General features: G+C 69.2%; 53 protein-coding genes (1 of these 53 running past the window's edge). 32 read left to right on the forward strand and 21 right to left on the reverse strand.

The window, feature by feature from the left end:
- The first annotated feature begins 25 nt into the window (after positions 1 to 25).
- On the forward strand, positions 26 to 790 hold the full coding sequence (locus ACWEOO_RS28600) for a YebC/PmpR family DNA-binding transcriptional regulator (protein ID WP_452145653.1): 765 nt from the start codon (positions 26 to 28) through the stop codon (positions 788 to 790).
- Between the two features lie 3 nt (positions 791 to 793).
- On the opposite strand, the gene ACWEOO_RS28605 is transcribed toward ACWEOO_RS28600, so the two are convergent.
- The 12 genes from ACWEOO_RS28605 to ACWEOO_RS28660 all read right to left on the reverse strand — a co-directional run bounded on the left by ACWEOO_RS28605 (position 794) and on the right by ACWEOO_RS28660 (position 15,356).
- On the reverse strand, positions 794 to 1,588 hold the full coding sequence (locus ACWEOO_RS28605; RefSeq protein ID WP_452145654.1) for a hypothetical protein: 795 nt from the start codon (positions 1,586 to 1,588) through the stop codon (positions 794 to 796).
- A gap of 69 nt (positions 1,589 to 1,657) precedes the next feature.
- Positions 1,658 to 2,656, reverse strand: coding sequence for a rhamnogalacturonan acetylesterase (locus ACWEOO_RS28610; protein ID WP_452145655.1), 999 nt, complete (start codon positions 2,654 to 2,656; stop codon positions 1,658 to 1,660).
- Positions 2,657 to 2,666: 10 nt separating this feature from the next.
- Positions 2,667 to 5,327: an exo-rhamnogalacturonan lyase family protein gene (locus ACWEOO_RS28615; RefSeq protein WP_452145656.1), complete on the reverse strand. Its 2,661-nt coding sequence runs from the start codon at positions 5,325 to 5,327 to the stop codon at positions 2,667 to 2,669.
- Positions 5,328 to 5,332: 5 nt separating this feature from the next.
- Positions 5,333 to 7,927 carry an exo-rhamnogalacturonan lyase family protein gene (locus ACWEOO_RS28620; RefSeq protein WP_452145657.1) on the reverse strand — a complete coding sequence of 865 codons (2,595 nt, stop codon included), beginning with the start codon at positions 7,925 to 7,927 and terminating at the stop codon, positions 5,333 to 5,335.
- On the reverse strand, positions 7,924 to 8,823 hold the full coding sequence (locus tag ACWEOO_RS28625; RefSeq protein WP_452145658.1) for a carbohydrate ABC transporter permease: 900 nt from the start codon (positions 8,821 to 8,823) through the stop codon (positions 7,924 to 7,926). The genes ACWEOO_RS28620 and ACWEOO_RS28625 overlap by 4 nt, the downstream gene beginning before the upstream one ends.
- Before the next feature lie 13 nt (positions 8,824 to 8,836).
- On the reverse strand, positions 8,837 to 9,829 hold the full coding sequence (locus tag ACWEOO_RS28630) for an ABC transporter permease (RefSeq protein ID WP_452145659.1): 993 nt from the start codon (positions 9,827 to 9,829) through the stop codon (positions 8,837 to 8,839).
- 3 nt (positions 9,830 to 9,832) lie between these two features.
- Entirely contained in the window at positions 9,833 to 11,380 is a 1,548-nt protein-coding gene (locus tag ACWEOO_RS28635) for an extracellular solute-binding protein (RefSeq protein WP_452145660.1), read from the reverse strand.
- A 10-nt stretch (positions 11,381 to 11,390) separates the two neighbouring features.
- Positions 11,391 to 11,954, reverse strand: coding sequence for a YesL family protein (locus ACWEOO_RS28640; RefSeq protein ID WP_452145661.1), 564 nt, complete (start codon positions 11,952 to 11,954; stop codon positions 11,391 to 11,393).
- Positions 11,955 to 12,323: 369 nt separating this feature from the next.
- Positions 12,324 to 12,959, reverse strand: a complete 636-nt coding sequence (locus ACWEOO_RS28645) for a DUF1961 family protein (protein ID WP_452145662.1) — start codon at positions 12,957 to 12,959, stop codon at positions 12,324 to 12,326.
- Positions 12,959 to 13,978: a LacI family DNA-binding transcriptional regulator gene (locus tag ACWEOO_RS28650; protein ID WP_452145663.1), complete on the reverse strand. Its 1,020-nt coding sequence runs from the start codon at positions 13,976 to 13,978 to the stop codon at positions 12,959 to 12,961. Before ACWEOO_RS28650 ends, ACWEOO_RS28645 begins: the two co-directional genes overlap by 1 nt.
- A gap of 77 nt (positions 13,979 to 14,055) precedes the next feature.
- Positions 14,056 to 14,955, reverse strand: a complete 900-nt coding sequence (locus ACWEOO_RS28655) for an alpha/beta fold hydrolase (RefSeq protein ID WP_452145664.1) — start codon at positions 14,953 to 14,955, stop codon at positions 14,056 to 14,058.
- On the reverse strand, positions 14,955 to 15,356 hold the full coding sequence (locus ACWEOO_RS28660; RefSeq protein WP_452145665.1) for a hypothetical protein: 402 nt from the start codon (positions 15,354 to 15,356) through the stop codon (positions 14,955 to 14,957). The genes ACWEOO_RS28655 and ACWEOO_RS28660 overlap by 1 nt, the downstream gene beginning before the upstream one ends.
- Before the next feature lie 81 nt (positions 15,357 to 15,437).
- On the opposite strand from ACWEOO_RS28660, the gene ACWEOO_RS28665 reads away from it, so the two are divergent.
- From ACWEOO_RS28665 to ACWEOO_RS28720, 12 genes are all read left to right on the forward strand, one after another.
- A complete protein-coding gene (locus ACWEOO_RS28665; protein ID WP_452145666.1) occupies positions 15,438 to 15,902 on the forward strand; it encodes a hotdog fold domain-containing protein in 465 nt (154 codons plus the stop codon).
- A 9-nt stretch (positions 15,903 to 15,911) separates the two neighbouring features.
- Complete coding sequence (locus ACWEOO_RS28670; protein WP_452145667.1) at positions 15,912 to 17,072, forward strand: GNAT family N-acetyltransferase; 1,161 nt, start codon at positions 15,912 to 15,914, stop codon at positions 17,070 to 17,072.
- A 73-nt stretch (positions 17,073 to 17,145) separates the two neighbouring features.
- Entirely contained in the window at positions 17,146 to 17,742 is a 597-nt protein-coding gene (gene ruvC / locus ACWEOO_RS28675; protein WP_355478490.1) for a crossover junction endodeoxyribonuclease RuvC, read from the forward strand.
- Positions 17,743 to 17,783: 41 nt separating this feature from the next.
- Positions 17,784 to 18,386, forward strand: coding sequence for a Holliday junction branch migration protein RuvA (gene ruvA / locus ACWEOO_RS28680; protein WP_452145668.1), 603 nt, complete (start codon positions 17,784 to 17,786; stop codon positions 18,384 to 18,386).
- Between the two features lie 3 nt (positions 18,387 to 18,389).
- Positions 18,390 to 19,442 carry a Holliday junction branch migration DNA helicase RuvB gene (ruvB, locus tag ACWEOO_RS28685; protein WP_363709104.1) on the forward strand — a complete coding sequence of 351 codons (1,053 nt, stop codon included), beginning with the start codon at positions 18,390 to 18,392 and terminating at the stop codon, positions 19,440 to 19,442.
- Between the two features lie 237 nt (positions 19,443 to 19,679).
- Positions 19,680 to 20,162, forward strand: a complete 483-nt coding sequence (yajC, locus tag ACWEOO_RS28690) for a preprotein translocase subunit YajC (RefSeq protein ID WP_452145669.1) — start codon at positions 19,680 to 19,682, stop codon at positions 20,160 to 20,162.
- Positions 20,163 to 20,249: 87 nt separating this feature from the next.
- Positions 20,250 to 21,992 (forward strand): protein translocase subunit SecD, encoded by a 1,743-nt coding sequence (secD, locus tag ACWEOO_RS28695; RefSeq protein ID WP_452145670.1) that lies wholly within the window; start codon positions 20,250 to 20,252, stop codon positions 21,990 to 21,992.
- Complete coding sequence (secF, locus tag ACWEOO_RS28700) at positions 21,992 to 23,167, forward strand: protein translocase subunit SecF (RefSeq protein ID WP_452145671.1); 1,176 nt, start codon at positions 21,992 to 21,994, stop codon at positions 23,165 to 23,167. The genes secD and secF overlap by 1 nt, the downstream gene beginning before the upstream one ends.
- Positions 23,167 to 23,706, forward strand: a complete 540-nt coding sequence (locus ACWEOO_RS28705; RefSeq protein WP_452145672.1) for an adenine phosphoribosyltransferase — start codon at positions 23,167 to 23,169, stop codon at positions 23,704 to 23,706. The genes secF and ACWEOO_RS28705 overlap by 1 nt, the downstream gene beginning before the upstream one ends.
- A 131-nt stretch (positions 23,707 to 23,837) precedes the next feature.
- Entirely contained in the window at positions 23,838 to 26,201 is a 2,364-nt protein-coding gene (locus tag ACWEOO_RS28710) for a RelA/SpoT family protein (protein WP_452145673.1), read from the forward strand.
- A 3-nt stretch (positions 26,202 to 26,204) separates the two neighbouring features.
- Positions 26,205 to 26,678, forward strand: coding sequence for a hypothetical protein (locus tag ACWEOO_RS28715; protein WP_452145674.1), 474 nt, complete (start codon positions 26,205 to 26,207; stop codon positions 26,676 to 26,678).
- Positions 26,679 to 26,697: 19 nt separating this feature from the next.
- Positions 26,698 to 27,672 carry a hypothetical protein gene (locus ACWEOO_RS28720; protein WP_452145675.1) on the forward strand — a complete coding sequence of 325 codons (975 nt, stop codon included), beginning with the start codon at positions 26,698 to 26,700 and terminating at the stop codon, positions 27,670 to 27,672.
- Positions 27,673 to 27,751: 79 nt separating this feature from the next.
- Here ACWEOO_RS28720 and ACWEOO_RS28725 read toward each other — a convergent pair whose 3' ends face one another.
- A complete protein-coding gene (locus tag ACWEOO_RS28725; protein ID WP_452145676.1) occupies positions 27,752 to 28,651 on the reverse strand; it encodes a hypothetical protein in 900 nt (299 codons plus the stop codon).
- Positions 28,652 to 28,836: 185 nt separating this feature from the next.
- On the opposite strand from ACWEOO_RS28725, the gene ACWEOO_RS28730 reads away from it, so the two are divergent.
- Both ACWEOO_RS28730 and ACWEOO_RS28735 read left to right on the forward strand, forming a co-directional pair.
- Positions 28,837 to 29,418, forward strand: a complete 582-nt coding sequence (locus ACWEOO_RS28730) for a papain-like cysteine protease family protein (protein WP_452145677.1) — start codon at positions 28,837 to 28,839, stop codon at positions 29,416 to 29,418.
- A 1-nt stretch (position 29,419) separates the two neighbouring features.
- Positions 29,420 to 30,190: a hypothetical protein gene (locus ACWEOO_RS28735; RefSeq protein ID WP_452145678.1), complete on the forward strand. Its 771-nt coding sequence runs from the start codon at positions 29,420 to 29,422 to the stop codon at positions 30,188 to 30,190.
- Positions 30,191 to 30,326: 136 nt separating this feature from the next.
- On the opposite strand, the gene ACWEOO_RS28740 is transcribed toward ACWEOO_RS28735, so the two are convergent.
- Positions 30,327 to 31,487, reverse strand: coding sequence for a hypothetical protein (locus tag ACWEOO_RS28740; RefSeq protein WP_452145679.1), 1,161 nt, complete (start codon positions 31,485 to 31,487; stop codon positions 30,327 to 30,329).
- A 148-nt stretch (positions 31,488 to 31,635) separates the two neighbouring features.
- A complete protein-coding gene (locus ACWEOO_RS28745; RefSeq protein ID WP_452145680.1) occupies positions 31,636 to 32,499 on the reverse strand; it encodes a hypothetical protein in 864 nt (287 codons plus the stop codon).
- 69 nt (positions 32,500 to 32,568) lie between these two features.
- Between ACWEOO_RS28745 and ACWEOO_RS28750 the strand changes: the two genes are divergently transcribed.
- Positions 32,569 to 33,243 carry an HNH endonuclease family protein gene (locus tag ACWEOO_RS28750; protein WP_359923457.1) on the forward strand — a complete coding sequence of 225 codons (675 nt, stop codon included), beginning with the start codon at positions 32,569 to 32,571 and terminating at the stop codon, positions 33,241 to 33,243.
- Positions 33,244 to 33,264: 21 nt separating this feature from the next.
- Here ACWEOO_RS28750 and ACWEOO_RS28755 read toward each other — a convergent pair whose 3' ends face one another.
- Positions 33,265 to 34,491 (reverse strand): DUF349 domain-containing protein, encoded by a 1,227-nt coding sequence (locus ACWEOO_RS28755; protein WP_363709080.1) that lies wholly within the window; start codon positions 34,489 to 34,491, stop codon positions 33,265 to 33,267.
- A gap of 237 nt (positions 34,492 to 34,728) precedes the next feature.
- Here ACWEOO_RS28755 and ACWEOO_RS28760 point away from each other — a divergent pair, with 237 nt between their 5' ends.
- The 5 genes from ACWEOO_RS28760 (at position 34,729) to ACWEOO_RS28780 (ending at position 40,842) form a co-directional block, all read left to right on the forward strand.
- The gene (locus ACWEOO_RS28760) at positions 34,729 to 35,412 is read left to right on the forward strand and encodes an MBL fold metallo-hydrolase (protein WP_363709078.1); all 684 of its coding nucleotides are present in this window, start codon (positions 34,729 to 34,731) and stop codon (positions 35,410 to 35,412) included.
- A 2-nt stretch (positions 35,413 to 35,414) separates the two neighbouring features.
- Entirely contained in the window at positions 35,415 to 36,746 is a 1,332-nt protein-coding gene (gene hisS, locus ACWEOO_RS28765) for a histidine--tRNA ligase (RefSeq protein ID WP_452145681.1), read from the forward strand.
- A complete protein-coding gene (gene aspS / locus ACWEOO_RS28770; protein ID WP_452145682.1) occupies positions 36,743 to 38,521 on the forward strand; it encodes an aspartate--tRNA ligase in 1,779 nt (592 codons plus the stop codon). Before hisS ends, aspS begins: the two co-directional genes overlap by 4 nt.
- A 126-nt stretch (positions 38,522 to 38,647) precedes the next feature.
- Positions 38,648 to 40,090, forward strand: a complete 1,443-nt coding sequence (locus tag ACWEOO_RS28775; RefSeq protein ID WP_452145683.1) for a DUF2252 domain-containing protein — start codon at positions 38,648 to 38,650, stop codon at positions 40,088 to 40,090.
- A gap of 23 nt (positions 40,091 to 40,113) precedes the next feature.
- Entirely contained in the window at positions 40,114 to 40,842 is a 729-nt protein-coding gene (locus tag ACWEOO_RS28780; RefSeq protein ID WP_452145684.1) for an ion channel, read from the forward strand.
- On the opposite strand, the gene ACWEOO_RS28785 is transcribed toward ACWEOO_RS28780, so the two are convergent.
- The 4 genes from ACWEOO_RS28785 to ACWEOO_RS28800 all read right to left on the reverse strand — a co-directional run bounded on the left by ACWEOO_RS28785 (position 40,836) and on the right by ACWEOO_RS28800 (position 45,021).
- Positions 40,836 to 41,738 carry an MIP/aquaporin family protein gene (locus tag ACWEOO_RS28785; RefSeq protein ID WP_452145685.1) on the reverse strand — a complete coding sequence of 301 codons (903 nt, stop codon included), beginning with the start codon at positions 41,736 to 41,738 and terminating at the stop codon, positions 40,836 to 40,838. The two genes, ACWEOO_RS28780 and ACWEOO_RS28785, sit on opposite strands and share 7 nt — an antisense overlap.
- 113 nt (positions 41,739 to 41,851) lie before the next feature.
- On the reverse strand, positions 41,852 to 43,258 hold the full coding sequence (locus tag ACWEOO_RS28790) for a chloride channel protein (RefSeq protein ID WP_452145686.1): 1,407 nt from the start codon (positions 43,256 to 43,258) through the stop codon (positions 41,852 to 41,854).
- A gap of 105 nt (positions 43,259 to 43,363) precedes the next feature.
- Positions 43,364 to 44,044, reverse strand: coding sequence for an arginase family protein (locus ACWEOO_RS28795; protein WP_452145687.1), 681 nt, complete (start codon positions 44,042 to 44,044; stop codon positions 43,364 to 43,366).
- A 305-nt stretch (positions 44,045 to 44,349) separates the two neighbouring features.
- Positions 44,350 to 45,021, reverse strand: a complete 672-nt coding sequence (locus ACWEOO_RS28800; RefSeq protein ID WP_452145688.1) for a class I SAM-dependent methyltransferase — start codon at positions 45,019 to 45,021, stop codon at positions 44,350 to 44,352.
- Between the two features lie 76 nt (positions 45,022 to 45,097).
- Between ACWEOO_RS28800 and ACWEOO_RS28805 the strand changes: the two genes are divergently transcribed.
- From ACWEOO_RS28805 to ACWEOO_RS28825, 5 genes are all read left to right on the forward strand, one after another.
- A complete protein-coding gene (locus ACWEOO_RS28805) occupies positions 45,098 to 45,523 on the forward strand; it encodes a helix-turn-helix transcriptional regulator (RefSeq protein ID WP_452145689.1) in 426 nt (141 codons plus the stop codon).
- 34 nt (positions 45,524 to 45,557) lie between these two features.
- Positions 45,558 to 45,983: a VOC family protein gene (locus tag ACWEOO_RS28810; RefSeq protein WP_363709058.1), complete on the forward strand. Its 426-nt coding sequence runs from the start codon at positions 45,558 to 45,560 to the stop codon at positions 45,981 to 45,983.
- A 12-nt stretch (positions 45,984 to 45,995) separates the two neighbouring features.
- On the forward strand, positions 45,996 to 46,349 hold the full coding sequence (locus ACWEOO_RS28815; protein ID WP_452145690.1) for a GntR family transcriptional regulator: 354 nt from the start codon (positions 45,996 to 45,998) through the stop codon (positions 46,347 to 46,349).
- 140 nt (positions 46,350 to 46,489) lie between these two features.
- Positions 46,490 to 47,254 carry a hypothetical protein gene (locus ACWEOO_RS28820; RefSeq protein ID WP_452145691.1) on the forward strand — a complete coding sequence of 255 codons (765 nt, stop codon included), beginning with the start codon at positions 46,490 to 46,492 and terminating at the stop codon, positions 47,252 to 47,254.
- A 174-nt stretch (positions 47,255 to 47,428) separates the two neighbouring features.
- The gene (locus ACWEOO_RS28825; protein ID WP_452145692.1) at positions 47,429 to 49,450 is read left to right on the forward strand and encodes a GxGYxYP domain-containing protein; all 2,022 of its coding nucleotides are present in this window, start codon (positions 47,429 to 47,431) and stop codon (positions 49,448 to 49,450) included.
- A 51-nt stretch (positions 49,451 to 49,501) separates the two neighbouring features.
- Here the strand turns inward: ACWEOO_RS28825 and ACWEOO_RS28830 are convergent, their stop codons facing one another.
- Positions 49,502 to 50,101, reverse strand: a complete 600-nt coding sequence (locus ACWEOO_RS28830; protein ID WP_452145693.1) for an AMIN-like domain-containing (lipo)protein — start codon at positions 50,099 to 50,101, stop codon at positions 49,502 to 49,504.
- Positions 50,102 to 50,165: 64 nt separating this feature from the next.
- Here ACWEOO_RS28830 and ACWEOO_RS28835 point away from each other — a divergent pair, with 64 nt between their 5' ends.
- The 6 genes from ACWEOO_RS28835 to ACWEOO_RS28860 form a co-directional block, all read left to right on the forward strand.
- Positions 50,166 to 50,963, forward strand: coding sequence for a GNAT family N-acetyltransferase (locus tag ACWEOO_RS28835; RefSeq protein WP_359923507.1), 798 nt, complete (start codon positions 50,166 to 50,168; stop codon positions 50,961 to 50,963).
- A gap of 54 nt (positions 50,964 to 51,017) precedes the next feature.
- The gene (locus ACWEOO_RS28840) at positions 51,018 to 53,672 is read left to right on the forward strand and encodes a preprotein translocase subunit SecA (protein ID WP_452145694.1); all 2,655 of its coding nucleotides are present in this window, start codon (positions 51,018 to 51,020) and stop codon (positions 53,670 to 53,672) included.
- 70 nt (positions 53,673 to 53,742) lie between these two features.
- Complete coding sequence (locus ACWEOO_RS28845) at positions 53,743 to 54,372, forward strand: VC0807 family protein (RefSeq protein WP_452145695.1); 630 nt, start codon at positions 53,743 to 53,745, stop codon at positions 54,370 to 54,372.
- Entirely contained in the window at positions 54,373 to 54,621 is a 249-nt protein-coding gene (locus tag ACWEOO_RS28850; protein ID WP_452145696.1) for a hypothetical protein, read from the forward strand. It abuts the gene before it with no gap.
- Entirely contained in the window at positions 54,618 to 55,553 is a 936-nt protein-coding gene (locus tag ACWEOO_RS28855; RefSeq protein WP_452145697.1) for a hypothetical protein, read from the forward strand. Before ACWEOO_RS28850 ends, ACWEOO_RS28855 begins: the two co-directional genes overlap by 4 nt.
- 51 nt (positions 55,554 to 55,604) lie before the next feature.
- Positions 55,605 to 56,690 carry the 5' portion of a replication-associated recombination protein A gene (locus ACWEOO_RS28860; RefSeq protein ID WP_452145698.1) on the forward strand. Its footprint extends 342 nt past the window's final position, so the window shows 1,086 of its 1,428 coding nt (coding positions 1-1,086); it begins with the start codon at positions 55,605 to 55,607; the stop codon falls past the right edge of the window.

Consider the following 56,690-nt stretch of genomic DNA (forward strand, 5'->3'; position numbering starts at 1 on the left):
CAGCGGTAGAAGGGTTGGGTTTGCCATGTCAGGCCACTCCAAGTGGGCCACCACGAAGCACAAGAAGGCCGTCATCGACGCGAAGCGCGGCAAGCTCTTCGCGAAGCTGATCAAGAACATCGAGGTGGCCGCCCGGATGGGCGGTGGCGACCCTGGCGGGAACCCGACCCTGTACGACGCCATCCAGAAGGCGAAGAAGTCCTCGGTCCCGAACGACAACATCGACCGCGCCGTCAAGCGCGGCTCCGGTGCCGAGGCGGGCGGCGCGGAGTACCAGACGATCATGTACGAGGGCTACGGCCCGAACGGCGTGGCGATGCTGGTCGAGTGCCTGACCGACAACCGGAACCGGGCCGCCGCGGACGTCCGGACGGCGATGTCGCGCAACGGCGGCTCGCTCGCCGACCCGAACTCGGTCGCGTACCTGTTCAACCGCAAGGGCGTGATCGTCGTCGCCAAGGACCAGGACGGCAAGTCGCTGTCCGAGGACGACGTGATGGAGGCCGTGCTCGAGGCCGGCGCCGACGAGGTCAACGACCTGGGCGAGTCCTGGGAGGTCGTCACCGAGGCCACCGACCTGGTCGCGGCCCGGACGGCACTGCAGGACGCCGGTATCGACTACGACTCCGCCGACGTCCAGTTCGTCCCGTCGATGACGGTGGAGCTGGACGCCGACGGCGCCGGCAAGATCTTCCGCCTGATCGACGCCCTCGAGGACAGCGACGACGTCCAGAACGTCTACGCCAACTTCGACGTGTCGGACGAGATCATGGAAGCGGCCAACGCCTGACCGTCACATCCCGAGGGCCTTGCCGTCGATCACCTGAGCGGCCGGCGGGGCCTTCGGCGCGGTGACCTGGTCGTACTCGCTGAACGTCAGCGCGTCCTTGCTCGACGACTCCAGCCGGACCGGGCGTCCGGTGGCGGTGTCGACCCAGAGGGTGCCGTCGGTGTCGCGCAGCCCGATCGCGGTGACACTGCCGATCGTCCGGGGTGCGGTCTTGCGGGGCGTGCCGGTCGGCTCGAACAGCGTGTCGAAGAACTTCGGCTTGCTCGCGAACGCGGCGAGTTCGCCGAGGTCCTTGTCGGTCAGTGACGTCTTGATCCAGCGTCCGCCGACCAGGGCGATCACGGCGTCCGCGTCGGCCTTCGACTCGGTCTGCGCGCGCCAGAACTTGTCGCTGATCTTCAGATAGGCGGTCTTGCCGAGCACGATCAGCGAGAACGCGGCCCCGTTGATGCTCATGGTGCCCTGACCGCCGGTCTTCGCGAGCCGGATGTCCAGCACGATCCGGTCCCCGCCGTCGGACAGCGCACCCTTCATCCGCACGCTGGTCGCGGCCTTCGCGGCGGCCTGCGTCTTGTCCAGGATCTTGCTCGCGGACAGCCCGGCGATGTCGCTCGTCGGCGTACCGGCCGGTGTCGCCGGCGGCGCCGTCGAGGACGGCGCGGCCGACGTCGCTGTCGGTGTGGACGTCGGCGTGGCTCCCACTGCGTCGCTGGTTGCCGGGTCGGATCCCTTGCAACCAGCGAGAAGTATGACCAGCACGCCCACCATCGCGCCGGCCGCCGTACGACGTGTCAGCATCTTGCTCCCCCTCCAACACTGCCCAGTGCAGCTATCAGGGAGATGCGGCCGGCGCGCGAAAAGTTGCGATCAGCTCCAGTAGCGGTCCCCGACCAGCCCCAGCCTGGCTAGCTCGGCCGCGACCAGAGCGGCGTAGACAGTGGCGCCGTACTCCGACGTGTGGGTGTCGTCGCGCTTCTCCCGGGTCAGGTACAGCGCCTTGGCGTCCTCAGGGCCGAGTGCCTCGACGACGGCCTGGGTCCGGGCGGTGAGGTCGATGAGGCCGACCTGTTCGGTCGCCGCGATCGAGCGCATCTCGGCCGGCAGGTCGACGCCCAGGCCGTTGACGATCAGGCCGGTCGAGTTGAGCTTCGTCCCGGTGAACCACCGGCGCACGATCGGCGTCACCAGGACCGGTGTCGCGCCGGCTGAGCGGATGCCGGCGACGATCTCGGTCAGGTTGGCCCGGTACTGCTCGGCGGTCGTCTGCTTGTCGTTGTGGCCGAACTGCACGAGTACGACGTCCCGCGGCCGGAGCTGCGGTCGCAGTGCCGCCCACATCGCCGGCTCGGCGAGGAACGACACCGTGCTCTCACCTGATCCCGAGTGGTTCACCACCGACAGGCCCTGCCCGAACCGGCTGGGCAGCCGTTGACCCCAGCCTGTGTACGGCGCTGTCTCCTGGTCGGTGACCGTGGAGTCGCCGGCCAGGAACACCCGCCGGGTGCTGACCGGCGCCCGGGTCACGACCACATTCACCGGAGCTGCCCCGGAGACCCGCAGGGTGAGGCCAGGCGTGCCCGGCCCGCCGAAACCGTTCTGCTGCCCCTCCGGATCACGCACGTTGACCGTGAACCGCAGCACCTGCTCCGAGCTCCCCGACACCACCAGGCGCCGGGCCTCGGCGACTATGTCGACCGGTTCGTGCTCGCGACCGAACACCACCTTCACGTCGTAGTCGCCTGGCGGTAGGTCGTACGTACAGACCACCGGAGCTGAGTCGGTGCACTCCGACGGGACTGCTGCCGCGGCCGTCATTGGTTGTGCACCGAGCGCCAAGACGACGCCCGTGGCGAGCAAACGCACCATGGCGCCCACCTCACGGGTTCACGATCTGGTCGCCGACCAGCGCGAGGGTCTGGATGGCGGCGAGGCCGTAGAGGGCTGTGGTGTTGGTCGAGACCCACTTCGCGGCCTTGGTCGGGTTCAGGGTGGTGGACACGTCTTCCGCGGTCCACGGCAGGTTCGGTGCGTAGCCGTCGCCGGTGTAGAAGTCCTTCCACGCCCGTGCTGCCAAGTCGTCCCGGTCCAGCCGCACAGCGGCGTACGCCGTCAAGCGAGCATGGCCCTGCCGCAAGATCAGGTTGCCGAAGTACGCCCCGCATTCCGCCGTCTGCTCGGCACGGGTCGCGTTGAACAGCCGGCAATACTGCAGCCACGCGGACTCGAACGCGGGCATGTCGACCAGGTCGATCAGCTCGGCGCAGATCTCCACCTGGCCGAACATCGCGCTCAGATGCGACACACTGACGATCTTCTCGGTCACCGGCGCGAACCGGCCGGTGTCCAGGTCGTAGAGCCCGCTACCGGTGACGAACCCGTTGGGCATCGCACCGATCGTCTCCATCGTCCCGAGCAGCTTGGCCTTGGCCACGGCCGCCTTCGGCCCTTGACGCTCCCACTCGGTCAGCCAGGCTGCCGCCAGACCGCTCCAGTCCGTGCCGAGCCCGATGGACAACGCATGCGGGTCAGGCGTGTACGGCTCGGTCCGGATCTTCCGCAGCGGATCCAGCACCAAGAACGTCTTGTCCGAGTCGACCAGCTCCGACAGCAGGTCGCCCGTACGCTCGTCAGCCGTCAGGTAGTAGTAGAACCGCCGGTACACCGCCGTACTGATCCGTTGCTGCTTCGCGCTGTCCGCCCAGTGCTGTACGCCGTGCCGCGTGCCCAGACCGGCCCACTGACCCAGGTGGTAGACGTCGACCTCACCAGTGTGCCGAGTCATCGCCTCCGCGAACCGGAAGATGTCGGCGCGCCCGGAGCGCAGGAACGCGTACCAGAGCCACAGGTCCGGTGACAGCTCCGAGTTGTCCCACGCGTACCCGCCCACGTCGTACCGCCACACCAGCCGGTCCTCGTCGAACGTGTGCATGATGTCGCCGTAGTCCCAGAACCCGTACCAGTGCCGGGACTCGACCTGTCCGCGGTAGTAGTCGAACAGGAAGTCCAGGTGGTCCTCGATCGACTTCTTGGCGGGCACGGACCGGTCCACCGGGGTGAACAGGCCGCCGAACACCCTGGTGTTCACCAGTTGATCCACCGGGTTGATCAGCTGCGGGGGAGTCCGGACCTGGTCGGCCAGGTCACCCAGCCGCGCGGCCGACGGCGTCGCCTCCAGCGCCCAGAACGTCAGCTCCGACGTCCGGGCGATGCCGTACGGCGTACCGAACGCGGGCTCGTAGTCCTCGTAGGTGATGTTGAGTCCCTCGAGCTGCTCCGGGTACGTGTCCTGGCCCATGCCGTCGTGGTAGAACCGCGTGTCCATCGCACCGGCCGCCGGCGACCACAGCCACACGGTCACCTCGGCTTCCTCGGTCGCCGCGTTCCGGATGTCGAGCTGGGTGGGATGCCGTTGCCAGAAATCCCTGAGCCCAAAGGCGAATCCGCCGCTGACCCCACCGACGTACCCGAGTCCGGAGGCGCGCTTGCCCTGGTCGACGGAGATCCAGCCGTAGCCCTTCTTCGTGCGTTTGCGGACCGTGAATCCGTCGGCGGTCAACTGGCTCAGCGAGTAGTCGCCCCACTCGGGGATGTACTGCAGCCGCGTCGTCACCCGCTGGTCCCAGGTGGCCGGATCGGGCAGCTTGGTCCCGGCGATCTGCGCGGCGCGGACGGCGGCGCCCGGGTCGCGTCGTAGCCCGGTGATGCCCTTCACGGCCTCGGACACCGCTCCGTGTCCCTCACCGACGAACCGGACGTGCCGGTCGTACGCCGCGTCGCGCATCGGCACCGAGAACCGCACGCCGAGCCCGGCAATGTAGTCCTTCTGCCCGTCGCGGTCGTAGACGAACGTGTGCACCATCCGCACGTTCTCCGCACCCGCCACGAAGTACAGCCGGACCGAGAACGGCAACCAGGCCTGCCCTCTGCGCGACTTGTGCCGGCCCTCGACCTTCACCACCGCGCGCACCGGACCGGCCTGCTCGACGGTGACCTTCTGGATGTCGCTCTCGTACTGCTCCCGGACGGCGCCGCCGGCCTCGTCCTCGGCGATCTTGTCCTGCTTCAGGTTGACGAGCACACCCTTGTGGGCGATCAGCACGTCACCACGCCAGATCTGGCTGACCACCTCCGAGCCGCTCTTGCGGATGCGGGTGCGGATCACGCCGGTGTCGACGTCGACGTACAGCTTCTCGTTCTTGACGGTGACGGGCCGCGCGGGCGCGGTCGCCGTACCGGGGCCGAGTGTGTACGACTCGGCGGGTGCGTCCACCGCGATGGCGTGTGCGCTCCACTTGAGCGAGCCGTCCGGCCAGTAGGCGGTCGGCCAGCTCTGCAGTGGTACGTCGGCGCCGTCGGCGGACTTGAGGGCGAAGGACTGGTTCGCCGGTACGACGCCCTTCGGCCACGGCGTACCCCAGGTGGTGACAGCCGCTGTGGTGGGCTTGCCTTCGAGCCAGCTGAGTTTGACCTCAGAGGCTTCGGCAGCCGCGGCCGGTTGGATGTTGTCGAGCAGGGACACCGCAGGTACTGCGGCCATACCCGCTAGGACCGTACGTCGGGAGACCTCCATGCTGCTCCACCTCTGTCATTTTCGGTGTCAGGTCTGTGTTCGGAAATCAGGGAAAGGTTTTGGATCGCTGCCAGCGCGTACTGCGATGCGCCGTTGGTGCTGATGAACGCTGCCTCGTCGACCGGCATCAGGGCGCCGTCGACCGGAGTGGTCCGCCACTCGGCCTCGCGTTGCAGGGCGTTGCGGTTGAGCTGATCGCCTTCGTCGACGAAGAACTTGCGCCAGGCCAGCTGGGCCAGCTCTGTGTCACCGGTGCGCGCGGCGGCGTACGCGGCGAGCCGGCTGTGGGCTTGGACGAGTGAGATGCCTTGTAGCGGTTGACCGACTGCTGCGGCCTGCTCCTCGGGCGAGAGCAGGTACAGCCGGCAGTAGTCGAGCCATGCCTTCTCGAACCCGGGCACGTCGAGGTCCAGGTCGATCAGCTCGGAACAGATCTCCGGCAACCCGAAGAGCGAGGACAGGTGCGAAACGGCAATGCCTCGGCGGCTGGTGTCGAACCGGCCGGTGGTGAGGTCCAGCCGTGCGTTGCCGGTCAGGAAACCGAAGTGCAGTGCAGCGATGTCGGTCATCGTTCCGACCAGGCGTGCACGGGCGCGCTCGTCCCCGTGCCGCTCCCAGCGCGTCAGCCATGCGGCGGCCAGCGCACCCCAGTCGACACCCAGCTCGATGGACAGCGCACGCGGGTCCGGGGAGTAGACGTCGGGCCGCACCTTCCGCTGCGGGTCGACAGCCAGGAACGCATCCTCGAGGGACACCAGTTCGTCCATCAGGTCGCCGGTCCGCTCGTCTGCGGTCAGGTAGTAGTAGAAGCGCCGGTAGATCGCGCTGGAGATCCGCACCTGCTTGCAGCTGCAACCCCAGTGCTGCACGTTGTGCCGCGACCCCAGGCCCTTCCAGCGACCCAGGTGATGCACGTCGACCTCACCGGTGTGCCGCGTCATCGCCTCGGCGAAGCGGAACACGTCAGCGCGGCCGGTCCGGAGGTACTGGTACCAGAGCCACAGGTCCGGTGAGAGCTCGGAGTTGTCCCAGGCGTATCCACCCACGTCGTACCGCCACGTGTGCCGGTCGCGGTCGTAGGTGTGCATGACGTCGCCGTAGTCCCAGAACCCGTACCAGCGGCGCTGCTCGCGCTGACCGACGTAGTACTGGAAGAGGAAGTTCAGGCGGGCCTCGATGTCCTGATGGTCCGCTGTGGGCAGACTCCAGGTGCCGAACACACCTGCCTGCAACAGACGCGCCGGGGCGACGGTGAGCAGTCCGGGGGAGTTGAGCAGCGCTGTGTGCTCCGACAGCTCCTCTGCCGACGGTGTGGTGTTGTGGACGCGCAGGGTCAGCTCATGCGTGCGAGCGATACCGTGCGCGTTGCCGAAGCCTGGCTCGTAGTCCTCGTAGGTGATCTCGAGTCCTTCGAGCTGCTCCGGGTACGTGTCCTGGTCCATGCCGTCGTGCCAGTAGCGCACGTCGATGGCCGGCGCGCTGGGCGACCACATCCACACGGTGGCCGTCGCCGTCGCCGTGGCCGCGTTGCGGATGTCGAGACGGGTCGGGTGCAGTTTCCAGAAGTCACGCAGTCCGAAGCCCAACCCGCCGCTGACGCCACCGACGTACCCGTAGCCGGGGGCTCTGGTGCCGGACGGGATGGTGACCCAGGCGTGTCCTTCGCCGGTGCGCTTCCTGAGGGTGAAGCCGTCCGCGCTGGTCTGGTCGAGTGTGTAGTCGTTCCACTGCGGGACGAGGTGCAGGCGGTCGGCCACCTCCGGGTTCGGGATCGCTTCGACGGCGCGGCCGGCGACCTGCGTACGGCGTACCTCCTCGCCCGGATCGCGGCGCAGACCGGTCAGGCCGCGCACCGCCTCGGTGAGGAAACCGGACGGACCGGCGAGCCGGATGTGGCGGTTGTGGGGCTCGTCGCGCATCACCACGTCAGCGCTGAGTCCCAGGCCGGCCAGGAAGTCGCGATCCGGATCGCCGTCCCAGACGAAGCTGTGCACGATCCGTACGTCGCTCGCGCCGGCGTAGAAGTACAGGCGGACCGAGAACGGCAGCCAGTCGCCATGCTTGCCCTCGAGCCGGACGACGGCGCGCACCGGGCCGTCCTGCTCGACAATGAGATTGTCGACAATCGCTGTCGTCTGCTGCCTGGTCCGGCTCGCGTCGTCGTTCGGCGCGTCCTGCCGCAGGCTGACCAGCCGGACGTCGCGGACGATCTCCCGATCATTGTCGACAATCGACGCGATCAGGCCGGGTTTCCGCAACGTCCAGGTGATCGCACCGGTCGTCACCCGCACCTCGTCACCGACCCGCTCGACGTGCAGGGGTGCCGTCGGCTCGGCGGGTTCGCCGACGACGAGCTCGTACGACGACTCCGGTCGCTCGGACGGCCCGGTCGCGTGCGCGGACCATTTGACCGAGCCGTCCGGCCACGTCGCAGTCGTCCAGCTCTGCACCGGCGTACCGTCGGCCAGCGCGAACCGGGTGCCGTTGGCAACCGTTCCGCGCGGCCACGGGACGCCCCACGTGACGCCTTGTCTGCAAGGAGTTTCGAGCCATTGCAGTGTCGTCATTCCTTCACCGATCCGATCAGCACGCCCTTCGCGAAGTGCTTCTGCAGGAACGGGTAGAAGAAGAGGATCGGCAGCGTCGCGACCACGACCACGGCGAACTTCAGGCCCTGCTCCGGGAACGTGACCGTCTCCAGCTGCTGCAGGACGTTCGCGGAGTCCGCGTTCGCCGCGGTCAGCTGGCGGACGATCATCTGCAGCGTCCACTTCTTGCTGTCGTCGATGTAGAGAAGTGGCGACATGTAGTCGTTCCAGATCCCGACCGCGTAGAACAGCGAGAACGTCGCGATGATCGGCTTCGACAACGGCAGCACGATCCGCAGGAACACGTTCAGCTCGTTGCAGCCGTCGATCCGGGCCGCCTCCTCGAGCGCCTCCGGCAACTCCTGGAAGAAGCTCTTCACCACGATCAGGTAGAACGGGTTGATCGCCAGCGGCAGGACCAGCGCCCAGTAGCTGTCCAGCAGCCCGAGATCCCGCACCACGAGGTACGTCGGGATCATGCCGCCGCTGAAGACCAGCGTGAAGATCACCAGGTTCAGCACCAGCGCGCGGCCCGGCAGGAACCGCTTCGCGAGCGGGTAGGCCATGGTCAGCGTCAGCAGCAGCTGGATCACCGTGCCGACCGCGGTCACCGCGACCGTGGTCAGCAACGCCCGGACGAACGTGTCGGTCGAGAAGATGTAGTGGTAGGTGTCGGTGACGAACTTGTGCGGCCACAGGAAGAACGGCCGCGAGCTGATCTCGGACTCGGTCGCGAACGACCCGGCCAGCACGTACAGCAGCGGCAGCACCGTCACCAGGGCCAGTGCGGTCAGCACCACGACGTTCAGGACGTCGAACACGCGACTGCCGACCGAGTCGTAGTACCGGACTCGCTGCTTCATGACGGGTTTCATCGTGGTCCTCCTCTCAGAACAGACCGCGCTGGCCCATGCGCTTGGCCAGCAGGTTGGAGCCGAAGATCAGCACGACGCCGACCACGCCCTTGAACAGGCCGACGGCCGTCGCGTAGCTGAACGAGCCCTGGGTGATGCCGATGTAGTAGACGAACGTGTCGAACACGTCCGCGACGTCGCGGTTCAGCGACGTGGTCATCAGCCAGATCTGCTCGAACCCGGAGTCCATCAGGTGCCCGGACGTCAGGATCGCCATCACCACGATCGTCGGCCGGATCGCCGGCAGCGTGATGTGCCAGAACTGCCGCCACCGACCGGCGCCGTCCACCCGGGCGGCCTCGTACAGCTGCGAGTCCACGCCGGCCAGCGCGGCCAGGTAGATGATCGTTCCCCAGCCGGTCTGTTTCCACAGCAGCTGCAGCACGATCAGCGGCCGGAACCAGTCCGCCTGCGCGACGTAGTCGGTCTTCTGCCCGCCGACGATCCCGTGGATCCAGTTCGCGATCACGCCGAAGTCCACCGAGAACAACAGGTAGGTGAGCGAGGCGACGATTGTCCACGACAGGAAGTGCGGAATGTAGACAAGCGACTGCACGGACCGCTTCAGGACGTTGACCCGCAGCTCGTTCAGCAGCAGGGCGACCACGATCGGCGCCGGGAAGACGAAGACGATTGTCAACAATGCGAGCAGCAGAGTGTTGAACAGCAGCCGGCCGAAGTCCGGTCCGGTGAACAGCTCCTGGAAGTGCTTGAGCCCGACCCACTCGCTACCGGAGTAGCCGAGGAACGGTACGTAGTCCTTGAACGCGATCGTCAGGCCGTACATCGGCAGGTACTTGAACACCACGAAGTACACGAGACCGGGCAGCAGCAACAGGTACAGCCAGCGGTAGCGGAACAGGTCCCGGGGCAGGTTCCGGGTACGGCGTGCGCGCTTGGCGGCGGGCGCCGGCCGCGAAGAATCCGCGGCCGGCTGCACCACCTCGGGGACGAGGTCGGTCGCCATCCGTCAGCCGCCGGCCTTGGCGGACAGGTCGTTGACCTCCTTGACGATGTCCGTGCCGCCGCTGTCGTACCAGCGCTTGATCTGCGCCTTCAGCTGCTCCTCGGTGATCGCTCCGGACAGGTACTTGATCCGCGCGTCCGGAATGATCGTGTCCAGCGTCTGGCCCTTCGCCACCGCGGTCGGCGCGATGATGCTGAGCGCCGGGTTGAACACCGCGGTCTTCAGGTCCTCGTTCATCAGCACGTCGAACTTCTCCCGCATCTTCCGGCTGGCCTCGTCGTTCGGCCGCAGCGCGTACGCACCCAGTCCGACCGAGGCCCGGGTCCCGAGCTGGATGAAGGCCTTGTCGACGTCGTTCTGGATCGCCTTCACCTTCGGGTCGTCCTGGTTGAGCGGTACGGCGTACTGCCCGTCGACCTTGAAGTTGCGGCCCTCGATCCCGTTCGTCAGCAGGATCGAGCCGTCCTTCGACTCCAGCTTGTCGAGCGTCTGCAGGACCTGGTCGAGCTGCTCCTCCGTGCGCACGTGCTGCTTGGAGATCGCCATCACCATGTTGTAACCAGTGAACGGATACGAGTGCTTCTCGCCGTCCGGACCCTTCAGGTTGCCGACCAGGGTGACCTTGTCGAAGTCCTTCGGGTTCTTCTCCTTGAACAGGTCGAGCAGTTGGGTGGCCCGCACGTTCACGTCGATGATCATGCCGCCCTTGCCCTGCACGAACGGGTCGTTCCAGTTCGCGCTGTCGAGCGTCGCGAAGTCCGGGTTCACCAGGCCTTCCTGCACCCAGCCGCGCAGCCATTCGTTGGCCTTCAGGAACTCCGGGGTGTCGAAGCCCGGGACCAGCTTGCCGTCCCGCTCACCCCACCCGTTCGGCGCGCCGAACCAGGTCTCGACCACGTCGTACGGGCTGGCGCTCGCGTAGTTGCCGGGCCACTTCGGGATGATCAGGCCGTAGGTGTCCTTCTTGCCGTTGCCGTCCGGGTCCTTCTCGGCGAACGCCTTCGCGATGGTGTAGAGGTCGGTCGTGGTCTGCGGCTCCTTCAGGCCGAGCTTGGCCAGCCAGTCCTTGCGGATCACGATGCCGGAGCGCAGCAGCGGGCGGACCCGGTAGATGCCGTACGTCTTGCCGTTGGTCTGCGAGTTCTTCGCGGTCTGCTCGTTCGACGGCTTCAGGTTCGGGTACTTGTCGAGCTTGCCGGTCAGGTCCCAGAACGCGCCGGCCTCGGCCGCCTTGACGAACGACGGGCTCTTCTCGTTCACCACCATCACGTCCGGGATCTTGTCCGACGCGAGCGTGACGTTCGACTTGTCGCCGTACTCCGCGTTCGGCACCCAGGTGACCTTGAGCTTCTTGCCGATCAGTTTCTCGACCGCCTGCTGCAGTTCGCCGTTCGGATCCGGTGCGGTGCCGAACAACGGCGCCATCACGGTCAGCTCGTTACTGGCGGCCTCGCCGCCCTTTTCGTCGCCGCCGCCGGAGCAGGCGGAGGCAGCGAGCAGTGCCGTCGTGACGGCGGCGACGGCGATCCGCCGTCGGGAGAAGATGGTCATCGGTTCCCTTTCAGTTACCACTCGGGTGCAGGCGCGCGTCGTTCTCGGCGAAGAAGCGCAGGCAGAGCCAGGTGTCGAGCTGGATCCAGGCGCCGCCGGCCAGCACGAACCCGAACACCGGGAACTTCACCGACACGAAGGCGACGGACACCGCGACGAACAGCAGGACCAGGGACGAGGCCGGCCGCGCGAGCGCGACCAGCGATGCCTTGGGCAACAACATGCGGATCCCGAGGTCGTAGTGCACGGCCATCGGGAGCGCGTAGGCGGCGATCAGCCCGAGCGCGACGAGTGCCGCGAGGCTGGCCAGGCGGGGGAGTGCGGCCCCGAGCGCGGCGAAGTACAGGTAGTTGCCGACCAGGACGACGGCGACCGCGATCAGGGGCAGTACCACGAGCGTGCCGCGCCGGAACTCCCGGCGGAACGCGGTACGGAAGGCAGGAAAGGCGTGAAACGATTCATCGGATGACCTGCGTCTGGCGAGTGAATATGCCGCAAGCGTGGCCGGTCCGATACCCAGAGCAACGCCGCCGGCGAGCGTGAAAAGGATCCACAGGGCGTTCAGCTTGATCACCCAAAGGACCTCGTCTGCAGCGCCGTACAGCCTCACGGCCCAGCCTGTGTCCATGCCGGTTCCTGCCTTGTTTCGGGGCGAAAAGTGATGTGACCGTATGGTTGAATCGTCTCAATGTCAACACCTCGGAAAGCGTTTGTCAGACACTGGTCACCGCGTCGCGTCCCACCCGCACCGCGCCCACACCCGCGCACACCCAGCCGGCGCTCCGACGCCCCGCGCCGGCCTTGGGTGGGTGTGCACTGTGGACAGGACGTGTCGGGCACTCGGGTAGTGCACCTGAGCGTGATCAGCTCCGCGCGTACACCGTCTCGCAGGTGCACTACCTGTCGATCTGCACCTCGCACCCGCCGCACGGGGTGGTAGGGGTCAGGGGGTGGTTACGCGGAGGTTGGCGTATTCGCCGATCAACGGCGCCATCTGCCGGAAGCCGATCCGGCCGCCGGGCAGCGGGCGCTCGTCGTACCAGGCGAAGCTGACCAGGTCGTTGACGGCGAACGTGATCTCGCCGCGCTGGACGGTGAGGCGCAGGTGATAGGGCCCGTCGGCGTCGGCGACGTCCGGGATCGGGTCGGCGCCCTGCGCGACGAGATGGAAGCCGTAGCTCTTGCGCAGGTTGCAGGTGTGGAAGGCGCGCTCGGCCGGCCAGCGCCGGCGGAAGTACGAGACGTGGTACGTGTCGAGGTCGCCGTGGTGGTACTGCTCGTACGGCCCGGTCCGCGGCCGCAGCTCGAACAGGTCCTCGCCGTGGCGACCCTTCGCGTGGAAGAACAGGATGCACAGACCGGGCTCGCGGATCGGCCAGAAGTCCCACTCGACGGTGATGTCCGGCGGGAACTCCTCCGGGCACCACAGCACGACGTTCGCGTCCTGGCCGTCGTCCGCGGGCCGTACACTCTCCAGCCGCAGCCGCCCGAGCGGGTACGACGTCGCGCCGTCGCCCTCGAGCCGGAAACCTTCGAGATCGGCTGGCTTCGCGAGCGGATTCTCGTACAGCACGGTCATCAGCGGCGGCGCATGAAGTCGCTGGATTCGCGCACAATGAGGTCCGGCTGGAAGATCACTTGGCGATGCCGGTGCTGCTCGGCCGACTCGACCTCCTCCTGCAGCAGCTCCATCGCGGACCGCCCGAGCAGCTCGGCCGGCTGCCGCACCGACGACAGCGGTACGGCGGCGGCGCGGGCGAAGTCGATGTCGTCGTACCCGACGATCGCCATGTCGCGCGGGACCCGCAGACCGGCCACCGCCATACCCTGCAGGAACCCCAGCGCCAGCAGGTCGTTGGCGAGGAACGCCGCGGTCGGACGGGACCGCGCCGGGAGCGCGGCGATCTGCTCGCCGATCGCTCGACCTTCGACGACACCCATCACGTCGACCTCGTGGTACTGCAGCTCCACGTCGTCGCCTTCCGCCGCGACGGCCGTGATGCCGTCCTTGCGGTCGGCAACTTGTTGCATCGTGAACGGCCCGCCGATGAAGGCGATCCGGCGATGGCCGGCCTCGATCAGGTGGTTCCCCGCGAGGCGTCCGCCGAGCTGGTCGTCGACCGAGACCGAGCAGAGGCCGCGGTCCGCCGTACGGTCGACGAGCACCACCGGCGTACCGCGGTCGACCAGCGCGGTGAGCCGCGGATCGGTGCTGTCGAACGGCGTGATCAGGATGCCCATCACGCGTTGCTGCTCGAGCTGGTCGAGGTGATGACCTTCGCGCACCGGGTCGGTCTTGCTGTTGCACAACATCACCACGGTGTCGTGCTCGTACGCCAGCGCCTCGGCGCCCTCCGCGAGATCGGTGAAGAACGGGTTCGTCACGTCGAGCACCACCAGCCCGACCGTCCGGCTCTTCCCCGCCCGCAGATGCCGGGCCGCCTCGTTCCGCACGAACCCGAGCGCGTCGATACTCGCCTGCACCCGCTCCCGCGTCGCCGGCGCCACAATCGCAGGCCGGTTCAAGAAGTTGCTGACCGTCCCCACCGAAACCCCGGCCCGCCGCGCAACCTCCTTGATGCTGGGCGTCCCCATCATCCCCCGTCCAGCCGCGTAGTTCCGGTCCCTCGCAGTCTATCCCGAATTGAATCGTCAAAATCTACCCACCCTGGGCTTTACGTGTCGGCTGTCGTCGCGACGTCGAGGACTGCTCGGGCGAAGGATCCAGGGTCTTCCTGGGGTGGATTGTGGCCGATGCCGGGGAGTTCGCGCCGGTCGAAGCCGCCGGTGAAGAGCGGTTCCTCGAGGGTCGAGTCGTCGGGCCCCAGACCGTCGGCGAGGGCGTCGAGCACGACGGCCGGCACGGTGATCTCGGGTGTGGTCGCCAGCAGTTCCTCGAGCTGGTCGTAGCGCGGGTCACCGGGTGCCATGCCGCGACGGTGCCGATAGGAATGAATGACGGTCGCGACGAAGTCCGGATTGTGCAGGCTGGGTGAGCTGGCGGCGAAGGCAGTGGCTGCGCCCGCCCAGGTCGGCGACCACTGCCGCCACAGCAGCCCGCAGAGCTCGTCCGTGTAGCGCTCCAGCCCGGCACGCCCGCGATCGGTGAGGAAGTAGTGGGTGTACCAGGCAGCACTCTCGGCTTCGGGAGGTGCGGGCTCGGCAGATCGGGCAATGTCCTGGATGTTGTACCCGCCGACAGTCACCAGGCCGACGACCCGCTCGGGCGCGACGGCGGCGGCGATGCAGGCGGCCCGGCCACCCCAGTCGAAGCCGCCCACGACGGCGCGTTCGATCTCGAGCGCGTCGAGGAGATCCAGCAGGTCTTGGCCGAGGGCGCCTTGCTGCCCGGAGCGCATGACGTCATCGCTGCGGTACCGGGTCGGCCCGTACCCGCGCAGATACGGCACCACAACCCGCATCCCCGCCTCGACGAGCACGGGCACCACGTTGTCGTAGCAACGAACGTCGTACGGGAAGCCATGCAGCAGTACGGCGGTAGGCCCGCCACCCGATCCGGCCAACTCATAGGCGATGTTCAGCACCGGTGTCGACGCAGTTCCCGACTGATCCATCAAACTCTCCTCGCTTGCGGGCCGGCCATCGTGGTCGTACCAGCCGTATCCGGACCATCCACCGAAACCCGCACCGGCCGGCCAGGCGAAGCCCCGCCGATCAGGTCGACCAGCTGCGTCAGCACCTCTTGTCGCGCACTCAGGACGGTACCGCCAGCTGCCGTGAACGTGGCGACCGCGGTCCGGACGTCGTCGACCAGCCAGTTCGGCTCGTACGACAGGCGCTCGGTCAGCACCAGCTCACTGTCCCCGTCGGGCAACCCGAGCCCCGCCTGCGCAACCGCGTCGTTGCGCCACATCACCCGATGCTCGAGCCCGTCGACGTAGAACCGAATCCCCTCGTCAAGGCTCGGCACCGGGACCTGTACCGCATCCACGCGCCGCAGAAGTCCGTTGCTCATACCCCAGCGTCTCCCAGACCGGGGCCCGTGGTCCTACTTCTCCTCTTCACACCTGATGTGACTCGTGAGTAACATCAGCGCATGAGTCAGGTGTTGGGGTTGTGGGAGCGGTTGCGTGGGGTGCCTGGTGGGGAGCGGGTGTTTTCTTGGGGGTTTGCGTGGAAGGCGCCGTACTTTCGGTCGGTGCGGCCTCGGTTCGTGCAGGTGAGTCCCAACTATGCAGCCTTGACGTTGCCCAAGCGGCGGGCGGTGCTGAATCACATCGGGACCGTGCATGCGATTGCCGTGTGCAACGGTCTGGAGGCGGCGATGGGGGCGTTGGCCGAGGCGACGGTGCCGGCGGGGAAGCGGTGGCTGCCGAAGGGGATGGAGGTCGCGTATCTCGCCAAGTCGACGTCGGATCTGACGTGCTCGGCGGAGACGGATCCGGAGACCTGGGCCGCGGGGCCGGATGTGCCGGTGCGGGTCAAGGCGACTCGTGACGACGGGACGGTGGTCGTCGAGGGGACGATTCATCTCTGGGTGACGGACAAGAAATCGACGTAGGGTCGCCCCGTGACTGAGCTGCGGGTGGTGGAGGTTGCCGAGGAGTACCTGGACTCGGTGTTCGAGGTGCGGACGCGGTCGTTCGGGCCGGGCGGTGACAAGGACGAGTGGAAGAAGTCGGCGCGGCAGTTCGTCGCGGACGGGCGTTATCTCGGAGTCGTCGACGGTGACGAACTGGTCGCGGCGGCGCGGATCTGGCCGCTGGAGCAGTGGTGGGGCGGGCGGCGGGTGGCCAACGGCGGTGTGGCCGGTGTGGTCGTCGCGCCGGAGTACCGCGGGCGCGGCGTCGGCAGTCTGTTGATGCGCGCCGTGCTCGATCGCTGCGCCGAGAAGGGCTATCCGCTGACCTCGCTGTATCCGGCGACCACGGTGCTGTACCGGCGCCTGGGGTACGAGTTCGCGGGCAGCCGGCATCTGTACACCTTCCAGGCGGCCGATCTGCGGACCCTGGGCGGCAACGGTACGGCGGTGCGCAAGGCGGGTCGTGACGACGCCGACCTGTTCCTCGAGCTGGCCGGGAAGGTGCACGAGGCGCGGCGTTCGAACGGTCCGCTGGTCTGGCCGCGCGCGCAGGTCGAGTCCTGGCTGGAGGACGACAACAGCTTCGCGTACGTCGCCGAGGACGGCTTCGTGGTCTACAAGTGGTCCGACCGCGAGCTCGCCGTCGATGAGCTCATCGCCGGATCGGAGGAGACCGCTCGCGCGCTCTGGGCGACCGTCGGCTCGGGTGCGTCGATCGCGAAGACCGTGGAGGCGTGCTGCCCGCCCTTCGACGCGATCCATCTGATGGCCGAGCACGAGGCCACCGGCAAGTCTTGGCAGAACCGCTGGATGCTCCGGCTCGTCGACGCTCCGGCGGCCCTCGCGGGACGAGGATTCCCGGACGGCGTCGTACTCGAGGCGGATCTGCGGATCGACGACCCCGAGTTGCCCGCCAACACCGGCGACTGGCACCTCTCGGTCGGCAACGGATCGGCCCGGCTCACCGCCGCCGAGCCGTCGAGCGACGCGCTGCGACTCGGCCCCCGCGGGCTGGCCGCGCTGTACGCCGGTATGCCGCTGGCGACACTCCGCGGAGCCGGCCTGGCTGCCGGGGGAGCGGCGCCCGCCGACGCGGCGTTCGACGCGGCCTTCGGCGGACCCGCGCCGTACATGCTCGACGACTTCTGAGCCTCGGCGCGCCGATTTCCAAAGGCCCGTCGCCTCCGTCTAGGGTTGTCGAACAAACGTTCGGAGGTGGTCCATGCGGGTGCTCGGCGTCGACCCGGGACTGACCCGGTGCGGCCTCGGCGTCGTCGAGGGGACGCCGGGGAAGCCGCCGGCGCTGGTCGCCGTCGGGGTGATCCGGACGCCGGCCGACCTGGACGTGGCCAAGCGGCTCGTGCGGATCGAGGAGGAGCTCGACGAGTGGATCGCCCGGCACCAGCCGGACGCGGTCGCGGTCGAGCGGGTGTTCGCCCAGCACAACGTCCGGACGGTGATGGGGACGGCGCAGGCGTCGGGGATCGCGATGGTGGTCGCGGCGCGCCGCGGGCTGCCGGTCGCGCTGCACACGCCGAGCGAGGTGAAGGCCGCGGTCACCGGATCCGGCCGCGCGGACAAGGAGCAGGTGACCACGATGGTCACCCGGATCCTCAAGCTCAGCGAGCGTCCGACGCCCGCGGACGCCGCCGACGCGCTCGCGCTGGCGATCTGCCAGGTGTGGCGCGGCGGCGTGGCGAGCAAGTTGCAGCAGGCGGCCGCGAGCCGGGTCAACCTCGAGGCCGCGGCGCAGGCGCAGTCGCGGCTGCAGGTGGCGCGGCTGCGGGCCGCGGTGGCCGCTCAGCAGGGCAAGCGGTGATCAAGCAGTGATCGCGACGTGAGCAGGCTTGGAGGCTGGCGATGATCGCCTTTGTACGGGGCCCGGTGGCGGCCATCGGAGTGGACAGTGCCGTCGTCGAGGTCGGGGGAGTGGGCCTGCTCGTGTACTGCGACCCGGGCACGCTGGCCGGGTTGCGACCGGGGCAGGAGGCCCGGATCTCCACGTCGATGGTGGTCCGTGAGGACTCGCTGACGCTGTACGGGTTCGCGGACGACGATGCGAAGACCACCTTCGAGCTGCTGCAAACCGCGTCCGGGGTCGGGCCGAAGCTCGCCCAGGCGGCGCTCGCGGTGCTGAGCCCCGACCAGCTGCGGCAGGCAGTCGCCACCGAGGATCTCGCCGTCCTGGTGAAGGTTCCGGGCATCGGCAAGAAAGGCGCCCAGCGGATCGTGCTGGAGCTGAAGGACAAGATCGGCGCGCCGTCCAAGACGGTCACCGGCCGGCCGCTGCAGGCGCAGGAGGCGTGGCGCGACCAGGTGCACGCCGGCCTGGTCGGTCTCGGCTGGTCCGCCCGCGACGCCGAGGACGCCGTCACCGCCGTGTCGCCGCTCGCCGCCGACAACCCGAACCCGTCCGTTCCCGACCTGCTGCGTGCCGCGTTGCGCGTGCTCTCCAAGGCTTAAGAGATGGAAGACAACGTCCGGCCGCTGGTCTCCGCGGACGCGGTGGATCTCGAGGAGCGCAAGATCGAGTCCGCGCTCCGGCCGCGCACGCTCGCCGAGTTCGGCGGGCAACGGAGGGTCAGCGAGCAGCTCGAGCTGGTGCTGCACGCGGCCCGCGGCCGCAACCGCGCGCCGGACCACGTGCTGCTGTCCGGTCCGCCCGGGCTGGGCAAGACCACGCTGGCGATGATCATCGCCAGCGAGATGTCCGCGCCGCTGCGGGTGACGAGCGGTCCGGCGATCCAGCACGCCGGCGACCTGGCCGCGATCCTGTCCGGGCTGAGCGAGGGCGAAGTCCTGTTCCTGGACGAGATCCACCGGATGTCCCGGCCCGCCGAAGAGCTGCTCTACATGGCGATGGAGGACTTCCGGGTCGACGTGATCGTCGGCAAGGGCCCGGGCGCCACCGCGATCCCGCTCGAGATCCCGCCGTTCACCCTCGTCGGCGCGACCACCCGGGCCGGTCTGCTGCCGGGACCGCTACGTGACCGGTTCGGGTTCACCGGTCACCTGGAGTTCTACGAGGCGGCCGAGCTGGAGAAGATCGTGAACCGGTCGGCCGCGCTGCTGGAGGTCGACATCACGCCCGAGGGCGCGACCGAGATCGCGTCCCGGTCCCGGGGGACGCCGCGGATCGCGAACCGGCTGCTGCGCCGGGTCCGCGACTTCGCCGAGGTCCGGGCGGACGGCATCATCACGCTCGCGCTGTCCAAGGCGGCCCTGGATCTGTACGAGGTGGACAAGATGGGCCTGGACCGGCTGGACCGTTCGGTTCTGGACGCGTTGTGCCGCCGGTTCGGCGGCGGGCCGGTGGGTCTTTCCACGCTCGCGGTTGCGGTCGGCGAGGAACGTGAGACCGTGGAGGAAGTAGCGGAACCTTTTTTGGTCCGGTCGGGCTATCTGGCCCGTACGCCGCGCGGTCGCGTCGCCACGCCCGCGGCCTGGCGGCACATCGGGCTGAAGGTACCGAAGGGCGCGACGTTCGCGGACACGCTCTTCGACACCGACGAGGACTGAGGAGTTCGGCTCTAACTGAACAAGAGCGGAGTCCGGGGAACACCGACCGGCGCCGGAACGTAGACACTGCGTGACGTGGACGTGGTGAGTAACTCAAACGTGACCCGGTGTCATGAGGTAGTTGTTGACGCTCAGGGTTAGACTCCCCGGTGGCCTGACCTCCAGGCCGTCCGCTCCGACCTGCGCGTTCGTGCAGGGCACTCCGACAACCGACCCGACGAAGGATTCTGAGACCCGATGCAACTCCTCGCCGTACCGATGGCCTCCTCCGGGGGCGGTGGCATCACGCTGCTGCTGCCGCTGATCCTGATCGTCGGAATGATCTGGTTCATGAGCCGGTCGCAGAAGAAACAGCGTCAGCGTCAGGCCGACACGGTCGCTGCGCTCTCGCCCGGCACCAAGGTGATCACCACCAGCGGCCTGGTCGGCATCGTCGAGGAGACGGACGACGACTACGTGACGCTGGAGATCTCCGAAGGTGTGCTGGTCCAGGTGGTCAAGGCCGCGATCGGCCGGGTGATCCCGGACGAGGACGCCGCCACCGACGAGGTCGAGGCGCCTGTGGCTGCCGACGAGGCCCCGGCCGCCACGACGGTCGTCACCGACGAGGCCGACGACGCTGCGAAGGTCGACGTACCGGACGCGGGCAAGGCCGGCGAGAAGGCCGACGGCAAGGTGCAGGACGCGCCGAAGCTGCCGCCGACGCACACCGAGAACTGATCTCCTTCCCCACAACGGCCTGCGGCGCGGCGTTCGGCGTCCACCAGACGGTGCGGCGCGCCCAGAAGTACAAAGGTTGAAACTGACGTGGCAACGACTTCGACATCCCGCCCCGGGCGGAGCCTGATCGGCTTGCTGGTGGTCGTGGTTCTGCTGTTCGGGATCATGGCGCTGACCAAGACCTGGAAGCCCAAGCTCGGGCTGGACCTCCGGGGCGGCACCACCATCACGCTGACTGCCAGCACGATCGACGGCAGCGGCAAGGTGACCGCCGAGCAGCTGAACGAGGCGAAGAACATCATCGGCCAGCGGGTCAACGGTGCGGGTGTCGCCGAGTCCGACATCACCACCTCCGGGGCGAACCACATCAACGTGGCTGTCCCCGGCGCCACGAAGGAATCCCTGGTGTCGCAGGTCGGCCAGACCGCCCTGCTGTACTTCCGGATGGTGTACGACGCGCAGGCCGCGGCGCCGCAGCCGACGCCGTCGACCACCCCGTCGACGACGCCGAAGCCGACCACCACGCCGAAGGCGACCACGACGCCGAAGCCCAGCGCCACGATCAAGCCGAGCACCACGCCCAGCTCGCCGAAGGGCCGGGCCTGGAGCAGCGCACTCGGTGAGGCCACGCCGACGCCTACCCCCAAGGCCAGCGCGACGCCGACCGCCAAGCCGAGCGCGACGCCGTCGACGCCGGCCGCCGGGGGCGACCCGCTGAACTACACGCCGGACGCGGCCACCCAGGCGGCGTTCGCGACGTTCAAGTGCGGCGACAAGCAGGTCGACGACCCGAACAAGCCGATCTTCTCCTGTGACCGCCAGGGCACCTACAAGTACCTGCTCGGCCCGGCGATCATGAAGGGCACCGACCTGTCGGACGCCTCCGCCGGGATCCCGCAGAACGGCCTGCAGTGGCAGGTGAACCTGAAGTTCACCGGCGAGGGCGGCGACAAGTTCCTGAAGGCGACCACCGCGATCTCCAAGCGCGGCCAGGGCCAGAACCTGTTCGCGATCGTGCTGGACGGCGAGACCATCTCGACGCCGAGCGTGGAGAACCCGATCCCGGGCGGCCAGGCGCAGATCACCGGTACCTTCACCGAGGCCGAGGCCCGCGACCTGGCGAACGTGCTGAAGTACGGCGCGCTGCCGGTCAAGTTCGACATCTCCTCGGTCGAGACGGTGTCGCCGCAGCTCGGCGGCGACCAGCTCTCCGCGGGTATTTGGGCCGGTCTCGCCGGTCTCGCGCTCGTCGTCGTGTTCTGCTTCCTGTACTACCGTGGCCTCGGCATCGTCGTGGTCCTGTCGCTCGGCGCCGCCGCCGTCCTCACCGGATCGCTGGTGATCCTGCTCGGCAAGGCGATCGGGTTCACACTGACGCTGGCCGGTATCGCCGGTCTGATCGTGGCCGTCGGTATCACCGCGGACTCGTTCATCATCTACTTCGAACGACTCCGCGACGAGGTCCGTGAGGGCCGCAGCCTGCGGTCGTCGGTGGAGACCGGCTGGGCCCGCGCCAAGCACACGATCATCGCGGCCGACTCGATCTCGCTGCTCGCCGCGCTGGTGCTCTACGTACTGGCGATCGGCAGCGTCCGCGGCTTCGCGTTCACGCTGGGCCTGACCACGTTGATCGACCTGGTCGTGGTCTTCCTGTTCACCAAGCCGCTGGTCACGCTGCTCGCCCGGACCGACTTCTTCGGCCACGGGCACAAGCTGTCCGGACTCGATCCGGAACATCTGGGCGTCGAACGACTGCCCGGACAGACGAAACCGACGGCCCGGCCGCGGAAGACGCCGTCCACGCGCAAGCCGGTCGGAGGGGAGGTCTGATGTCGAAGCTCGGACAGATCGGTGCCAAGCTGCACCGCGGCGAGGTCTCCTACGACTTCGTCGGTCACCGCAAGTTCTGGTTCAGCCTCTCGGCGGTGCTGGTCATCATCTCGCTGGCCGGCCTGTTCACCCGCGGCCTGGCGCTCGGGATCGAGTTCAAGGGCGGCGTCGAGTACGAGGCGAAGGTCAAGGTCACCGACAGCACGGTGCAGGACTTCAGCGACGCCGTGAAGGCGACCAACGCCAAGGACCTCGGCGACCCGGTCGTCACCACGATCAACAACGAGAAGGTCCGGGTCCAGACCAAGCCACTGGGCCAGAACGACATCGGCGTCGTCCGCGCGGCGATCGCCAAGGAGGCCGGTATCCCGGCCGACCAGGTCACCTCGCAGCAGATCGGCGCCTCCTGGGGCAAGCAGATCGCCGACAAGGCGATCCTGGCGCTGGCGGTGTTCCTCGGCCTGGTCTTCTTCGTGATCTGGGTGTATTTCCGCGAACCCAAGGCGTCGCTGGCCGCGATCATCGCGCTGGTGCACGACGTCACGATCACCGTCGGCCTGTACGCGCTGATCGGTTTCGACGTCACCCCGGCGACCGTGATCGGCGTTCTGACCATCCTCGGTTACTCGCTGTACGACACGGTCGTGGTGTTCGACAAGGTCCGCGAGAACACCCGCGGTATCACCGGGTCGAACCGCTACACGTACTCGGACGCGACCAACCTCGCCGTCAACCAGACCGTGGTCCGCTCGATCAACACCACGGTCACCGCGCTGTTGCCGGTGGGCGCGATCCTGGTCGTCGGTACGTGGGTGCTCGGCACCGGCCCGCTCAAGGACCTGTCGCTGGCGCTGTTCGTCGGTATCGCCGTCGGTGCGTACTCGTCGATCTTCATCGCGCCGTCGCTGCTCGCGGTCTTCAAGGAGCGCGAGCCGGGGATGCAGGCGCTGCGGAAGCGCGTCACCGCGAAGAAGGCGCAGACCGCTGCCGCCGCGGCCGCTCCGGTGGCCGTGCCGGCAGGTGCCGGGGCTACTCGTTCCGCCGTCCAGGACACGCCGCGGAAGGCGGACCGGACGACCGGTGCTGCCCCGACGCCCTCGTCGCGGCCGATGAAGGCAGCTGCGGCGGGCCGGCCGCAGCCGACGCGCAAGCCGCGGTCGAAGCGCGGCAAGTGATGCGGTCGCTCGAGCAGGTTCTCACCGACGGCATTCGCGACATCCCGGACTACCCGCAGGCGGGGGTGGTGTTCAAGGACATCACCCCGCTGCTGGCCGACCACACCGGCTTCACCCAGGTGGTGGAGGCGCTGGCGGCGGCCGGCAAGGACGACGACGGCACTCCAATGGTCGACAAGGTGGTCGGGATCGAGGCCCGCGGCTTCATCTTGGCCGCGCCGGTCGCGCTCGCGCTCGGCGCCGGGTTCGTGCCGGTGCGGAAGAAGGGCAAGCTGCCGGCGGCGACGTACGAGGAGTCGTACGCGCTGGAGTACGGCGAGGCGACGATCGAGGTGCACCAGGACGCGTTCGCTCCTGGTGACCGCGTGCTCGTCATCGACGACGTCCTGGCCACCGGCGGCACCGTCGAGGCCTGCCTGCGGCTGATCCGGCGCTGCGGCGCCGAGGTCCTCGGGACGACGGTCCTGCTCGAACTCTCCTTCCTCCCGGGCCGCGAACGCCTCGAGGGCGAGACCGTCAGCTCCCTCGTCACGGTCTGAATTCGGGCAAACTCTCCGTCGCCGCGAGCTGACTCGGCGTGTTGTCCACAGGCGGTTCGGCCTGGTTGGATGCGGGCCTCTAGACTGGTGCTCTGTCGGCGGAGGGACACAACGTGGGCGAAGACCCGGCGATGACATCTGCGGTACCGAACGCAGGACCGCAGGAGCCTCCGCGCGCGCCGTCACCGGTGCGCCCGGCGCCGGTGCCCCAGCCGCCCGCGACCCAGCCGCCGCGGATCGCGCCGGCCCGGGTCCGTGCCCGGCTCGCCCGCCTCGGCGGCACCCGGCACCCGAACCGGGCGCCGATGCTCGAGCCGCTGTTCCGGGTGGTGCGCGCGACCCACCCGAAAGCCGATCTCGGCATGATCGAGCGCGCCTACCGGACCGCGGAGAAGTACCACACCGGCCAGATGCGCAAGAGCGGCGACGCCTACATCACGCATCCGCTCGCCGTCGCCACCATCCTCGCCGAGCTCGGCATGACCGCGACCACGCTGTGCGCCGCGCTGCTGCACGACACCGTCGAGGACACGCCGTACACGGTGGAGGACCTGACCCGCGACTTCGGCGAAGAGATCGCCATGCTCGTCGACGGCGTCACCAAGCTGGACAAGGTGCGCTACGGCGAGTCGGCGCAGGCCGAGACCATCCGCAAGATGGTCGTCGCGATGTCCAAGGACATCCGGGTGCTGGTGATCAAGCTGTCCGACCGGCTGCACAACATGCGCACGCTCGGCTCGCTGCGCCAGGAGAAGCAGGAGCGGATCGCCCGCGAGACGCTGGAGATCTACGCCCCGCTGGCCCACCGGCTCGGTATGAACACGATCAAGTGGGAGCTCGAGGACCTGGCGTTCTCGACCCTGCACCCGAAGGTGTACGACGAGATCGTCCGCCTGGTCGCCGAGCGCGCACCGTCCCGCGACGAGTACCTGGCGACCGTGATCGACCAGGTGCACGAGGACCTGCGCTCGGCGAAGGTGAAGGCCACCGTCACCGGCCGGCCGAAGCACTACTACTCGATCTACCAGAAGATGATCGTCCGCGGCCGCGAGTTCGGCGACATCTACGACCTGGTCGGCATCCGGGTCCTGGTCGAGTCGGTCCGCGACTGCTACGCGGCGCTCGGCATCATGCACGCGCGGTGGAACCCGGTCCCCGGCCGGTTCAAGGACTACATCGCGATGCCGAAGTTCAACATGTACCAGTCGCTGCACACCACGGTGATCGGCCCGCAGGGCAAGCCGGTGGAGCTGCAGATCCGGTCGTTCGCGATGCACCGCCGCGCGGAGTACGGCATCGCCGCGCACTGGAAGTACAAGGAGGACCCGACCTCCGTCGCGCCGGCCGCGCCGAGCACCGACATCGGCGGGCCGAACGACATGCCCTGGGTGCGGCAGCTGGTCGACTGGCAGCGGGAGACCTCCGACCCGTCGGAGTTCCTCGACTCGCTGCGGTTCGAGATCAACAACGCCGAGGTCTACGTCTTCACCCCGCGCGGTGACGTGATGTCGCTGCCGACCGGGTCGTCCCCGGTCGACTTCGCCTACGCCGTGCACACCGAGGTGGGGCACCGCTGCATCGGCGCCCGGGTCAACGGGCGGCTGGTGCCGCTGGAGAGCACCCTGGAGAACGGCGACGTCGTCGAGGTGTTCACCTCGAAGGCGCAGGGCGCGGGGCCGTCGCGCGACTGGCTGACGTTCGTCAAGAGCCCGCGCGCGCGGAACAAGATCAAGCACTGGTTCTCCAAGGAGCGCCGCGACGAGGCGATCGAGCACGGCAAGGATGCGATCGCGAAGCAGCTCCGCAAGGAGGGTCTGCCGCTGCAGCGCCTGCTGTCGCACGAGACCCTGACCGCGGTCGCGAACTCGCTGCGCTACCCGGACGTGACCGGGCTGTACGCCGCCGTCGGCGAGCAGCACGTGAGCGCGCAGGCCGTCGTCCGGCGCCTCATCGAGACGTACGGCGGTGAGGAGGGCGCGGCCGAGGACCTGGCCGAGGGCCTGCGGCTGCCGCAGTCCCGCGAGCGCCGGAAGCGGACCGCACGCGGCGACGCCGGTGTCATCGTCAAGGGCGCGACCGACGTGCTGTCGAAGCTGGCCCGGTGCTGTACGCCGGTGCCCGGCGACGAGATCATCGGCTGGATCACCCGCGGCGCGGGCGTCTCGGTGCACCGCGCCGACTGCGCGAACGTGGAGAACCTGAAGACCCAGCCCGAGCGGATCGTCGAGGTCGAGTGGGCGCCGACCGCCCAGTCCGTCTTCCTGGTCGCGATCCAGGTCGAGGCGCTGGACCGGGCGCGGCTGCTGTCGGACATCACCCGGGTGCTGTCGGACTATCACGTGAACATCCTGTCCGCGGCGCTGACCACCACCCGCGACCGGATCGCCAAATCCCGCTTCACCTTCGAGATGGGCGACCCGACCCACCTAGGCCACGTCCTGAAGGCCGTCCGCTCCGTCGAGGGCGTCTTCGACGTCTACCGCGTCACGCAGTAGGCCGTGGGGGACTGGTTCGGCGGTTCGGCCGGTGGACCGGGGCTGAGGCTGTCGAACGGCGCGGCCGCGGTCTTCCTGGACGTGCTCGCGCCGGCCGCGTGCGAGCTCGCCAGGACCGGGTTCGAGCGCGGGTTCGCGTTGCTGGTGTGCAATTCGCGCATCGGGTCGGGCAACGACGGCTTCGACCTGGACGAGCTGCCGTGGTCGGCCGAGTGGGCGGACGAGCGGGCGTTCCTGCTCCGGGTGATCGAGTTGGCGCGCACGCGGTTCGGGTGGGAGCTGCTGTCGTACGAGCCGCCGTTCGTCGACGTGTATCTGGCGGAGTACGAGCGGCTGGTGCGGGACTACCGGCCGCCAGTGGGACCGGTCGAGCCGGCGCGGATGTGGGATCCGGCTCCGGAGGATGCGGCGTTCGTGCGGTGCCCCCGGCATGGGTTGTTCCTGGGTGATTACACGGATTGCCGGCTCTGTTTGTGAGGGCGGGGAGACTGCGGGTATGAGCGGTTTCGGGCGGCGTGGGTTGTTGCTTGCCGGCGTTGGGGTGCTGGCCGGCTGCAGCGCGTCGTCCGGCGGGCAGGCGAGTGGTACGTCGGTTCCGTCAGGCACCGGCTCGTCGGCGGGCACGCCCAGCGCCCCAACGCCGAGCACCCCGTCGAGCACCCCAACGTCGAGCGGCCCGTCGTCCAGCGCCCCGTCGTCCAGCGCCCCGTCGGGCGCTCCGGCGTCAGGGACACCGCGTGAGATCGTTCTGCCGAGGGTGCGGTCCTGGGCGCCTGGTCCCGGAGAGATCGAGCCTGCGGCGAAGCGGGCGGCGGTGGCGGCGGTGGTGGAGTTGGTGCGGCCGCGGGACACCCGCGGTGTGGTGGAGGTGATCGACGCGCAGTACGGCGGGATCCTGAGCGACACCGCCAGCGTCCTCGTACCCTGCCGCGTCTTCACACTCGCGGACAGCCGGGTGGTGACCGGCGGCACCACCGTCGACGTACGGCTCACCAAGACGCGGGGGACCTGGCGGGTAACCGCGATGCATCCCGCACAGCCGGGAAAGGCGACGACGCAACTGTCGCCAGCTGCGCGACAGGTGCTGAACAACGCGCGGATCGCGCTACCACCCGCCTCCGCCGCGGACATCCGCTCCGGTCAGGTCCACCAGAGTGTGCTGGCCGCGATGCTCGAGCTCGCCCAGACGTACCGGATCGGCGTCAGCGTCATCCGCTCCGGCCACCCGATCAACGTGTTCGGCACCGACCGCCCGAGCGACCATCCGCGCGGCCGCGCCTTCGACACCTGGCAGATCGACGGCCGCGCGGTCGTCGACCCTGGCACGCCCCGCTCACTCGTCACGGCGTACATGCGCGCCACCGAAGCGCTCGGCTCCTACAACGTCGGCGGCCCGTACCAACTCTCCGGTCCGGCGTACTTCTCCGACCGCACCCACCACGACCACATCCACGCCGGCTTCCGCGCCTGAGCCCGCCGACCTGAGACGGGAACCGGCAACCTGAGCCCTGCAGCAGCAGATCCCAGCGGACCACTTCCGGTCTCAGGTTCTAGTCCCACTCCCATTCGATGCCGACCGTGCCGGGGTCGGCGGACGCTTCGAGGACGTGGACGCGGCCGTCGGGGGTGAGCATCAACTCGCGGTGGACGAGATTCGGGCCGGAGGTGTGACAGCGGCGGATCTCGTGGACGCGGACCGGAAGCGCGGCGCGGTCGAACTGCACCTCCAGCACGTAGTGCATCCCGCCCCACTCGCTGAACCGCTGGTACTCGGTCGCCGGCAGCCCGGAGCGGTCCTCGACCTCGTAGTGCACGACGGCTGTGTCACCGACCGCGAGAACCCGGTCGAGGAGCAGCTCGCCCAGCAGCGCGCCGGCCTCGGGGGAGCGCGCGATCCGGCCGGTCCGGCAACCACTCAGCGCCCGGAGCGTCAGCTGCTCGGCATCGCAGCCCGGCTCACCCTGGTGCGCGATGATGAGCCGGTCCACCGGTTGTACGGCGACCACGCTCTGGGTCACGCGCCGCCGGTGCGCGCTTCGATCCGGGCCGAGCCGGACCTCCTCGAGAACGGTGACGTTGCGCAGCCGCCCGTGGGCGTCGCGGCGGAGCCGGTCCAGCAGCCTGGTGAGGGCCTCGGCGTAGTCGACCACGGCGTACGGCTGTAGCGTCGCCGACGGATCGGTCCGGGACGGCGGGATCCGGATGGTGAGCCAGCCGGGCGGCACCTCCAGCAGGTCCTCGAGCGCCGTCACGATCGCCAGCGAATCCTCGCGCGGCACCCGCCGGCCGCTCTGCCAGGTGCTCAGAGTGGCGACACCGACGTTCAGCCCGCGGTCGGCGAGATGGGTCCGGATCCGGTTCAGGGCCAGGCCGCGCCGGGCGATCGCCTGCCGCAGCGCGTCCGCGAACGGCGCTTCCGGCGTGACCACCGGGACAGTGGAATCGATCATGTCCACGCTCCTTTGGGGAAGTGTAAACATTCACAGCACGGTCCGGCACCGGCTCGTCACCCGCTGTTCACGCGGAGCTGCCGTTCACACCGCCGTCCGGCCCGCGTCCCGAGTCCTTGCCGCGCGGTGGTGACGTCTCGACGATGGACTCCGCCCACCCCGCAGTACCTCTCGAAGGAGGACTCATGCGCAGGCTCCGCCCCAGCCGCACCTGGTCGTTGCTCCTGGCCACGATCCTCGGCCTGGCGACGCTGGCACCGCTCGCCCCGCCGGCCTCGGCCGCCCCCGGCAGCTACTACCTGAACGTCACCGGCCAGGCCCAGCAGAAGTCGAACTGGTGCTGGGCCGCGAGCGGCAACAGCATCGCCGCGTTCTACGGACGCTCCTACTCGCAGAACCAGTTCTGCAACCTGGCTTTCGGGTACGCCGTGAACGCGACCTGCCCGAACAACCAGGCGACGCTCGCGAACGACCAGCGCGCGTTCCGCACGATCGGGATCAGCGCCGGCAGCTACGTCTCGTCCACGCTCAGCTTCAGCACGCTCGTCACCGAGATCGCGGCCGGCCGCCCGGTGATGACGCGGATCGGCTGGACGTCGGGCGGCGGCCACATGATGGACATCATCGGGTACGACGCCTCCGACTCGACGATCGAGTACTACAACCCGTGGCCGGACGACCCGCGGTACAACTACTCGACCTACAACTGGTACCGGTCCAACTCGCAGTTCACCTGGACGCACTCCCTGTACCGGATCGGAGCCTGACATGCGACGCCCGAAGAACCTCCTGCTCCGCTGCGCCGCCGTCCTTGCGGCCGGTCTCGCGTTCTCGTTCGCGGCCTCCGGCCCGGCCGGCGCGGCGGGTCCGCAGCCGGTGTCGCCGAGCGAGCTGTCCAAGGCAACTGATGCCGCCAGGTCGTCGGACGCGCTCAGCCTGCTGGGGAAGGCCGGTGGTACGGCGAAGGCCGCGGCGAGCGTCGCGCGGGACACGCACCCGATCTACGCGCTCAACCCGGCCTTCGTCCGCGACGCGTCGGCGCCCGTGGCAACCTTCTGGTACGCGGCAACCAGCGCTGCACAAGGCGGCCGGACGCTGACCGTCTTCACCGCCCCGGACGACCAGGGCGCCTGGCACGCCGTCAACGTGGCCTCCGGCAACACTGAGGCCCGCATGGTGTCGGCCGCAGCCGGTGCCCTCGTGTTCACCGAACCCCAGATCGGCGCCTGGTACGCCGTTGCCGGAACCCAGGTACGGCCGCTGAACCAGTCGGCCGTCAAGTCGATCGGCGCCAAGCCGATCACGATCACGGCCTACCAAGAACTGGTTGCCCACCGCTACGCCGACAAGCTCCCCGGCACCCAGTACAACGAGTCCGGCATGGCCGGCGGCTACGACACCACCGCCTCAAACACCGCCTCAGCCACCGCCGCAACCACTGCCTGGTCCACGAACCACCACGTCGCCGCGATCGCCGCGGCGACCGGCATCCTCGCCCTGGTTCTCCTCCTGCTGGCCCGCCGCCGGTACAACGACTGACCGTCGGTACCTGGGCCGATCCCGCCGCCCCGGACTGGTCGCCGCCCGGGCACCATGTCCCCGCCGGGGCGCGCGGGTTCCACACCACCCGGTTCACCAACCATCGGTGAACCGGGTGGCTGGGAGCACGCGCCGATCAGGAGATCAGGTTCTGCTCCGTCACGAACGAATGCTCGCCTGCCTCGTCCTTCCAGTAGACGAGGGTCGGCGAGGTGGCGCCGTTCGTCGGGCCCGACGTCTCGAGGGCCTTCCGAGTCGCTCGGGCGGACTCGATGAGCGAATGGAACTCGCTCATGATCTGCCGCTCGCTCTCCATCGTCGCCGTGAAAGCGTCCTTGAGCTTCGCGAGCTCTTTCTCGAGCGTGGCGCCCTCGCCGCCGGGGAGGTTACGTGTCGCCCAGTTCATGTCCTGGAGCTTCGCCTCGCGCTGACCGATCTCGTCCTTGAGCCCTCGTGAGCGGTCCTGCAACTGCTGCCAGAACACGATGCCGTCGTCGATGACCGCCTTCAGGTGTTCCATCGACGAGGTGACCGATTTCGGGTTCTCCTGCATGTCGACACAGACCCGGAGGTAGGAGACCCGGAGCTCCACGAACGAGGCGAGCATCGCGCTGTGGGCGTCGTAGTTCGCCTGCTGAACCTCTTTGAGGTCGTCGATGTTCGTCGCACTGCGCGCTTCGACAAGGCGTCGGAATCTGGCGGACAAAGCTCGCACGTCGCGTTCCGCGAGCGCGAGGCGCACGAGCATGTCGTTCGAGAAGGAGCCTTCGAGGCTGTACTGCCGGTAGACGTCGTCGACGGTCCTGGAGGCGGCGAGCAGTTCGCCCGCGTGCGTCGCCTCGCTCCGGGCGATCGCCTTGTCCAACGCGCTCTTGATGGTGTCGAGCTTGCGATCGACCTGCTTGAACTGCTGCATCATCACTGCCGTGTTGAGCGCCAGAACCGCGAGGATCGGCGCCACGACCGGAAGTGAGCTCGCCACGGCGATGAACGGCGCCTGTCCCACGATCCCACCGGCTCCCATCACGGCGCTGCCGACGCCGTTGCCGACGGTCATCAGCGTGGCGGGGTTCGCGGTCGCCATGAAGAGCGTCGACGAGAACGCTGCCGACAGCGCGGTCGCACCCGTCGCCGCGCCTGCGACAGCCAGCGACAGCGCACCTTGCGGAGAGACGGCCCTCGCGTCCGGGACATAGTTCCCGGTGGCCAGATAGCCCTCACGGAGGCTGGAGATCATCAACTCTCGCAGCTTGCCCTGGAACTCGAAGACGGCGAGCTCCGCCCCCTCCTTGCCCAAGCGTCGAACCTGGACCTCTTGAGGCACCTCTTCAGTCATATCCACAACCCCCTCCAGGCCTCGCCCGTACGGCGACACCCCTCCACCCCACCCTCGGACCGCTGCGACTTTATCCCAGTCCGCTCGTACCCGCCGAGGTCGTCGCGTCTCACCACCGCCGCGGTAGGCGCGGTTCCTGGCAGAGGAAGCCGCCGACGGCGAGTTCCAGGGCTGGGTACGAGCCCCACAGGTCGGTGCGCCGCAATGAGATGACATGCCAGCCGAGACCTTCGAGCTCGGCGCGGCGGGTTTCGTCCTTCAGCTGTTGCTTGGTCGACGAGTGCCAGGCGTCGCTGTCGTACTCCAGTCCGAGCCGTCGCCCGTCCACCGGCCGATCCGGATACCCGAGGTCGAGCCGATAGGTGCGCCGCGGTCCGTTGACCGGCACCTGCAGCTCCGGCCGGCCGAAGCCGGCGTCGATCAACCGGAGCCGCAGCCAGGATTCGCCCGGAGACGCCGCCCGCCGGTCGGCCCAGCGCAGGACCTCCTGGCCCTGCCGGTAGCCCGCGTGCCGTTCGCACTCGGCGGAGGCCGCGCGGAGGGCCCAGAGGTCGGCCTTCCCGGTGCGGAGGAACGCGTCGACGGCCGACAGCGCGAAAGGTCTCGGGAGTCGCATCGCGAGCTCGACCGCGCTCGCGATCGGGCTCAGGACTTGCAGGCCGTGCACCTCGACGGTGTCGTCGGCCGTGCGCGTCCACTGGGCTTCCACGAGCTCGGCAGGCCCGAGCGCGGTCGTGTCGATGCCGTGCAGCCAGGCCGCGGCCGCGCCGCACACGACCGCCTCCGGAGGCGTCAGCAGCCGCAGCGCGTCCGCCCGCAGCTGCTGCGAGTCCGGCACGCGGTGGTCGACGTACACGCCCTTCAGCACTGGGCGGATGTCACCAAGACCGAGCAACCACTTGAGCTTCCGCCCTACCTGGTAAGGCCGGAAGGGCAGTCCGCAGAAGTAGTACGGGAAGTCGGCAGGGAGCATCCGGACAGGATCGCCGAAACCCCGCGATCCTGCCGGACGTTGTCCACAGCCTTGCCCTAAGGTCGCCTGATGCGCCCGCTGCTCGCCGCCCTGGCAGTTCTGTTTCTGACCGCTTGCACGCTCCCGGTGGAAGGCACCGAATCGACACCGGCCCCGCCCGCCACCGGTACGGCGAAGTTGATCACCGCCGAGCTGGCCAAGGTACGAGTCGTGCCGAACCGCCCGAAGGTCCCTGGCTACCAACGCGACCGGTTCGGCCAGACCTGGTCGGACAACCACGCCGGCGTCGGGGGCCACAACGGCTGCGACACCCGCAACGACATGCTGGCCGCACGCCTGACGGCCGTTCAGTATCGCGGCCACACCAAGTGCGTGGTCACCGCCGGGGTCCTGACGTCCGACCCGTACACCGGCCGCCGCATCGAGTTCCGCAAGGCCGACGCGTCCAAGCTCCAGATCGACCACATCTACCCACTGGCCCGCGCCTGGGACATGGGCGCGTCCACCTGGCCCACCCAACGCCGAGTCGACTTCGCCAACGACGAGTCCGCCAACCTCCTTGTGGTGGACGGCTCCTCCAACGCCTCCAAGAGCGACGAAGGCCCAGGGGAGTGGCTCCCCCTCAACCGCACCTACCGGTGCACCTACGTCCTCGAGTACCTCCGGGTGGCCGCGAAGTACACCCTCCCGATCACCACCACCGAGGCCACCACCGCCAGATCCATCACCCACACCTGCCCGTGACGGCTGCGTGGGTTTGGTTGCTCAGCTGAAGTCGGTGAGGGCGTTCTGGGCCTGGGTCAGCCATTCGCGGCGGGCGGCGATGGCCTCGCGGGCTTCGGTGGCCTTGCGGGTGTTGCCCTGGGACTCGAACTTGGCGGCCTGCTTCTCCAGGTCCGCGATCAGCGACTGGAGTTGCTTGACGGTCGCCTCGGCGCGGGCGCGTGCCTCCGGGTTGGAGCGGTTCCAGACCTCGTCCTCGGCCGCCTTCACGGCCTGCTCGACGGCCCGCAGGCGCCCGTCGACGGCGCGCATCGAGTCGCGCGGCACCTTGCCGATCTGGTCCCAGCGGTCCAGGTAGTCGCGGAGCTGCTCGCGGGCGACCCGCGCGTCCTCGACCGGGAGGATGGTCTCGATCTCGGTCAGCAGCGCTTCCTTGGCCCGCAGGTTCTCCACCTGCTCGGCGTTCTCCTCGGCCTGGACGGCGTCCCGCGCGCCGAAGAACTGGTCCTGCGCGGCCCGGAACCGGGCCCACAGCTTGTCGTCCACCTCGCGCGGCGCCGGCCCGGCGGCCTTCCACTGCCGCATCAGGTCCCGGAACCGCCCGGACGTCGGGCCCCACTCGGTCGACGTGGCCAGCGTCTCGGCCTCGGCGGCGAGCCGGTCCTTCACCACGGCGGCCTCCTCGCGCTTGGAGGACAGCTCGGCGAAGTGCTGCTTGCGGTGCCGGGTGTACGTCGTGCGCGCGGAGGAGAAGCGGTGCCACAGCTCGTCGTCCGACGACTTGTCGAGCCGGGGGAGGGCCTTCCACTCGTCGAGCAGCTCGCGCAGCCGCGTCACGCCGTGCCGCCAGTCGGTGCCGGCCGCGATGGTCTCGGCCTCGGTGGCGATCTTGGTCTTCGCGGAGCGTGCTTCCTCGACCTTCGCGGCCCGCTCGGCCTTGCGCCGCTCGCGCTGCTGCGCGACCAGCGGGGTGAGCGCCTCGAGCCGCGTCTGCAGGCCGTCCAGGTCGCCGACCGCCTGGGCGTCCTCGATCGCGCCGGTCACCTTCTTGACCGCGGCGCGGGCGTCGTCGGGGGACACTGTGCCCGCCTGGACGCGCTGCTCCAGCAGCTCCACCTCGAACGCCAGCGCGTCGTACCGGCGGGTGTAGAAGGCGAGCGCCTCCTCGGGGTTCGCGTCCGGCCACTGGCCGACCGCCCGTTCACCGTCCTTCGTCCGTACGAAGACCGTTCCGTCCTCGGCTACCCGGCCCCAGTTCTCTCCGGCCACAACTCGCCCCTTCCGGCGGTATGCACTGCGCTCGTGCCCATTCTGGTCAGTCCCCGGTCCAACCGTGCGAACAGGGCCCGCCTGGGCGCGTCGAGCTGCCTTCTCGACGCTTATCCCTGAACAATCACAAACTCCCAGCTCAGGCGCAACGGTGTTGCGTCACAATCCGGTTCGATCTCGGCGATTGCCGACCGGTAGCCTTGGTGGGTCCCGATCTCAGGTCCAGGAAGGTCAGTCGTGCTCATCGCCGGGTTCCCCGCGGGGTCGTGGGGTACGAACTGCTACGTCGTCGCCACCGGCCAGGGCGCGGAGTGCCTCGTGATCGACCCGGGCATGGACGCCGCCCCGGGCGTCGAGCAGGTGGTCCGGGAGAACAAGCTCAAGCCGGTCGCGGTGCTGCTCACGCACGGTCACATCGACCACATGTTCTCGGTCCTCCCGGTCTGCGGGACGTACGACGCGACCGCCTGGATCCACCCCGACGACCGGCACCTGCTGGCCGACCCGATGGCCGGGATCAGCCCGGAGACCGCGCGGATGCTGCTCGGCGGCAACCACGCGTTCGCCGAGCCGGACGACGTCGCCGAGCTGAAGGACGGGCAGTCCCTGGAGCTCGCGGGCCTGGACCTCACCGTCGACCACACCCCGGGTCACACCCGCGGGTCGGTCACGTTCACCACGCCGTACGACGGGCCGGAGGACGTGCCCGCGGTGCTGTTCTCCGGTGACGTGTTGTTCGCCGGGTCGATCGGCCGGACGGATCTGCCTGGGGGCGACCATCCGGCGATGCTGCATACGTTGGCCACCAAGATCCTGCCGATGCGCGACGAGATCGTCGTCCTGCCGGGTCATGGTGGCCAGACCACGATCGGCCGGGAGAAGGCGACCAACCCCTACTTGCAGGACCTGGAGATTCCCTAACCATGAGCAAGGTGACCCCTCTGAGCGGGTTCCCCGAATTCCTTCCGCAGGACCGGATCGTCGAGCAGGAGTTCCTCGACGTGATCCGGGAGACGTTCGAGCTGCACGGATTCGCGTCGATCGAGACCCGCGCGGTCGAGCCGGTCGAGCGGCTGTCCAACCAGGGCGAGGACGCGGACAAGGAGATCTACGGCGTCCGGCGGCTCGCGGCCGGCGCCGACGAGGACGCGGCCCTCGGGCTGCACTTCGACCTGACCGTGCCGTTCGCCCGCTACGTCCTGGAGCACAGCGGCAAGCTGGTGTTCCCGTTCCGGCGCTACCAGATCCAGAAGGTGTGGCGCGGCGAGCGCCCGCAGGAGGGCCGGTACCGCGAGTTCACCCAGGCGGACATCGACATCATCGACAGCGGCGAGCTGCCGTTCCACTACGAGGTCGAGCTGCCGCTGGTGATCGCGGACGCGTTCCGGAAGCTCCCGATCCCGCCGTTCCGGATCCAGGTGAACACCCGGCAGATCCCGGAGGGCTTCTACCGCGGCCTCGGCATCGACGACATCACCGGCACGCTCCGGATCGTCGACAAGCTGGACAAGATCGGCCCGGACAAGGTGACCGAGCTGCTGACCGCCGCGGGCCTGTCCGCCGAGACCGCCAAGCAGGTCCTGCGGCTCGCGGAGATCTCGTCGACGGACGCGTCGTTCGCGGACCAGGTGCGGGCGCTCGGGGTGCAGCACGAGATCCTCGACGAGGGACTCGAGCGGCTGTCGCAGATCATGAACGCCGCCAACGAGCACGCGCCGGGGCTGCTGGTCGCGGACCTGAAGATCGCGCGCGGGCTGGACTACTACACCGGCACCGTCTACGAGACCCAGCTGATCGGCGACGAGGGGTACGGGTCGATCTGCTCCGGCGGGCGGTACGACTCGCTCGCCTCGGACGGCAAAACGACGTACCCCGGGGTCGGGATCTCGATCGGGGTGTCGCGGCTCGTGCACCGGTTGATCAGCAAGGGTTTGCTGACGGCCAGCCGCCGGACGCCGACCGCTGTGCTGATCGCGCTGAACTCCGAGGAGGACCGGGCCGAGGCCATGCGGACCGCCATCGCTCTGCGGGCCCGGGGGATCGCGGTCGAGGTGGCGCCGGCCGCGGCCAAGTTCGGCAAGCAGATCAAGTTCGCGGATCGGCGGGGGATCCCGTTCGTCTGGTTCAGCACCGAGAACGGTCCTGAGGTGAAGGACATCCGCAGCGGTGCGCAGGTGCCGGCCGACGCCGCGACCTGGACTCCGCCGGCACAGGACCTACGACCAAGCATCAACACGCACAAGGAGAACTCGTGATCCGTACCCATTCCGCAGGCTCGTTGCGTGCCGAGCACGCCGGGCAGACGGTGATTCTGGCGGGCTGGGTGGCGCGGCGACGCGATCACGGCGGCGTGGCGTTCATCGACCTGCGCGACTCGTCCGGCACGGTCCAGGTCGTGATCCGCGACGAGGAGGCCGCGCACGGCCTGCGGTCGGAGTACTGCCTGAAGATCGTCGGCGAGGTGTCGCCGCGCCCCGAGGGCAACGCGAACCCGAACCTGCCGACCGGCGAGATCGAGGTGATCGCGACCGAGGTCGAGGTGCTGAACGAGGCGGCCCCGCTGCCGTTCCCGGTCGAGGAGCACCACGCGACGCCGGTGAACGAGGAGATCCGGCTCAAGTACCGCTACCTCGACCTGCGCCGGCAGGGCCCGGGCACCGCACTGCGTCTGCGCAGCCAGGTGAACAAGGCCGCCCGCGACGTGCTGGCCGCGCACGACTTCGTCGAGATCGAGACGCCGACGCTGACCCGGTCGACGCCGGAGGGCGCCCGCGACTTCGTGGTGCCTGCCCGCCTGCAGCCGGGCAGCTGGTATGCGCTGCCGCAGTCGCCGCAGCTGTTCAAGCAGCTGCTGATGGTGGCCGGTATGGAGCGGTACTACCAGATCGCCCGCTGCTACCGCGACGAGGACTTCCGCGCCGACCGGCAGCCCGAGTTCACCCAGCTCGACATCGAGATGAGCTTCGTCGACCAGGACGACGTCATCGCGCTGTCCGAACAGATCCTCACCGCGCTGTGGAAGCTCGTCGGGTACGACGTGCAGACGCCGATCCCGCGGATGACGTACGGCGAGGCGATGGCGCGGTTCGGCTCCGACAAGCCGGACCTGCGGATGGGCCTCGAGCTCGTCGAGTGCACCGAGTACTTCAAGAACACGCCGTTCCGGGTCTTCCAGGCGCCGTACGTCGGCGCGGTTGTGATGCCGGGCGGCGCCGACCAGCCGCGCAAGCAGCTCGACGCGTGGCAGGAGTGGGCCAAGCAGCGCGGCGCCCGCGGCCTGGCGTACGTGCTCGTCGGGCAGGACGGTGAGCTCGGCGGGCCGGTCGCGAAGAACCTGTCCGAGGAGGAGCGCGCCGGCATCGCCGACCACGTGGGTGCGAAGCCGGGCGACTGCATCTTCTTCGCCGCGGGCCCGATCAAGACGTCCCGGGCGCTGCTCGGCGCGGCCCGGCTGGAGATCGGCCGTCGCGGCGGCCTGATCGACGAGTCGGCGTGGTCGTTCGTCTGGGTCGTGGACGCGCCGCTGTTCGAGCCGGCCGACGACGCGACGGCGGCCGGTGACGTCGCGGTCGGCTCCGGTGCGTGGACCGCCGTGCACCACGCGTTCACGTCGCCGAAGCCGGACTCGCTGGCGACGTTCGACACCGACCCGGGCTCGGCGCTGGCCTACGCGTACGACATCGTCTGCAACGGCAACGAGATCGGCGGCGGCTCGATCCGTATCCACCGCGAGGACGTGCAGAAGCGCGTCTTCAAGGTGATGGGCCTCAGCGACGAGGAGGCGACCGAGAAGTTCGGGTTCCTGCTCGACGCGTTCAAGTTCGGCGCGCCGCCGCACGGCGGGATCGCGTTCGGCTGGGACCGGATCACCGCGCTGCTGGCCGGCAGCGAGTCGATCCGCGACGTGATCGCGTTCCCGAAGTCCGGTGGCGGGTTCGACCCGCTGACCGCGGCGCCGGCGCCGATCACGCCGGAGCAGCGCAAGGAAGCCGGCGTCGACGCGAAGCCCGAGGATAAGAAGGCGGAATAAGCCGCAGCTGTGCCGGCCGGGCCCTGTGGCCCGGCCGGTGCGGTCATCCGGCCGGGGTGATTCCCCGGCGAACGGTCTCAGGTGTCATCGAAGAGCGAGGGAGGACACCAGGGGAGGGTGACTCAGGTGACACCAAGAAGGAGCGTTTCGCACCCGAACATCGAAGAACGCCGGGCCCGGGGCAAGGCGGCGCGAGAGCTGGTGCCACGCTCCAGCCACAGCGCCTGGAAGCCGGCCGCTGACCGGCCAGACCCGGTCGGTCTGCTGGAGGAGCAGAACACGACCCGCGAGCCCGACCTGGTCCCGGTCCGGCACGGGCGGATGCTGGCGTCGCCGTTCACCTTCTATCGCGGCGCGGCCAAGATCATGGCCGCCGACCTGGACGGCACGCCGACGGCCGGTCTCGACGTCCAGCTGTGCGGCGACGCCCACCTGTCGAACTTCGGGGCGTTCGCCTCGCCCGAACGTCGTCTGCTGTTCGATCTGAACGACTTCGACGAGACCCTGCCCGGGCCGTTCGAGTACGACGTCAAGCGGATGGCGGCCAGTTTCACCATCGCGGCGCACAACAACGGCTTCAGCGCCGCGGACGCCCACGCGGTGACGCTGATGTCGGCGGCGTCGTACCGGAAGGCGATGGCCGACTTCGCGCAGATGGGCACGCTGGACATCTGGTACGCGCGGATGGACGAGCAGGACCTGATGGCCGCGATGCGCAAGGCCGCGGCCAAGGCCGGCAAGCACCCGAAGCGGGCGAAAGTGGCCGAGCGGGCCGAGGCCACGGGCGTGAAAGCGCTCGAGAAGGCCCACTCGCGGGACAGTCTGCAGGCGTTGTCGAAGCTCGGCGAGCTGGTCGACGGACGGTACCGAATCGTCAGCCGGCCGCCGATCGTGGTCCCGATGCGGGAGCTGCAGAGCACCTACGGCCTGTCCGGCGACGAGGTCGAGCAGGCACTCCACGAGCAGTTCCGTGCCTACCGTGGCACGCTGCGCGACGACCAGCGCCAACTGCTGGAGCGGTTCGAGTTGGTCGACGTCGCCCGCAAGGTGGTCGGGGTCGGGAGCGTCGGGACCCGGGCGTTCATCGGTCTGCTGCAGGGCCGCGACCAGGGTGATCCGCTGTTCCTGCAGGTCAAGGAGGCCACGAGGTCCGTCCTGGAGGACCATCTGCCGCGGAGCCGGTACAAGCAGCACGGCGAGCGGGTGGTCCACGGCCAGCGGATGATGCAGGCCGCCAGCGACATCTTCCTCGGGTGGACGAAGGGTCTCGACGTCGAACGGCACTTCTACTGGCGGCAACTGCGCGACATGAAGGGCTCGGCCGATGTCGAGGCGATGATCCCGACCGGTCTCACCCTGTACGCCCGGGTCTGCGGGTGGACGCTGGCCAGGGCGCACGCCCGCTCGGGCGATCCGGTCGCGCTGCATGCCTATCTGGGCAAGCGTGACGAGTTCGAGCAGTCGATCGCCGATTTCTCCCAGAGCTACGCCGACCAGAACGAGCAGGATTACCAGGCTTTCGCCGCGGCGGTTCGATCCGGGCGGATCCAGGCGGTCGAAGGCGTCTGAGTACTGTCTGAGTGCTGAGTGTGATGGCGGACAGCCCCGACCACCAGGTGCGGCGACCACGACGTCGCACCAGACCGCTCCGCGACGTCTTCGGCTCGCCCGACAGTTACGGCCTGGTGCTGGTGCTCATTCTGGTCACCTACACCGTCTCGGCGACGCTCACGGCGTCATGGGCATTGTCGCTGGTGCTGTTCGTGCAGATCGCGACCATCTGGACGACGCTCCAGGCCTCGCAGGCCCGGCGCCGTCTCCGCGTTGTCGCCAGCGCGGTCCTGCTCGCCTCGACCGGCGTCGCGGTCCTGCATCTGTTCGTCCCTGACAGGCCGTCCGGCAGCGGTCTCATCGCGGTGACCTGCGGCGTGCTGTACCTGATCGCGCCCGGCGTGATCGTCCGGCACCTGGTGCTGCGCCCGACCGTGGACTTCGAGACCTTGCTGGGCGCGATCGCCGCCTACCTGATGCTCGGGATGGCGTTCGCGTTCTCCTACCGGGCCTTGGGGGTCCTGCAGGACGGTTCGTTCTTCGGTGCCCAAGGGGAGGGCAACATCTCCCAGGATCTGTTCTTCTCGTTCACGACGCTGACCACAACGGGCTACGGCAACCTGGTGCCGGCGAGAAACCCGGGCCAGAGCCTCGCCGTCGGCGAGATGGTGATCGGCCAGTTGTTCCTGGTGACGGCCGTGGCCAAGATCGTGAACGCCGTCCAGCCCGGCCGGGGCAGGAGGCGCCCGCCCGACGACGACGGTCAGTGACCGCCTGACCCGGGATCCTGCGCATCGGCGCGCGGCTGCGTCCCGGTCCGCCACTCCACACCCAGGGTGCCCTGCGCGGCCGACATCCCGCTCCGGCCACCGCCACGGCCCCGGAGTACATAGGCCAGACCGACGGCGATGACAGCGCCCGCGGTGGGGCCGACCAGATACGCCCACCACGCGGTCCAGTCGTTGAGCACCAGGGCCGGTCCGAGAGAGCGCGCCGGGTTCATCGACGCGCCGCTGACAGCCGATCCCCACAACCCGGCCAACGCGATGTAGCTGCCCACTCCGAGCGCAGCGAACGGTCCGATCTGCTGGGCACCGGAGGCGGTCCCCAGGATCACGCTCACGAGTCCGGTGGTCAGCACGATCTCCCACAGCATCGCCGTGGTCCCCGAGATCCCCGAACCGGGCAGGGTCAGCCCCGCGCTGCCCTGTTTGCCGATCAGGGCGACCAGGAGGAGTGTGGCGAGTCCGGCGCCCACGAACTGGGCGACGATGTACGCCGGCACCCGCTTCCACGGGAAGTCGCCGCGGAGCGCGAACGCCACACTGACCGCGGGGTTCAGGTGCGCCCCGGACACCGCGCCCATGAACAGGATGATCGCCGCCACCATCAGCGCCGGCGACACGACGCGCGCGCCGTACGGGACCGCGTCGCCGCCGAAGCGCGCATTGACCATGCCGCCGCCGACCGCGACGAGGACGAGGAAGAACGTGCCGAGCAGCTCGGAGAACAACCGCCGGCCCTCATAACTCCCATCCCAGAAGTCGAACTCGTGGGCCACCGAGTTCGGCACCCCGAAGGATCGCAGCGCGACCTCGACATGCGTTCGCCCGCCGTCGCGACGCTGCGTCGCGGGCGCGGCCTCCCCATCCGGACTGTTGGCCATCTGGCACCTCTTTCCGGCTGCCCTGAACCTGGAGTTCGCCAGGCGCGGGGCTGTCTCGCACGCACCCAACCCCCGGCGAGCGCCAGCATCCCCGGCGCTACGGCCCGACGGCATCACCCCGTGGGGGTGAGCGTGCGCCGCGCCGAGAGCATCAGCGTGCTGATGTAGGCCACGACCACCGACACGATGACGAGCGGCGCGACCCCACCTCCGGCCCGGGTGATCAGCAGAGCGAGCACGATCGCGGACAGCGGCAACCTCAGGACGGCGACGACGGCGGCCCCGATCAGGACGCCGATGGCCGGCGTCTCCGCGAACCCGGGGAGATCCGCTGCCAGCAGGCCGCCGACCAGCCCGAGGAAGATGGCGGGGAACGTCGGACCGCCACGCGCGGCGCCGAGCGACACGCCCCACGCCAGGGCCTTGGCCACCAGGAGCAGCGCGATCGTGCCCTGCGAGACGGTCGCAGCGTCCTTGAGGGTTGCGGACATCTCGTCCTGACCCGAGAACAGCACCGCATTCGCGGATTGCCCGCTGATCTGGGCGAAGGCGACGGCCAGCAGACCGACCACCAGGGCGGCGGCCGGAATCAGCAGGAACGGGCGCCGGGTGACCAGCGAGCGCGTGTACCGTCCCAGCGTCATGACCGCGAAGACTCCGGCGGCTGCCACCAAGGCCAGCGGGATCGTCCAGAGGAAGTCGACGAACCGCGGGATCGGGTAGGCCGGGAGCGTCAGCGGCGGCAGCGCGAACGCGTTGGTGCTCAGGCCGGTCAGATGGCCGATCCCGACGAAGACCAGGGAGCCGATGCCGGACGCGAGCAGACCCGGCAGCAGGATCAGCGGCAGCGTCGGTCCGCCGAGGCCCGCAGCCTCGATGATGATCACCGCACCGATCACCGGCGAGCCGAAGATCGTCGCCAGCGCGGCGAACCCGCCCGCCGCGGCGAGGATGAGCTTGGCCTGGTCAGGGACGGGTCGCCGCGCCCGGTCCGCGAGGAACAACGCCACTCCGCCCCCCAGGGCGATCAAGGGCGCCTCCGGTCCGAGGACCATTCCCAGACCGACCGTGGCGACGGCGGCCAGAATCACGCCGGGTAGTTCGGCAGGAGTGGTCGGCGCGCCGGTCTTCAGCCCCTCGGACGGTTCGTGGCCGCCGTGACCCGGCAGTCGCACGATGGCGAACGCGATCACCACTCCGGCCACCGCGAGCACCGGCAGCGGCCACCACCAGGGAGCCGAGTCGAAGCCGAGGGTCTTCGGCAGGTCGGTGTACAGCGCCTCCTGCAACCAGTGGGTGGCTTCGAGAAAGCCCCACGACGCGAGCGACACGGCGATGCCGACCAGCGCCGACACGACCAGCAGACCGCGGTACTGCCGGCTCCGCATCAGCACCTGCGGATCGGCGGCCCGGCCTGCGGTCGCCGGCTCCCCTCCCGCTTGCCCGCTCGTCTGCCCGCTCGACTGCCCACCCGTCTGCCCGCTCGACTGCCCACTCGACTGCCCACTCGACTGACTCATCGGCTGCGCACCCCCTGCGACGATCGCCGCCCCTCGAACCACCATGCGCGCCGTGGCCAAGACCCGACAACCCCCGGGAGACCTCTGCGGCCTGCCGTCGCTGAATCAGGCGAAGCGCAGCAGAGCCGTTCCGAGGGCGCGGACGATCCCCTCCTCGTGCGGATTCCGCGCCCGCGGAGCGTGCTCGGTGATCGCGGCGCCGACCACGTCGTCGAGGCCGGCGATCAGGTCCAGCACGCGGGCGACCGACGGGCCGGCGGGATACGAGTAGCCGACGGAGGCGAACTCGGCCGGGTCCAGGACGTCCAGGTCCACATGCACGTACAGCGGCCCCTGCAAGCCGTCGACAGCCGCCTCCAGATCATCCACGCCGTACGGACGAAGGCCTTTGCTCCGCAGATACTCCTGCTCGCAGTCGTCGATCACCCGGACGCCGGTGAAGACGACCTGGTGCGGCGTGAGCGGCCGCTTCGGCGACAACGCGGGCGGGCCGTCGCCGAGCAGCGTACGAACCACCATGCCGTGGAACGCGCCGGAGAACGGATCGCCCGGCCCGTAGACGTCGGTGTTGGCGTCGATCCACAGCACCGTCAGAGCCTCGCCGTACCGCTCGGCCGCCGCGGAGATCGGGACGAGGTCCACCGCACAGTCCCCGCCGGCGATCAGGACGAAGTCGTCAACCGTCCCGAGCGCCGCCTTGGTCGCCCGCTGTACGGCGACCAGCGCGTCGGCGGCCCGCACACCGTCGGCCATCGGCGAGTCGGACTCCGGAACTTCGACCGTCACCACTCGATCCGCCGGGACGAGGGCGGCCGTCCGGTGAGCGCCGTCGGCCAGAAACGATGCGGACCCGGCTGCGGATCCTTGCCATTGCGGCACGCAAAGCACAGTTGACACAGAACGAACCCTTCGCGCTGGATGAGCCGAACGAGTCGATGTCCCGTCCGGAAACGACCGACCGCCGATCGATCAAGCCCATCCGGCCCGGCGCTGCCGCAGCAACCGCCTGAGCTCGGCCGCGCGCAGCTCACACCGCTGTGAGGGGAGCACCGTGCGCGACATGCGAGCCAAGCTACACGTCGATCGGGTATTCAGACCGGTTGCGCGCGCACCCACATCCTGTCGGGAGTGAGATAGCCGGTGCGGCGCAGCCCGGCCTCGGCCAGCTGGGCGTCCAGCGCAACCTCGGACAGGTTCTTGGTCAGGATGCGCTGGGACCAGGAGCGGCCGTCGATGGTGTGGGTCAGGGTGGCGGCCTGGACGCCGTCGGGGAGGTCCTTGACCTCGGAGATCACCATCGTGCTGTGTTCGCGTTCCATGGTCGCGGGGGCGTGCCTGGTGCCGGGAATCTCCTGCTGGAGGAGGACCGCGCCACCAGGGCGGACGTGATGGGCGCAGGTCCGGAGCAGGCGGAGGCGTTCGGCGTCGTCGGCGACGTTGATCAGGAACGACATCATCAGCACGACGTCGAACCTCCGCTCCAGCCGCAGATCGCCGATCGTCGCCCGGATCGTCTCGGTCCCGGTGACCCGGGCGGTCATCTCCGCGGACTCGTCGACGGCGACCACCTGGTGGCCGGAGGCGACCAGCGGACGGGTGATCCGCCCGGTGCCGCAGCCGAGCTCGAGGATGCTGCTGCCCGGATCGATCGCGGCGTTGATCAGCGCGTCCTCGCCGTGCGCGCGCGTGAGCTCGTACAGCTCGACGGCGCTGCCGTCCGGCGTGTGCGGTCCTGGCCCGGTCCCACCTTGTCCGACTCTCATGCGCCGTACGATCCGCCGGCGCGCGGTGCTCGCGCCAGTCTTTCGGTGCCCGCCGAAAGTATCTAGGCTCGGCGGCGTGAGCGACGTACCGGTGGAGCTGCTCCCGCACCTACGGCGGGCGCGGGACGTTGCTGACCGCAACTATGCCGAGCCGCTCGACCTGGCGGCGCTGGCGGCGGCAGCCGGTGTCTCGAAGTACCACTTCCTGCGGTGCTTCGCGGCGACGTACGGCGAGACGCCGATACAGTACGTGACGCGGCGGCGGATCGAGCGCGCGACCGATCTGCTCCGGGCGACCAACCTGACCGTGACCGAGGTCTGCGGGCTGGTCGGGTACAGCAGCCTCGGGTCGTTCTCGCAGCGGTTCACCGAGCTGGTCGGGATGCCGCCGACGCAGTACCAGCGGACCCAGAGCGGCGCGCGGATTCCTGGCTGTTTCGTGTTCATGCTCGGACTGAATTCCGCAATTCCGGAGAAGCCGGCGGGGGAGTCCGGGGCCTAACGTCGTACCGACGCCGGATCTCCAGGAGGAACTTGTGATCACCAACATCAGCCTGATCAGCGTGTTCGTCGACGACATCGACGAGGCGCTGGCGTTCTACACCGGCAAGCTCGGGTTCGTGCTGAACACCGATGTGAAGCTGCCGGACTTCCGCTGGTGCACGGTGCACCACGCCGATCATCCCGAGCTGGAGCTGCAGCTTGCGCTGCCGGGTCCGCCGCTCGACGAGGAGTCCACGGCGGCGATCAAGCGGATGATGGCGAAGGGCACGATGCACGGGTTCGGCATCGCCACCGACGACTGCCGCAAGACGTTCGCCGAGCTGACGGCCAAGGGTGTCGAGTACATCCAGGAGCCGTCGGACCGGCCGTACGGCGTGGAGGCGGTGCTGCGGGACAACTCGGGGAACTGGCTCGTCCTCGTGGAGCAGCGGCCGTACACGGCGGAGGACTTCACCTGAGATGCTGACCGGATGGACATCACAGTCGATCCGGTCGGGCTGACACCGCCGTACGAGCAGGTCCGCTCGCAGATCGAGGCGCTGATCCGGGCCGGCGAACTGGCCCGCGGGACCCGGCTGCCGACCGTACGCCAACTGTCGCTCGACCTCGGGCTGGCGGTGAACACCGTCGCCCGCGCCTACAAGGAGCTGGAAGCCGACCAGCTGGTCGAGACCCGCGGCCGCAACGGCACGTTCGTCCTGGCCTCGCGCAGCCACATCAACGACGCGGCCACCCACACTGCCGCCGTCAACCTCGCCCGCACCGCCCGCGAAGCCGGCCTGTCCCTGGCAGAAGCCGCCCAGATCCTCAACCAAGCCTGGTAGCCACGACGTCTCCGCTGTCCTGCGAGACGACGTGGAGACCGGGCCGGGTCGTACATGGCGGTGTCGATCGCGTCGACCTGGAAGCCGCGGGCGGCGAGGAAGCAGGCTGCGGTGCCGGTGCCGCAGCCGTACTCGAGGACGTGGGCCGGTTGTTTCGGGAGTACGCGTTCGAGGAAGGCCCGGTTCGGGAAGGCCTCGAAGTCGTCGGTCCGGTCCTCCTCGAAGAGGTCGTTCCACTGGGTCAGGCCTTCGCGTTCGAGTCGCCGGTCGGCCGCAAGGTGCTCGGGGTAGTAGTACCGCACCCCGCTTACTATGGCTCGCCGCCGTACGGCGGACCAGTCGTTTTGGAGGGCGGGCGGATGGGCGAGGAGACCGAGTCGGCGCGGAGCCGCGCAGCCGACGACGCGGCTGGGGACGCCGCTGTGGAGGCTGCCTATCGGCTCCGGGAGGACGCCGAGGAGGCGAAGTCCGATCCGGCGGTCCAGGAGGAGTGGATCCGGCAGTCCAACCTGATCTACGGCGGACTCGGCGCCGCCGGCCTGGTCGTCGTGCAGCCGTTCCTGACGACATCCCCACTCGACCTGACCGCGACGATCTGCGTCGTGGCTTTCGCTGTCGCGATCCCGTTGCTGGCGGCGCTCCTGGTACTCAACCGTCAGGAAGCGTTCCGCCGCCAGGTCACCAGATCACGCCTGGTCAGCGTGGCCAAAACCGTCGCCGAAGGCGCCTCCTTCGTCGGCCTCACGGCAGCCTTCTGGCACATCTCCCTGATCGCCGGCATCACCTTCCTCCTCACCGCCTTCTTCGCTGTCGGCGTCCACTCCGCCGGCTACACCAAGCTCGAGTACGACGGCTCCTTCCGCGCCAGATTCCGCCGTACCACCGGCAAGCCGCCCGCGGCGTGACAGACATGCCACATGCGGTCCGCGTCGTCGTCGAGCTGACGCGCTGGACCGGTTCAGCGGAAACGATTCCAAGAAAGTCGGGTCAACGTTGTAGTGAGCTATGTACACGCTCTCTTCGCGTTGCTAGATTCCGGGCTGATTTGACATCGATGTCAACCTCAGGGAGTGGTCGCGATGGTTTCGAGACGTACGTTCCTGGCGGGTGGCGGCGCGGTGGCGGCCGGTGGGTTCGGGGTGGTTCCGATGCTCGCGGGCGAGGCACACGCCGCAGTTTCATCGACGTCCGGCAGCCCCGCTCGGCTGCTGCCGGTGTTCAACCGCCCAAAGCACCTGGATTACGGCGACGTCAGCAAACTCAGCGGGGGAGACCAGACCCTGCTGACAACGTTGCAAGGCATCGTCAACCGTACTGAGCCGGAGTTGTACTTCATCTACGACACCGGAACCGAGAGCGTGCCGGACGCCCGCTGGCTGTCCGACATGCGCCTGCCGAAGAAGGAGTACAAGAACCCGCTCGACCTGGTCGCGAAGTACCGCGGCCGGATCCGCGGCGCGATCGTGCACGACCCCGCCGTACCGGATTCGCTGAACGTGGCGACGACGCTCGCCGGCCTCGAGAACGCGGTCGTCGCCGACGCCGACCAGGCCAAGGCGCACGGGTTGCGGATCGTGAAGGATCTGCGCGGGATGTTCGACGACGACCGCGTGAAGACGTACCGCTGGCAGCTCGACAACCTGTTCGGCAAGGTCACGCACAAGCTGCTCGCCGGCCTCCCGCCGACCCGCGTGGTCGACGTCGAGGGTGTCCAGTGGCTGGAGATCGCCCGCGAGACCCAGCAGATCCGCGACTCGTCGAACCGCGGCACCTACAACCTCGACGTCTCCGCCAAACTCGGCAAGGAGGCCGTCTACGTCCGGTTCGCGGACTCGTTCACCGACGACGGCTGGGGCGCTTCGGTCCGGCACGTGGTGGTGACCGCCAACGGCGCCGAGATCGCCCGCTTCGAGCCGAACAGCCCGGAGGAGGCGCCGTACCTGTTCGACGGCTCGCACTCGTCGATCGGCGGTGAGGCCAACCGCTTCGCCGACGGCGGCAACTACTGGATCTACCGCTTCGAACCGCCCGCGGGTACGACGTCCCTCGTCGTCACCGTGGAGATGTGGAACCAGTACCTGGTGTCCGCGACCGACACGTCGCCGACCCGCATCGAGCCGTTCCCGTACTTCCGCGACTACGTGGTGGCGACCAAGGCCTTGGTGAGCTGGCTGCCGCCGGGTGGTGCGACGGGCGACCTGCTCATCGAGCACTACGCGAAGTACCCGACGCTGGCGCCGTACATGGGCTGGTTCGCGAACGACGTCTCCGGTGAGTGGGACGGCGTCGACCTCGCGAGCAAGGGCGGCTCGCCGGTGGTCGCGGCCGACTTCTACATGAACGGCACCGTGCACGCCGGCACCGCGGACCCGATCTCCGACAAGCCCCGGCCGATCCGGCGCATCGACAAGCCGAAGAACAAGGTCTACGTGACGCTGACCTTCGGCGAGGGCGACAACATCCAGTACTGCCAGCGCCGGCTGCGGGAGATCTGGGACGACCCGAAGCGCGGCCAGGTGCCGACGAACTGGACGATCAGCCCGCTGCTGGCCGAGTCGGGTCCCAACATCTACAGCTACTTCCAGCGCACCGCGACCGCGAACGACCTGCTGGTCTGCGGTCCGTCCGGCGGCGGGTACACGTACCCCGCCTCGTGGAAGCCCGAGGAGCTCACGGAGTACCTGAAGATGACCGGCTCGTTCATGCGCCGCACCGCGCTGGACGTGATCTACGCGTACAGCGGCCGCGAGAACAACACCTGGGTCCCGCTGTCCAAGGAGATCGCCGAGGGGTTCGCCGAGTACACGCCGACCAAGGGGATCATGCAGACCTGGGACGGCGATCCGCTCACCGTCCGGCAGGGCGGCATCCCGATCACCGGCGGCTGGGGCGCGCCCGGCAAGGCGGCGGAGTTCAAGGCGGCGCTGGACCGGCGGATCGCGAACTGGGACGGTGCGAGCCCGCTGTTCGTGTCGGGGCTGATCGGCGCCTGGTCGTGGACGCCGTCCGACATGGCCGAACTCGGGCCGCTGCTCACCGATCCGTACGAGGTGATCCTCGCGAACAGCTTCTACGACCTGCTCAACCGAGTTCTGCCCTAAGGACGCAGGTGCGGCCGCCCGGGTGGGATCGGGCGGCCGCTGGGAGGGCGGTCACCAGTGGTGGGCGACGTCCACCACGAGCCGGGAGGCCGAGCCCGGCCCCGCGAGGGTGAAGACCCGGAACGGGAGCCGGGCGCGGACGCCCAGTCCGATCGTCGTCTGACCCTCGAAACTGCCGGCGAACGCGACCTGCCGGAACGTGCTGTACCCCCGCACGTTCGTCAGTTCGCGCCGGTTCGCCGGTGCGTACGTCGTCGTGCCCGACGTGCTGTACGACGGTGCGCGCACGACCACCTGGAGACGGGCGCTGCCGCGCAACGGCACCGCGAAGCCGGATCCGTCCTGGCGCACGGTGCCGACGTACCGGACGTCGTACCCGGCCGCGCGGCCCTTCAGATCGATGACGAGCCGGTCGAAGCACGCGTGCCGGCCGGTGCGGACGTTCGTCAGCGGGGACTGCACCATCCGGCTGTTGGCCTCGGGCAACGAGCCCCAGCCCGTCGGGCAGGAGACGGACGCGGAGCTGAGGGAGGCGGTTCGGGGGGCGGCGGACGATCCGGCGACGGACGGGGCCGCGAAGGCCGCGGCCGGGACTGCGAGCACCGCGGCCGCGGTGAGGATCGCCTTGGGGGTGATGTGGTGAATTCTCATGGTGTCCCCCCTTCAAGGACTTACTCGTTGGACGCCCGAAGGCCCTGATTGGTTGACTGCGCAGATGACTCCTGACGAACTTCTCGACGTGTTCCACCGCCGGATCCGGCTGCCGGACGCGGATGCGATCCCCGGCTGGAAGCAGGAGCACGAGGGTCTGGTCCATCGGTCGTACGTCGAGGGGCCGGACGGGGCCGGTTTCGTGGAGGCCCCGCGCGGCCTCGGGGACGACCCGGACGCGGTGATCGCGCGGGAGGTGGCGTTCTTCCGGGAGCGCGGCCTGCCGTTCGAGTGGAAGACGTACGCGTACGACGAGCCGGCCGACGTCGGTGAGCGGCTGGTTCGTGCCGGATTCGTGCCGGGGGATCCGGAGACGCTGATCCTCGGCGAGGTGGACCGGATCCTGGAGCGGCCGTCGGCGTTGCCGTCGAAGGTCCGGCTGCGGGAGGCCGATGGGCCGGAGGACTACCAGCGGATCGCCGAACTCACGCACAGCCTGTGGGACAGCGGGCTGGCGCGGATCGTGGAGCAGTTGCAGGGCGAGGCGCGGATGTTCCCGGACCGGCTGTCCGTCTTCCTGGTCGAAGACGCGCTCAAAGGTGCGCAGGGCCCGGCCGTTTCCGCCGCGTGGGTGCGGTTCCACCCGGGCACCGGGTTCGCCAGTCTGTGGGGCGGTGGCACGCTGCCGCAGTGGCGGCGTCAGGGCCTCTACAGCGCGCTCCTCGTGCACCGCGCGCAGCTCGCGAAGGACCGCGGCTACGAGTTCCTCCGGGTCGACGCGTCCGAGGACTCCCGCCCGATCCTCCAGAAACTCGGCCTGCACGCGGTCACCCGAACCACGCCGTACCAATGGACGCCGTAACACACCGGACCTGACGCGCGGAACGACCGGCCGAGGCTGTACGTTTCCTGCATCATGGCCCTGAAAATCGCTTCCCGCTTCCGCCGGCTGCTGCAGCGCCCCGGCTCGATCGATCTCGGCCCGTACGAGCGGCTCACCCAGCTGGTCGGCGAGGCGGAGGAATCGGTCCTCTCCCTGACCGACGAAGAGCTCACCGACGCGGTCGCGGAGCTGCGGACCACCGGCGGGTTGCACGAGGACGAGCAGATCGAGTTCCTCGCGCTGGCGCGGGACGCGGGCAAGCGGGCGATCGGCGAGCGCGCGTTCGACGGCCAGGTCGTCGGCGCGCTGGCGATGCTGCAGGGCCGGATCGTCGAGATGGCGACCGGTGAGGGCAAGACGCTGGCCGGCGCGATCGCCGCCGCGGGGTACGCCGTCGGCGGCCGCAAGGTCCATGTGCTGGCGGTCAACGACTACCTGGCCAAGCGCGACGCCGAGTGGATGGGCCCGGTGTACGAGCTGCTCGGCGTCACCGTGTCGCACGTCGGCCAGGCGTCCACCCCGCAGGAGCGCCGCGAGGCGTACCAGGCGGAGGTCTGCTACGTCCCGGTCAGCGAGATCGGTTTCGACGTGCTGCGGGACCGTCTCGTCACCGACGCGGCGGACCGGGTCACCGTCGAGCCGGACGTGGCGCTCGTCGACGAGGCCGACTCGGTGCTGATCGACGAGGCCCGGGTGCCGATGGTGCTGGCCGGCGCGACCCGCAACGAGGCCCTCGACGACGACGTCGTCCAGCTGGTCCGGACGCTGCGCGCGGGCGTCGACTACGAGATCGACGGCGACGGCCGCACGGTCGCGCTGACCGACCGGGGCACCGACAAGGTCGAGGCTGCCCTTGGCGAACGCGCAGCCGTAGCCGCCGAGCCGGCGACCAAGACAGCGACCGAGACAGCTGAGACAGCTGCGACAGCCGAGGCCGACGGGGCGGCTGAGGACGCTGACGCGGACGGCGAGGCCGACGAGGCAGCTGAGGACGTGGACGGCGAGGTTGAGGCTGCGGCCGGGCCCGAGCGTCCGAAGTACAACCTGTACGACGACGAGAACCTCGACCGGCTGACCCAGATCAACGTCGCGCTGCACGCCGAGGTGCTGCTGCGCAAGGACGTCGACTACCTGGTCCGCGACGGCAAGGTCAGCCTGATCAACAACAACCGCGGCCGGATCGCGAAGCTGCAGCGCTGGCCCGACGGTCTGCAGGCCGCCGTCGAGGCGAAGGAAGCGGTGCCGGTCAGCGACTCCGGCGAGGTGCTCGACAGCATCACCGTGCAGGCGCTGATCAAGCGCTACAAGTCCCTGTGCGGCATGACCGGTACGGCCGTCGTCGTCGGGGAGTCGCTGCAGGAGTTCTACGACGTCGAGGTCGCCGTCGTCCCGCCGAACAAGCCGAACATCCGCAAGGACGACCCGGACCGGCTGTACCTGACCGTCGACCAGAAGAACGAGGCACTGGTCAAGCACATCGGCGAGGTGCACGAGACCGGCCGGCCGATCCTGATCGGGACGCACAGCGTCGAGGAGTCCGAGCAGCTCAGCGACCAGCTCGCGGCGGCCGGCATCGAGCACGTCGTCCTGAACGCGAAGAACGACGCCGAGGAGGCGGCGATCATCGCGGAGGCCGGCGTGCCGGGCACGGTGACCGTGTCGACCCAGATGGCTGGCCGCGGTACCGACATCCGGCTCGGCGGCAAGGACGAGACGCACGACAAGGACAAGGCCATCGAGCTCGGCGGCCTGTACGTGATCGGCACCGGTCTGCACGCGTCGCGGCGGCTGGACGACCAGCTGCGCGGTCGCGCCGGGCGGCAGGGCGACCCGGGCGGATCGCTGTTCTTCGCCTCGCTCGCCGACGAGCTGGTGACGCGGTACTCCGTGTCGTCCGGTCTCCGGCCGCACCCGGACGACACCGGGCGACTGACCGACCGCAAGTCGATCGGGATGCTGGAGCACGCGCAGCGGGTCGCGGACGGCGCCAACGCCGAGCTGCACCGGACCACCTGGCAGTACAACCGGCTGACCGGGCAGCAGCGCGCGATCCTGCTCGAGACCCGCGAGCAGGCGCTGACCGAGGACCTGGCCGCGACCGAGCTGGCCGAGCGCGCCAAGGAGCGGTACGACGAGCTGGTCGACGAGGTCGGCGAGGACGTGGTGAAGAGCGCGGCGCGGCGGATCGCACTGCGGCACCTGGACCGGCGCTGGACCGACCACCTGGCCTACCTCGCGGACCTGCGCGAGGGTATCCACCTGCGCTCGCTGGCCGGCGGCATCGTGCACCTGAAGCCGATCGACGAGTTCAACAAGTCGGCGATCGCGTCGTTCGACACGCTGATCGAGGACGCCTGGAAGGACGCGGCCGAGACGTTCGCGGACGCCGAGATCAGCTCCGACGGCCTGAACGAGGAGGCCAGCGGGATCCCGCGGCCGACCGCGACCTGGACGTACCTGGTCAACGACAACCCGTTCGGCACCGAGGCCGACCGGATCCTCGGCCGCCTCCGGAACGCGATCAAGCCGGAGTCGGGCGCCGAGCCCGAGGAGATCCTCCCCGAGGAGTTCGACGCGGACGAGCTCCCCGAGGAACTCCGCGACCTCGACGACGAGGACCTCCCGGAGGAGCTCCGCGCCGCCGATGACGACGATGACGACGACGAGGCCGCGAAGAAGAAGGACTGAGACTTTGGTCTAGGGGTGAACAGCCGTCGGCTCGATGCCGGCCGACGGCTGCCTCGGCGAAGCTCGCCGCATGCCCACGCACAAAGGCCCCTGGCTGCTCGTCGTCGACATCGCCCTCCCGCTCGCGCTGTTCTACGGTCTCAAAGCGCTCGGAGCGAGTGACCTGACCGCATTGGTCGTCGGTGTGGTCCCAGGGCTGATCAGTTCGGCGGTCTCGCTGGCGCGCACCCGGCGTACCGACCTGCTCGGGATGGCCGTCGTGATCAGCATGGTGGCGAGCACGGTCGTGGCGGTGATGGGTGGGGACGCACGCCTGCTGCTGGTCCGCAACGCGTGGATCAGCCTGCCGTTCGCGGGCATCACCTTGTGGTCGCTGCGGCACCCGCAACCGATGACCTACGTCGTGACCCGGGCGCTGTTCGCGCGCCGGGCCGCGGTGATGGATCGGCTCTGGGAGACGAACGCGCGGTTCCGCGACGCGTGGAAATGGATCACGGTGTGGTGGGGGATCGCCACGATCATCGACGGGATCGTGCGCGTCGTGGTGGCCTACACGCTGCCGATCTCCGTGGTCCCGGCGACCGACCCGGTGATCACCGTCGCGACCATCGTCGTCCTGCAGGTCCCGACGCTCGTCCTGCTGCGACGCAGCGGCACGTGGCACCTCGTGTTCGCCCCTCGGCGTCCTACAGTCGGGTAGGTGACCGACTACGTTACGCAAGACCGCATGCGTGAACTGCTCGACTCCGGCGAAGCGACGCCGATGCTCGCGGGGATGGAGGTCGGTCCGACCTGGTACGCCGGGCGCTGGTGGTACATCCCGGTCGAGGCGGCAGAGAACGCCGACTACCAGCCGGCCGACCCCGAGAAGTCCGAGCGGTTCGACCGGCTCAAACGCCGGGCGGAGGCGGTCGAGCGAGTCCAGGCCGAGCTGGACGGCCGGCAGTGATCCCGCGGGCCGAACGGCGGGAACCCACCCGGGACGAGCTGGCCGCCGCCCAGCAGGTGGTGGACCTGTTCGCCGCTGAGGCCCTCCTGGCCCTCGATCGGTACGAGCGGTCGTTCCCGGCGCAGGCGACCGACCAGGCGCGCAGAACCGCGGACCGGCTCGCGTACTGGTGGCGCAGGCTCGACTTGGACGACGTACGCCTGGATCCGGAGGGGTCCGATGCCGAACAGATCCTGGGCGCGGCGGCGGATCTGTCACTCGACCCCGACAACCAGTGGGGACTCAGTCTCGAGGAGGCGTCCGCCCAGGCGGTCACCAGGGCCGCGATGGACGGCCGGACGATGCCGACCACCACCGTCGCGGACCTCCGCAAGGAGTTCGAGGACGCGTACGGCGGGCGAGCGGATGTGCCTGCCCGCGACGACGAATGGCTCGGGCAGTCCCTGACCCGGCTGGGCCGCGCCTGCGTGCTGCGGGACGTGATCGCCGAGGGAGCGCAGGTCCGGGTCAGTGAGCCGCTGCGGCGGGCTGCCGACGACCTGGTCCAGCAGGGGCAGCAGTTCATGGACGATCGCCGTTACCTCGCCCGGAAGCAGGAGGCGCCGATCGACCGGCGTCCGACGCTCTTTCGGCAGGCGAGGATCAGCGGGGCGTTCTTTGCCTACAGCGCGGGAGTGGGGCTGACGGGTGCGCCGCTCTGGGCAGAGCTCGCGATGCGGGTGCCGGCGATCGCGCTGTACGTCAAAGGAACCGCCGATGCCTGGCGGGACCACGACCAGGCTGTCGCGACCCGACTCGATCCCGCGCAGGCCCAGCTGCGCTCCGTACGCAAGGGCATCGCCGATTCGCTCGACACCCCGCCGCCCGCGACTCGCCGTGACACCCGTAGCCTGCGCAGCTCGCACAACCGTCCCGGCGGACCCAGCCGGTAGCCGCGTCCGCCGGATGGGCGGTCTGTCGGCGGGCCTGGTTAGGCTTCTGGCGTGAGTGATGGGTTGTTCGATCTTCCTGGTGCGCCGGCGCCTGCCCGTGGTGGCGGGAGTCTGGCGGACATGGACCACACGGCGGCGCCGCTGGCGGTGCGGATGCGGCCGCGGAGCCTCGACGAGCTGGTCGGCCAGCAGCACCTGCTGGCGCCGGGCTCGCCGCTGCGGCGGCTCGTGGAGGGCGACCAGCCGATGTCGCTGCTGCTTTGGGGTCCTCCGGGGACCGGGAAGACCACGATCGCGGCGGTGGTGTCGCATCAGACCAACCGGAAGTTCGTCGAGCTGTCGGCGGTCACCGCGGGGGTGAAGGACGTGCGGCAGGTGATCGACGGCGCGCGCCGGGACCTGTCTCGCGCGACCGGCGCGGTCGAGACCGTGCTGTTCATCGACGAGGTCCATCGCTTCACCAAGGCCCAGCAGGACGCATTGCTTCCCGGTGTGGAGAACCGCTGGGTCACCCTGGTCGCCGCCACGACCGAGAACCCCTTCTTCAGCGTGATCTCACCGCTGCTGTCCCGCAGTCTGCTGCTCACGCTCGAGTCGCTGACGGACGACGACATCTCCACTCTGCTCGACCGCGCGCTCGTCGACGACCGCGGGCTGAACGACGAGTTCGAGCTGGCCGCCGACGCCCGCGACCACCTGCTCCGGATGGCCGGCGGCGACGCCCGCCGCGCCCTCACCTATCTGGAGGCCGCGGCCGGCGGAGCCCGCGCCAAGCACGAGCAAGCGCTGAAGTACGCCTCGGCCGAGCAGGACGATCCGGCCGACCAGGACACCGCCGAGCGGGCGTTGATCGATCTCGTCACGTTGGAGACGGCCGTCGACCGGGCCGCCGTGCGGTACGACCGGGCCGGGGACCAGCACTACGACGTCGCGTCGGCGCTGATCAAGTCGATCCGCGGGTCCGACGTGGACGCCGCGATGCACTACCTGGCCCGGATGATCGAGGCGGGGGAGGACCCGCGGTTCATCGCCCGCCGGCTGGTGATCTCGGCCAGCGAGGACATCGGTATGGGCGACCCGACCGCGCTCGGCGTCGCCGTCGCGGCCGCGGAGGCGGTCCAGCTGATCGGGATGCCG

Source organism: Kribbella sp. NPDC004138 (assembly GCF_053603655.1).

Coding starts and splice junctions, on each gene's coding strand:
- ruvC (WP_355478490.1), top strand. CDS start 17,146: ATGCGGGTGCTCGGCGTCGACCCGGGACTGACCCGGTGCGGCCTCGGC.
- ACWEOO_RS28665 (WP_452145666.1), top strand. CDS start 15,438: ATGAGTCAGGTGTTGGGGTTGTGGGAGCGGTTGCGTGGGGTGCCTGGT.
- ACWEOO_RS28725 (WP_452145676.1), bottom strand. CDS start 28,651: ATGATCGATTCCACTGTCCCGGTGGTCACGCCGGAAGCGCCGTTCGCG.
- ACWEOO_RS28735 (WP_452145678.1), top strand. CDS start 29,420: ATGCGACGCCCGAAGAACCTCCTGCTCCGCTGCGCCGCCGTCCTTGCG.
- ACWEOO_RS28780 (WP_452145684.1), top strand. CDS start 40,114: ATGGCGGACAGCCCCGACCACCAGGTGCGGCGACCACGACGTCGCACC.
- ACWEOO_RS28645 (WP_452145662.1), bottom strand. CDS start 12,959: ATGACCGTGCTGTACGAGAATCCGCTCGCGAAGCCAGCCGATCTCGAA.
- ACWEOO_RS28835 (WP_359923507.1), top strand. CDS start 50,166: ATGACTCCTGACGAACTTCTCGACGTGTTCCACCGCCGGATCCGGCTG.
- ACWEOO_RS28625 (WP_452145658.1), bottom strand. CDS start 8,823: ATGAAACCCGTCATGAAGCAGCGAGTCCGGTACTACGACTCGGTCGGC.
- ACWEOO_RS28785 (WP_452145685.1), bottom strand. CDS start 41,738: ATGGCCAACAGTCCGGATGGGGAGGCCGCGCCCGCGACGCAGCGTCGC.
- ACWEOO_RS28815 (WP_452145690.1), top strand. CDS start 45,996: ATGGACATCACAGTCGATCCGGTCGGGCTGACACCGCCGTACGAGCAG.
- ACWEOO_RS28840 (WP_452145694.1), top strand. CDS start 51,018: ATGGCCCTGAAAATCGCTTCCCGCTTCCGCCGGCTGCTGCAGCGCCCC.
- ACWEOO_RS28830 (WP_452145693.1), bottom strand. CDS start 50,101: ATGAGAATTCACCACATCACCCCCAAGGCGATCCTCACCGCGGCCGCG.
- ACWEOO_RS28825 (WP_452145692.1), top strand. CDS start 47,429: ATGGTTTCGAGACGTACGTTCCTGGCGGGTGGCGGCGCGGTGGCGGCC.
- ACWEOO_RS28610 (WP_452145655.1), bottom strand. CDS start 2,656: ATGGTGCGTTTGCTCGCCACGGGCGTCGTCTTGGCGCTCGGTGCACAA.
- hisS (WP_452145681.1), top strand. CDS start 35,415: ATGAGCAAGGTGACCCCTCTGAGCGGGTTCCCCGAATTCCTTCCGCAG.
- ACWEOO_RS28635 (WP_452145660.1), bottom strand. CDS start 11,380: ATGACCATCTTCTCCCGACGGCGGATCGCCGTCGCCGCCGTCACGACG.
- ACWEOO_RS28720 (WP_452145675.1), top strand. CDS start 26,698: ATGAGCGGTTTCGGGCGGCGTGGGTTGTTGCTTGCCGGCGTTGGGGTG.
- ACWEOO_RS28745 (WP_452145680.1), bottom strand. CDS start 32,499: ATGCTCCCTGCCGACTTCCCGTACTACTTCTGCGGACTGCCCTTCCGG.
- ruvA (WP_452145668.1), top strand. CDS start 17,784: ATGATCGCCTTTGTACGGGGCCCGGTGGCGGCCATCGGAGTGGACAGT.
- secF (WP_452145671.1), top strand. CDS start 21,992: ATGTCGAAGCTCGGACAGATCGGTGCCAAGCTGCACCGCGGCGAGGTC.
- ACWEOO_RS28705 (WP_452145672.1), top strand. CDS start 23,167: ATGCGGTCGCTCGAGCAGGTTCTCACCGACGGCATTCGCGACATCCCG.
- ACWEOO_RS28845 (WP_452145695.1), top strand. CDS start 53,743: ATGCCCACGCACAAAGGCCCCTGGCTGCTCGTCGTCGACATCGCCCTC.
- ACWEOO_RS28655 (WP_452145664.1), bottom strand. CDS start 14,955: ATGGATCAGTCGGGAACTGCGTCGACACCGGTGCTGAACATCGCCTAT.
- ACWEOO_RS28730 (WP_452145677.1), top strand. CDS start 28,837: ATGCGCAGGCTCCGCCCCAGCCGCACCTGGTCGTTGCTCCTGGCCACG.
- ACWEOO_RS28600 (WP_452145653.1), top strand. CDS start 26: ATGTCAGGCCACTCCAAGTGGGCCACCACGAAGCACAAGAAGGCCGTC.
- ruvB (WP_363709104.1), top strand. CDS start 18,390: ATGGAAGACAACGTCCGGCCGCTGGTCTCCGCGGACGCGGTGGATCTC.
- ACWEOO_RS28620 (WP_452145657.1), bottom strand. CDS start 7,927: ATGACGACACTGCAATGGCTCGAAACTCCTTGCAGACAAGGCGTCACG.
- ACWEOO_RS28615 (WP_452145656.1), bottom strand. CDS start 5,327: ATGGCCGCAGTACCTGCGGTGTCCCTGCTCGACAACATCCAACCGGCC.
- ACWEOO_RS28750 (WP_359923457.1), top strand. CDS start 32,569: ATGCGCCCGCTGCTCGCCGCCCTGGCAGTTCTGTTTCTGACCGCTTGC.
- ACWEOO_RS28710 (WP_452145673.1), top strand. CDS start 23,838: ATGACATCTGCGGTACCGAACGCAGGACCGCAGGAGCCTCCGCGCGCG.
- ACWEOO_RS28660 (WP_452145665.1), bottom strand. CDS start 15,356: ATGAGCAACGGACTTCTGCGGCGCGTGGATGCGGTACAGGTCCCGGTG.
- ACWEOO_RS28790 (WP_452145686.1), bottom strand. CDS start 43,258: ATGAGTCAGTCGAGTGGGCAGTCGAGTGGGCAGTCGAGCGGGCAGACG.
- ACWEOO_RS28650 (WP_452145663.1), bottom strand. CDS start 13,978: ATGATGGGGACGCCCAGCATCAAGGAGGTTGCGCGGCGGGCCGGGGTT.
- ACWEOO_RS28605 (WP_452145654.1), bottom strand. CDS start 1,588: ATGCTGACACGTCGTACGGCGGCCGGCGCGATGGTGGGCGTGCTGGTC.
- ACWEOO_RS28800 (WP_452145688.1), bottom strand. CDS start 45,021: ATGAGAGTCGGACAAGGTGGGACCGGGCCAGGACCGCACACGCCGGAC.
- ACWEOO_RS28630 (WP_452145659.1), bottom strand. CDS start 9,829: ATGGCGACCGACCTCGTCCCCGAGGTGGTGCAGCCGGCCGCGGATTCT.
- yajC (WP_452145669.1), top strand. CDS start 19,680: ATGCAACTCCTCGCCGTACCGATGGCCTCCTCCGGGGGCGGTGGCATC.